The organism is Paraburkholderia sp. BCC1886 (assembly GCF_900996245.1).
Taxonomy (GTDB): domain Bacteria; phylum Pseudomonadota; class Gammaproteobacteria; order Burkholderiales; family Burkholderiaceae; genus Paraburkholderia.
Window position 1 is genome coordinate 1 of the sequence record NZ_CAAJGK010000055.1, and the last position, 51,927, is coordinate 51,927.

Annotated in this window: 43 protein-coding genes, 1 tRNA gene and 1 pseudogene; 19 read left to right on the plus strand and 26 right to left on the minus strand. The window is 63.7% G+C overall.

Annotated features, from left to right (window positions below; genetic code table 11):
* Positions 1-95: 95 nt before the first annotated feature.
* Positions 96-314: pseudogene (locus FQ746_RS35265) on the plus strand (hypothetical protein); the annotation flags it as partial.
* Positions 315-448: 134 nt separating this feature from the next.
* On the opposite strand, the gene FQ746_RS21250 reads toward FQ746_RS35265, so the two are convergent.
* The 3 genes from FQ746_RS21250 to hemC are packed head-to-tail and all read right to left on the minus strand — an operon-like array spanning position 449 to position 4,640.
* Positions 449-1,639: a heme biosynthesis protein HemY gene (locus FQ746_RS21250; protein ID WP_144111626.1), complete on the minus strand. Its 1,191-nt coding sequence runs from the start codon at positions 1,637-1,639 to the stop codon at positions 449-451.
* A 2-nt stretch (positions 1,640-1,641) separates the two neighbouring features.
* Positions 1,642-3,648, minus strand: coding sequence for a fused uroporphyrinogen-III synthase HemD/membrane protein HemX (hemDX, locus tag FQ746_RS21255; RefSeq protein ID WP_144111627.1), 2,007 nt, complete (start codon positions 3,646-3,648; stop codon positions 1,642-1,644).
* Positions 3,648-4,640 (minus strand): hydroxymethylbilane synthase, encoded by a 993-nt coding sequence (gene hemC, locus FQ746_RS21260; RefSeq protein WP_144111628.1) that lies wholly within the window; start codon positions 4,638-4,640, stop codon positions 3,648-3,650. The genes hemDX and hemC overlap by 1 nt, the downstream gene beginning before the upstream one ends.
* A 289-nt stretch (positions 4,641-4,929) precedes the next feature.
* Here hemC and ppc point away from each other — a divergent pair, with 289 nt between their 5' ends.
* Positions 4,930-8,091 (plus strand): phosphoenolpyruvate carboxylase, encoded by a 3,162-nt coding sequence (gene ppc, locus FQ746_RS21265; protein WP_144111629.1) that lies wholly within the window; start codon positions 4,930-4,932, stop codon positions 8,089-8,091.
* A 43-nt stretch (positions 8,092-8,134) separates the two neighbouring features.
* On the opposite strand, the gene FQ746_RS21270 is transcribed toward ppc, so the two are convergent.
* Positions 8,135-8,488, minus strand: coding sequence for a hypothetical protein (locus FQ746_RS21270; protein ID WP_144111630.1), 354 nt, complete (start codon positions 8,486-8,488; stop codon positions 8,135-8,137).
* A 123-nt stretch (positions 8,489-8,611) separates the two neighbouring features.
* Positions 8,612-9,364 (minus strand): class I SAM-dependent methyltransferase, encoded by a 753-nt coding sequence (locus FQ746_RS21275; protein WP_144111631.1) that lies wholly within the window; start codon positions 9,362-9,364, stop codon positions 8,612-8,614.
* Between the two features lie 213 nt (positions 9,365-9,577).
* Between FQ746_RS21275 and FQ746_RS21280 the strand changes: the two genes are divergently transcribed.
* The 5 genes from FQ746_RS21280 to FQ746_RS21300 all read left to right on the plus strand — a co-directional run bounded on the left by FQ746_RS21280 (position 9,578) and on the right by FQ746_RS21300 (position 15,061).
* Positions 9,578-10,390: a helix-turn-helix transcriptional regulator gene (locus tag FQ746_RS21280; RefSeq protein ID WP_144111663.1), complete on the plus strand. Its 813-nt coding sequence runs from the start codon at positions 9,578-9,580 to the stop codon at positions 10,388-10,390.
* Positions 10,391-10,562: 172 nt separating this feature from the next.
* Positions 10,563-11,969 (plus strand): argininosuccinate lyase, encoded by a 1,407-nt coding sequence (argH, locus tag FQ746_RS21285; RefSeq protein WP_144111632.1) that lies wholly within the window; start codon positions 10,563-10,565, stop codon positions 11,967-11,969.
* Between the two features lie 350 nt (positions 11,970-12,319).
* Positions 12,320-12,823: an energy transducer TonB gene (locus FQ746_RS21290; RefSeq protein WP_144111633.1), complete on the plus strand. Its 504-nt coding sequence runs from the start codon at positions 12,320-12,322 to the stop codon at positions 12,821-12,823.
* 631 nt (positions 12,824-13,454) lie between these two features.
* Positions 13,455-14,762, plus strand: coding sequence for an MFS transporter (locus tag FQ746_RS21295; RefSeq protein WP_144111634.1), 1,308 nt, complete (start codon positions 13,455-13,457; stop codon positions 14,760-14,762).
* Between the two features lie 119 nt (positions 14,763-14,881).
* Positions 14,882-15,061 carry a hypothetical protein gene (locus FQ746_RS21300; RefSeq protein ID WP_144111635.1) on the plus strand — a complete coding sequence of 60 codons (180 nt, stop codon included), beginning with the start codon at positions 14,882-14,884 and terminating at the stop codon, positions 15,059-15,061.
* A gap of 70 nt (positions 15,062-15,131) precedes the next feature.
* Here FQ746_RS21300 and FQ746_RS35270 read toward each other — a convergent pair whose 3' ends face one another.
* Both FQ746_RS35270 and waaC read right to left on the minus strand, forming a co-directional pair.
* Complete coding sequence (locus tag FQ746_RS35270) at positions 15,132-15,260, minus strand: hypothetical protein (protein ID WP_260854122.1); 129 nt, start codon at positions 15,258-15,260, stop codon at positions 15,132-15,134.
* 300 nt (positions 15,261-15,560) lie between these two features.
* On the minus strand, positions 15,561-16,565 hold the full coding sequence (waaC, locus tag FQ746_RS21305) for a lipopolysaccharide heptosyltransferase I (protein ID WP_144111636.1): 1,005 nt from the start codon (positions 16,563-16,565) through the stop codon (positions 15,561-15,563).
* A 215-nt stretch (positions 16,566-16,780) separates the two neighbouring features.
* Between waaC and FQ746_RS21310 the strand changes: the two genes are divergently transcribed.
* Positions 16,781-18,184, plus strand: a complete 1,404-nt coding sequence (locus tag FQ746_RS21310; RefSeq protein WP_144111637.1) for a chloride channel protein — start codon at positions 16,781-16,783, stop codon at positions 18,182-18,184.
* Positions 18,185-18,278: 94 nt separating this feature from the next.
* On the opposite strand, the gene FQ746_RS21315 is transcribed toward FQ746_RS21310, so the two are convergent.
* The 6 genes from FQ746_RS21315 to map all read right to left on the minus strand — a co-directional run bounded on the left by FQ746_RS21315 (position 18,279) and on the right by map (position 22,556).
* Positions 18,279-18,587: a YXWGXW repeat-containing protein gene (locus tag FQ746_RS21315; protein ID WP_144111638.1), complete on the minus strand. Its 309-nt coding sequence runs from the start codon at positions 18,585-18,587 to the stop codon at positions 18,279-18,281.
* Positions 18,588-18,763: 176 nt separating this feature from the next.
* Complete coding sequence (minE, locus tag FQ746_RS21320) at positions 18,764-19,018, minus strand: cell division topological specificity factor MinE (protein WP_008922443.1); 255 nt, start codon at positions 19,016-19,018, stop codon at positions 18,764-18,766.
* 14 nt (positions 19,019-19,032) lie between these two features.
* Positions 19,033-19,848 (minus strand): septum site-determining protein MinD, encoded by an 816-nt coding sequence (gene minD / locus FQ746_RS21325; RefSeq protein ID WP_144111639.1) that lies wholly within the window; start codon positions 19,846-19,848, stop codon positions 19,033-19,035.
* Positions 19,849-19,952: 104 nt separating this feature from the next.
* Positions 19,953-20,804, minus strand: a complete 852-nt coding sequence (minC, locus tag FQ746_RS21330) for a septum site-determining protein MinC (RefSeq protein ID WP_144111640.1) — start codon at positions 20,802-20,804, stop codon at positions 19,953-19,955.
* 228 nt (positions 20,805-21,032) lie between these two features.
* Entirely contained in the window at positions 21,033-21,566 is a 534-nt protein-coding gene (locus FQ746_RS21335) for a GNAT family N-acetyltransferase (RefSeq protein WP_144111641.1), read from the minus strand.
* Positions 21,567-21,770: 204 nt separating this feature from the next.
* Entirely contained in the window at positions 21,771-22,556 is a 786-nt protein-coding gene (gene map, locus FQ746_RS21340; protein WP_144111664.1) for a type I methionyl aminopeptidase, read from the minus strand.
* A 354-nt stretch (positions 22,557-22,910) separates the two neighbouring features.
* Here map and FQ746_RS21345 point away from each other — a divergent pair, with 354 nt between their 5' ends.
* The 3 genes from FQ746_RS21345 (at position 22,911) to FQ746_RS21355 (ending at position 26,369) form a co-directional block, all read left to right on the plus strand.
* Positions 22,911-23,888, plus strand: a complete 978-nt coding sequence (locus tag FQ746_RS21345; protein WP_144111642.1) for a ferritin-like domain-containing protein — start codon at positions 22,911-22,913, stop codon at positions 23,886-23,888.
* A 101-nt stretch (positions 23,889-23,989) separates the two neighbouring features.
* On the plus strand, positions 23,990-25,294 hold the full coding sequence (locus tag FQ746_RS21350; RefSeq protein ID WP_144111643.1) for an Nramp family divalent metal transporter: 1,305 nt from the start codon (positions 23,990-23,992) through the stop codon (positions 25,292-25,294).
* A gap of 103 nt (positions 25,295-25,397) precedes the next feature.
* Positions 25,398-26,369 carry an alpha/beta hydrolase gene (locus tag FQ746_RS21355; protein WP_144111644.1) on the plus strand — a complete coding sequence of 324 codons (972 nt, stop codon included), beginning with the start codon at positions 25,398-25,400 and terminating at the stop codon, positions 26,367-26,369.
* Here FQ746_RS21355 and FQ746_RS21360 read toward each other — a convergent pair.
* The 7 genes from FQ746_RS21360 to FQ746_RS21390 form a co-directional block, all read right to left on the minus strand.
* A complete protein-coding gene (locus FQ746_RS21360) occupies positions 26,349-26,861 on the minus strand; it encodes a chalcone isomerase family protein (RefSeq protein ID WP_144111665.1) in 513 nt (170 codons plus the stop codon). The genes FQ746_RS21355 and FQ746_RS21360 overlap by 21 nt on opposite strands.
* A 1-nt stretch (position 26,862) precedes the next feature.
* Complete coding sequence (locus FQ746_RS21365; RefSeq protein ID WP_144111645.1) at positions 26,863-28,074, minus strand: SAM-dependent methyltransferase; 1,212 nt, start codon at positions 28,072-28,074, stop codon at positions 26,863-26,865.
* Positions 28,075-28,086: 12 nt separating this feature from the next.
* Positions 28,087-28,932: a DUF1365 domain-containing protein gene (locus tag FQ746_RS21370; protein WP_260854123.1), complete on the minus strand. Its 846-nt coding sequence runs from the start codon at positions 28,930-28,932 to the stop codon at positions 28,087-28,089.
* Positions 28,929-30,230 (minus strand): NAD(P)/FAD-dependent oxidoreductase, encoded by a 1,302-nt coding sequence (locus tag FQ746_RS21375; RefSeq protein WP_144111647.1) that lies wholly within the window; start codon positions 30,228-30,230, stop codon positions 28,929-28,931. The genes FQ746_RS21370 and FQ746_RS21375 overlap by 4 nt, the downstream gene beginning before the upstream one ends.
* A 343-nt stretch (positions 30,231-30,573) precedes the next feature.
* A tRNA-Ser gene (locus FQ746_RS21380) sits at positions 30,574-30,663 on the minus strand.
* A gap of 130 nt (positions 30,664-30,793) precedes the next feature.
* On the minus strand, positions 30,794-32,092 hold the full coding sequence (gene serS / locus FQ746_RS21385; protein ID WP_144111648.1) for a serine--tRNA ligase: 1,299 nt from the start codon (positions 32,090-32,092) through the stop codon (positions 30,794-30,796).
* Positions 32,093-32,281: 189 nt separating this feature from the next.
* Complete coding sequence (locus FQ746_RS21390; RefSeq protein WP_144111649.1) at positions 32,282-33,595, minus strand: replication-associated recombination protein A; 1,314 nt, start codon at positions 33,593-33,595, stop codon at positions 32,282-32,284.
* Between the two features lie 236 nt (positions 33,596-33,831).
* Between FQ746_RS21390 and cytX the strand changes: the two genes are divergently transcribed.
* On the plus strand, positions 33,832-35,148 hold the full coding sequence (gene cytX, locus FQ746_RS21395) for a putative hydroxymethylpyrimidine transporter CytX (protein ID WP_144111650.1): 1,317 nt from the start codon (positions 33,832-33,834) through the stop codon (positions 35,146-35,148).
* An 85-nt stretch (positions 35,149-35,233) separates the two neighbouring features.
* Here cytX and lolA read toward each other — a convergent pair whose 3' ends face one another.
* Both lolA and FQ746_RS21405 read right to left on the minus strand, forming a co-directional pair.
* On the minus strand, positions 35,234-35,965 hold the full coding sequence (gene lolA / locus FQ746_RS21400; RefSeq protein WP_144111651.1) for an outer membrane lipoprotein chaperone LolA: 732 nt from the start codon (positions 35,963-35,965) through the stop codon (positions 35,234-35,236).
* An 82-nt stretch (positions 35,966-36,047) separates the two neighbouring features.
* Positions 36,048-38,369 (minus strand): DNA translocase FtsK, encoded by a 2,322-nt coding sequence (locus FQ746_RS21405; protein WP_186310791.1) that lies wholly within the window; start codon positions 38,367-38,369, stop codon positions 36,048-36,050.
* A 353-nt stretch (positions 38,370-38,722) separates the two neighbouring features.
* Between FQ746_RS21405 and trxB the strand changes: the two genes are divergently transcribed.
* The 4 genes from trxB (at position 38,723) to FQ746_RS21425 (ending at position 42,365) form a co-directional block, all read left to right on the plus strand.
* A complete protein-coding gene (gene trxB, locus FQ746_RS21410; RefSeq protein ID WP_144111653.1) occupies positions 38,723-39,724 on the plus strand; it encodes a thioredoxin-disulfide reductase in 1,002 nt (333 codons plus the stop codon).
* A gap of 228 nt (positions 39,725-39,952) precedes the next feature.
* Entirely contained in the window at positions 39,953-40,711 is a 759-nt protein-coding gene (locus FQ746_RS21415; protein ID WP_144111654.1) for a Smr/MutS family protein, read from the plus strand.
* A 13-nt stretch (positions 40,712-40,724) separates the two neighbouring features.
* A complete protein-coding gene (locus FQ746_RS21420; protein WP_144111666.1) occupies positions 40,725-41,345 on the plus strand; it encodes a trimeric intracellular cation channel family protein in 621 nt (206 codons plus the stop codon).
* A gap of 102 nt (positions 41,346-41,447) precedes the next feature.
* Positions 41,448-42,365: a LysR family transcriptional regulator gene (locus FQ746_RS21425; RefSeq protein ID WP_144111655.1), complete on the plus strand. Its 918-nt coding sequence runs from the start codon at positions 41,448-41,450 to the stop codon at positions 42,363-42,365.
* A 94-nt stretch (positions 42,366-42,459) separates the two neighbouring features.
* Here the strand turns inward: FQ746_RS21425 and FQ746_RS21430 are convergent, their stop codons facing one another.
* The 4 genes from FQ746_RS21430 to FQ746_RS21445 all read right to left on the minus strand — a co-directional run bounded on the left by FQ746_RS21430 (position 42,460) and on the right by FQ746_RS21445 (position 46,889).
* The gene (locus tag FQ746_RS21430) at positions 42,460-43,575 is read right to left on the minus strand and encodes an ABC transporter ATP-binding protein (RefSeq protein ID WP_144111656.1); all 1,116 of its coding nucleotides are present in this window, start codon (positions 43,573-43,575) and stop codon (positions 42,460-42,462) included.
* Between the two features lie 117 nt (positions 43,576-43,692).
* On the minus strand, positions 43,693-44,550 hold the full coding sequence (locus tag FQ746_RS21435) for a carbohydrate ABC transporter permease (protein ID WP_144111657.1): 858 nt from the start codon (positions 44,548-44,550) through the stop codon (positions 43,693-43,695).
* Complete coding sequence (locus FQ746_RS21440; protein ID WP_144111658.1) at positions 44,540-45,478, minus strand: carbohydrate ABC transporter permease; 939 nt, start codon at positions 45,476-45,478, stop codon at positions 44,540-44,542. The genes FQ746_RS21435 and FQ746_RS21440 overlap by 11 nt, the downstream gene beginning before the upstream one ends.
* A 163-nt stretch (positions 45,479-45,641) precedes the next feature.
* Positions 45,642-46,889, minus strand: a complete 1,248-nt coding sequence (locus tag FQ746_RS21445; protein WP_144111659.1) for an ABC transporter substrate-binding protein — start codon at positions 46,887-46,889, stop codon at positions 45,642-45,644.
* A gap of 495 nt (positions 46,890-47,384) precedes the next feature.
* Here FQ746_RS21445 and zwf point away from each other — a divergent pair, with 495 nt between their 5' ends.
* From zwf to FQ746_RS21460, 3 genes are all read left to right on the plus strand, one after another.
* Positions 47,385-48,848, plus strand: coding sequence for a glucose-6-phosphate dehydrogenase (zwf, locus tag FQ746_RS21450; protein ID WP_144111660.1), 1,464 nt, complete (start codon positions 47,385-47,387; stop codon positions 48,846-48,848).
* 201 nt (positions 48,849-49,049) lie between these two features.
* On the plus strand, positions 49,050-49,757 hold the full coding sequence (gene pgl, locus FQ746_RS21455) for a 6-phosphogluconolactonase (protein ID WP_144111661.1): 708 nt from the start codon (positions 49,050-49,052) through the stop codon (positions 49,755-49,757).
* A complete protein-coding gene (locus FQ746_RS21460) occupies positions 49,735-51,651 on the plus strand; it encodes a bifunctional transcriptional regulator/glucokinase (RefSeq protein ID WP_144111662.1) in 1,917 nt (638 codons plus the stop codon). The genes pgl and FQ746_RS21460 overlap by 23 nt, the downstream gene beginning before the upstream one ends.
* The last annotated feature ends 276 nt before the right edge of the window (positions 51,652-51,927 follow it).

The following is a 51,927-nucleotide window of genomic DNA, read 5'->3' on the forward strand; positions in this document are numbered from 1 at the left end:
TTGCGCGTGCGCTTCGTTGACAGGTCCAACCCAAGGCCCAGTTGCGTCATCAGCATTCCCCTTAACTATCCCTCTTCCAGGATAGTTCACACTTACGTCAACGCCAGGACTTTTGCAGACCTTCCCTAGCTGACACAGCAGAGCAATACCAGGAATCGCTCGAATGCGACCGCGAGTTATTGCAGGTAATCGCACTCGACGCAAAGGGCATTCCGCAAACCCGCATCACCGCGCGGCACGCAACCGAGCTATTAGCCGAAGCATCCAAGAGAGCAACAACTCCCGCGCAGGAAGCCCCAGCATCACCCCACTAACTCACCAATCCACCCAACAACCGCACCCGTGCAAAAGACAATAAAAAAAATGGCCGCAGCACCCGCCGCGGCCATCCATCACAGAAAACAGAACACGAAAAACAAAAATCAAAAAAGCAAAAAACAAAAAACCCTCAAACCACATTCATAGCCAGCGCACTTTCCCGATAATGCTGACTAGCCTTTTCCGCATCCCCCAACTGCTCATGCAATCTAGCCAGTGCCCGATGCGACCGAATCTTCAAAGTCTCGTTATCAGCAAGCTTCAGCGCCCGCTCGAGGAAAGACTGCGCCTTCCCCCACAACTGCTGATGCAAACACAGCCGGCCTAAGGCAAACATCAAATCCGCATCTTCCGGTCGATCCTTCTGCCAGGCCTCGGCCTTCTGAATCAACGGCAACGCGTCGCCTGCAGCCGTATCCGGATACCGCCTCAACAGCCGCGCATCCCAATTCTGAGCCAGCGCATCCTCGACGATCTTGCGCGCGTCCTGCGGCCGGCTCAGTCCCACCAGCAACTCCGCGGCGAGATCGGCGAGACGCGGCGAGTGCCGCTCGGTCGGCGTCAGCGAATGCCACAGCGCCAGCAACGCATCGGCGTTATGCCTACGATCGCGCAACAGATTCTCTGCCGCCAGTTGACGCAACCGCACCGCCACGGCCGGATGAATCGCCTCACGCTTCTCCAGCGTCTTAACGAGCTTGAGCACTTCGCCCCAGTTCTTCAACTGCTGCTGCGCGCGCAACGTGATCTGCTGCGCGTGAATCCGCCGCGCGCCCTGCGACTGCATCTCGGTCAAAGCAGCGAGCGCGCCATCCGCATCGCGACCGTCCGCGCGCATATCGGCGGTCGCCATCAAACGCGCATCCTGCCAGTCCGGTTCGGTAATCTGCGCAAGCCACTCATCGCGCCGCGCATACTCGTGCATCCGGTGCGCCGCCGCAGCCGCAATCAACCCGGCCGCGCCCTTGTTATCACCATTCGCAAGCGAATCCTTCGCCGCCTTCTCCGCACGCGAAAAACGCCCCGCATACAGATTGCCGATCGCATCCCGCAACGCCGCATGGGCCTTCGCGACCCGCGAGCGCGCGCGATACGCGGACACCCGCTGCGGCATGCGCCAGATATTGCGGGCGATGCGCAACAACGCATACAGCAGGATGAACAGCACCACCAATCCAACCACGAACAGATTCAACGAAATATCGACGCGGTACGGCGGATACACCAGCAGCACCTGCCCCATGTCGAAGCGCCCGACCACCGCCAGCACCACCGCGACAGCGAACAGCAACGCGAGCCATAGAAGTCCCCGGATCGCCATGATTAGCCTCGATTCCGGTATTGATTGACGGCCTGCAGGCTCGTACTCAGATTCGGCAACTCGACCGCGGCCGAGCCCTCATCCACCTGCTTGACCAGATCGATCTCCGTCTGCGTCAGCTTGGACGCATTGTCGAAGTAGCGGCCCAACGCCGTTTGCGCGGCCTGCAGATCGGACTTCAGCGTGGTCTGGTTGCGCGACAGCAGCGCGAGCCGCGCGGACAACAACCGCAGCTTCACGTTCTCGCGCACGAAGTAGCCCTGATCCGGCGCGACGAGCATGGCATCCGCGTGATCGACACGGCGCACCTGCACGAGGCTCGTCAACTGCTGGCCGATACCGCTCGTGACTTCACGCCACCACACTTGCCAGCGCGGCTCGCCGGTGGCGGCGGCCACCTTGGCCGTGTCGGCCCATGTCGCGGCCTTCGGCGTGGCATGCGCGATCGGCGCTTCGCCGGCGAGCGGCAGCGTGTCGACGTGATCGATCGCGTTGTCGAGCTTGATGGCCAGACCCGTCAGATCGGTGGAAGGCGCGGCCTTCAGCTTGTCGATGTCCTGCGCGATGGCTTTGCGCACGGCCACGGCCTGCGGGCTGTCCGATGCGGCGAGGCGCGTATCCGCGCTTTGCAGCGCGAACAGCGCAAGCTGGGTGTTGCCGGTGAGTTGCAATTGCTGGCTGGCCGCCGACAGCATCTGCCCGACTTCGGCCATGGTCCAGTCGTCGCGATTGCGCGCGAGATCGGCGTACTGCTGTTGCAGCGCCTGTTGCGCGGCCTGCGAATCGGCGAGCTTGCCTTCGAGTTGCGCGACCTGCGAGTCGGACTGATGCACCGTCGCCATCGCCTGGTCGGTCTTGATGCGCAGTTCGTTGGTTTGCGTATCGTTGGCTTGCTGGCGCTGCGTGAGTTGCTGCTCGGTCTGCGTCAGCTTGCGATTGAGGGCGAAGCCGCCGCCGCCCACCACGACGGCGATCACCACGACGACCAACCACAGCAGCGGTCCGCTCGCGCTGCGGCGCTTTTGCGCTTCGTAGGGCGTGAAGGGTTGATTACGCGGTTGATTCGGCGGCGAAGCGGAGCTTGCGGCCGGCTGTGGCGAGGCGTTCGTGGATGAATTCGTTTCAGTCATGCGTGATTGAGCCGGGTTGGACGGTACCGGTGGAACAACGGGAGGCACGGCGGCAAGGAGAGCGCGGGCTATGCGCTCGTCGCCCGCGCCGGACACCGTCATCCTATCAAAACCCAATGCCCGCGCGGTCTGCGCGATTCGGGGATGCGGCGTGACGAGTGTGGCGCGCTTGAGTTCGACAAGTTCGTCGCCAGTGAGATGCTCGAGGGCAAGCTCGTGCAGATTGCGCACGCCTTCGGAACTGGTCAGCAACCAGGCATGCGGCTCGCCCGCGAGCAGCGCATGGACGCGCGCCCAGCCGCCGATCGACGGCTCCGGCACGAGACGCCGGTACGCCGCAACCGTGTCGACTTCGGCGCCGGCTTCGCGCAGACGCTCGGCCAGCCACTCGCGCCCGCCGTCGCCGCGCACGATCAGCACGCGCTTGCCGCTCAGGCTCGCCGCACCGAGCGTCGCGTCGATGGCGGCGAACAGGCCTTCGGAGTCGAAGCTCGCGGAGTCGTCGTCGATGCCGGCGCGCGGGCTGATCACCGTGTGCGCCGGCGACGTCACGCCGTGGCGCGCGAGCGCCTGCACGCTGCCCGGCCCGACCACGCCGACCGGCAGCGCATGCGGCCAGATGGCGTCGCTCCGGTTGAACGCGTGATCGACGGCGTTCGGCGAGACGAACACCACCAGCGCATAACGTTCCAGCGAAGCCAGAGCGGCGCGCAACGGCGCTTCGTCGATGACGGGCGCTATATCGATCAGCGGAAATTCAAGGGTGGCGATGCCGGCCGCGGCCAGTTGCGCGATGAGCTGGTTCGATTGACCGACCGGTCGTGTAATGACGACCGTGAACGCGGCATTGCCTGGAGTATTTGAAGTCGTCGCCGCCATCACTCGCCGGTCGCCGCGTCGTTGGCGGGGCCGCTCGCCGTGCTGAGCGCGCGCACGATCTCCATCGCGCCTTGCTGTTCGAGTTCGCGAGCCACTTGCTGGCCCAGCGCAAGCGCGTGTTCGACCGTAGGCGCCGGTGAGGATGCCTGCGCGCTCAACACGCGCTGACCGTCGGGCGTCGCGACGATGCCGCGCAGATGCAGCGCGCCGTCATGCCACGTCGCATAGGCCGCGAGCGGCACTTCGCAACTGCCGCCGAGCGAGCGCGACACCATGCGCTCCGCTTCGACCGCAGCCGCCGTGTGCTCGTGATGCAGCGGCGCGAGCCATGCCGCCAGGTCTGGACGATCGGCGCGAATCTCGATGCCGAGCGCGCCCTGGCCAGCAGCCGGCAGGCTGTCTTCGGGATCGAGCAGCGCGCGGATCCGCTCGCCGAGACCCAGACGTTTGAGGCCCGCCGCCGCGAGAATGATCGCCGCATAATCGCCGCGATCGAGTTTGCCCAGACGCGTATCCAGATTGCCGCGCAACGGCCGCACGACGAGATGCGGATAGCGCATGCGGATCATGGCTTCGCGGCGCAGGCTCGAGGTGCCGACCACCGCACCGGCGGGCAGTGCGGCCAGCGAATCGTATTGCGACGACACCAGTGCATCGCGCGGATCTTCACGTTCCATGATGGTGGACAGCGCAAAGCCGGCGGGCAATTCCATCGGCACGTCCTTGAGCGAGTGCACCGCAAGATCGGCGCGGCCGTCGGCCAGGGCGGCTTCCAGTTCCTTGACGAACAGGCCCTTGCCGCCGACCTTCGACAAAGTGCGATCGAGAATTTGATCGCCACGTGTCGTCATTCCAAGGATTTTTACGTCACAAGATGGATATAATTTGTGCAGCGCACCTTGCACATGCTCGGCTTGCCACATGGCAAGGCGGCTTTCTCGCGACGCAATCACAAGCGTGTGGGGTGGCGTCGAAAACGTCTCGTGGTTCATTAGCTTGCTGATCGAATGACGGGAATGTAATAGCAATCAATGTTAGCACGCGCCCCTTCGTGCACCCCCTGTCGCAAGGCATGGCGGGCGCCGCGCCGGGCGCGATGCCGATGGAGGAGACAGGCTTTGTCACGCACGCGGGCGTCGGTCGCGACGGCAGGCGGCCATTCTCTCCAGCGTAGCGCCATCGGTGTAGTCCGCATCTGCAGTTCACGTTTGTCATTCACGTGTAGTCCCGCAGTCGCAGTTCATTACTCTACTGACCCTGGCTTCCCTGAGGAAACCCATCGTGACGTCTTCCGGACCGGCGCGCCCTGCCCGCCGCAACACTGCTTCGCTCAACGCTTCGAAGGCCGAAGCCGCCTCCACACCCGCCAGTGCTACCCAGCCGGCCATCGTCGAACAGCCCACGAAATCCGTGAAGGCCGCCAAAGCATCGAAAGCCGCGAAAGCCGATAAGGCCACGAAGGCCGCGGTATCCGCGAAAGAACCCAAGGCGCCGAAGGGCGGCAAGAAGAACAAGGCGCAAGCCACCAACGGCGCACGGCCGCCGAAATCGGCCAGGGGCGAAGCCGGAAGCCCGAAGCTCAAATCCGCCTCGAAGCAGCAGGATGCCGCCGTTACGCCGCCGAGCGGCAACCGCACGCGCGAAGACAAGGATCATCCGCTGTTTCAGGACATCCGCTATCTGGGACGCCTGCTCGGCGACGTGCTGCGCGAACAGGAAGGCGACGCGGTGTTCGAGATCGTCGAAACGATCCGCCAGAACGCCGTGCGCTTTCGCCGCGAAGACGACAGCGCCGCCGCCCAGACGCTCGACAAGAAGCTGCGTTCGCTGAGCCCCGAGCAAACGGTGAGCGTGGTGCGCGCATTCAGCTACTTCTCGCATCTCGCGAATATCGCGGAAGACCGCCACCGTAACCGTCGTCACCGTATTCATGCATTGGCGGGCTCGACGTCGCAACCGGGCACCATTGCGCACGCGCTCGAACGGCTCGTCGAAGCGGGCGCCGCCGCTACGCCGGCGCTGCAGCAGTTCTTCAACAACGCGCTGATCGTGCCGGTGCTGACCGCGCATCCCACCGAAGTGCAGCGCAAGAGCATTCTCGACGCGCAGCACGACGTCGCGCGTCTGCTCGCCGAACGCGACCAGCAATTGACCGACCGCGAACGCGCGCACAACGAGGCGATGCTGCGCGCCCGCGTCACGTCGCTGTGGCAAACGCGCATGTTGCGCGACTCGCGTCTGTCGGTCGCCGATGAAATCGAAAATGCACTGTCGTACTACCGCACCACGTTCCTCGAAGAAATCCCCGCGCTGTATGCCGATATCGAAGAAGCGCTCAGCGAACACGGCCTCGCCGCGCGTCTGCCGGCGTTCTTCCAGATGGGCAGCTGGATCGGCGGGGACCGCGACGGTAATCCGAACGTGTCGGCCGAGACACTCGAACACGCAATCACGCGTCAGGCGGCGGTGATCTTCGAGCACTATATGGAGCAGGTGCACAAGCTGGGCGCCGAACTGTCGGTGTCGAACCTGCTGGCCGGCGCCAACGACGCGCTCAAGGCGCTCGCCGACGCGTCGCCCGACCAGTCGCCGCATCGCACCGACGAGCCGTACCGCCGCGCGCTGATCGGCATGTACACGCGCCTCGCGGCGAGCGCCCGCGTGCGGCTCGGCGAAGGCAGCGTGCCGTTGCGCAGCGCCGGCCGCGGCGCCGCGCCCATTCGCGCAATTCCGTACGACGACGCCGCCGACTTCGTGCGCGACCTGCACGTGCTGATCGACTCGCTCGCCGAACACCATGGCGCGCCGCTCGCCGCACCGAGGCTGTCGCCGCTCGCGCGCGCCGCCGAAGTGTTCGGCTTCCATCTGGCGAGCATCGACCTGCGCCAGAGTTCGGACATTCACGAAGCGGTGATCGCCGAACTGTTCGCACGCGCCGGCGTCGAGTCCGATTACGCGGCGCTCTCCGAAGCCGACAAACTCACGTTGCTGCAGGCCGAACTGGCGCAGCCACGTCCGCTGCGTCTGCCTTACGTGGAATATTCCGATCTCGTAAAAAGCGAACTCGGCGTGCTCGAACAGGCCCGCGTGACGCGCGAGAAATTCGGTGCGCGCGCGGTGCGCAACTACATCATTTCGCACACGGAAACCGTAAGCGATCTGGTCGAAGTCATGTTGCTGCAGAAGGAAACCGGTCTGCTGCACGGCCGTCTGGGCGACGCCAACGACCCGGCGCAAGCCGGCCTGATGGTGATTCCGCTGTTCGAGACGATTCCCGACTTGCGCAACGCGCCGGTCATCATGCGCGATCTGATGGCGCTGCCCGGCGTGGACAGCCTGATCGAACATCAGGGCAACGAGCAGGAAGTCATGCTCGGCTATTCGGACAGCAATAAGGACGGCGGTTTTCTTACGTCGAACTGGGAGTTGTATCGCGCCGAACTCGCGCTGGTGTCGCTGTTCAACGAGCGCGGCATCACGCTGCGGCTGTTCCATGGACGCGGCGGCACGGTCGGCCGCGGCGGCGGCCCGACCTATCAGGCGATTCTGTCGCAGCCGCCTGGCACCGTCGACGGGCAGATCCGTCTGACCGAGCAGGGCGAAGTGATCGCCAGCAAGTTCGGCAATCCGGACATCGGCCGCCGCAATCTGGAGACGGTGGTCGCCGCCACGCTCGAAGCGTCGTTGCTGCCGCAAGGCACGGCGCCCGCGCAATTGCCCGTGTTCGAGACGACCATGCAGGAACTGTCCGATGCGGCGATGGCGTCGTATCGCGCGCTGGTCTACGAAACGCCGGGCTTCAAGGAGTATTTCTTCGAGTCGACGCCGATCTCGGAGATCGCCGAACTGAACATCGGCAGCCGGCCTGCGTCGCGCAAGCTGCAGGACCCGAAACAACGCAAGATCGAAGACCTGCGCGCGATTCCGTGGGGTTTCTCGTGGGGCCAATGCCGGCTGCTGCTGACCGGCTGGTACGGATTCGGCAGCGCGGTCGCCGCGCATCTGGACAGTGCACCGAGCGATGCCGAGCGTCAGCGCCGTCTCGGCCTGCTCAAGAAAATGCACAAGACCTGGCCGTTCTTCTCGACGCTGCTGTCCAACATGGACATGGTGCTGGCGAAGACCGACCTCGCCGTCGCCTCACGCTACGCGCAACTGGTGTCCGACAAGAAGCTGCGCAAGCACGTGTTCGAGCGGATCGTCGGCGAATGGGAGCGCACGTCGAAGGTGCTGTCGGAGATTACCGGCAAGGCGGACCGGCTCGCGGAGAATCCGCTGCTCGCCCGCTCGATCAAGAATCGCTTTCCGTATCTCGATCCGCTGAATCACCTGCAGGTCGAACTGCTCAAGCGGCACCGTGCCGGCGATACCAATGCGCGCGTGCGCCGTGGGATTCATTTGAGCATCAACGGGATTGCGGCGGGGTTGCGCAATACGGGCTAAGTCGCCGCGTTTAGCCGCCTGAGGAAACGAAGCCGAACGCCGGTCAATCCACCGCGTTCGGCTTCGGCATTTCCGGCTTCGGCATGTTGAATTTGAGCGGCGGATCGCGGCGCGCTTCGAGCTGTTTGTCGCGCTCGTCGCTTTCGGTCTGCATGCGCGCGTTGTAGTCGCGTCGCGCCTCGCGCGACATATTGACGGTCGAGCCGAGCGCCGTGCCCGTGTCCATGCGCTGCGTAGCGAACGGCAAGGTCATCGGATCGGATGAAATGGCGCGCGGCAAGGTCGTGTTGCGCTGCCTGTAAAAGTCGCGGTCGGTTTGCGCCGATACGCTGCACGGTACGCTCGAAGCCGTGACCGCGGCTGCCGTCGTGACCAGTACAAAAACGAGATTGCGCATGAGGGGTCTGCGGAATGACTTAGCGATCCGCAGCGTATCACGCGTCGATGCACCGTATTTTTTGGGATGCCTGGGGTGTGGCATCAGGTCGCGCGCTCGCGCGACCTGTGCATCTGACTGCGGCTAGCTGGCCTCGACCATCAACGCGTCGAGCTTGAAAGAACCGTCCTGTTGCACGTCGAAGTATTGACGCACTTCATCGGGCGAGCCGGCCCACAGCGAACGGATTGCGTCGACCCGTACCGCCGGTGTGCGCATGCGCGCCACCCAGGACGCGAACTCGATATCGATGCGCCAGCGCTCGCGAATCGACGCCTGGAAACCCGCGGCTTCGAAGAGCGTCAGCCATTCGTCGGCGCGGTAATCGCGGATGTGCGAGCCGTCGCGCAGAATCTCGATTGCCTGAATATGCGTGTCGAGCAACGGATGATCGATACCGGCGATATCGATGAACAACACTTTGCCGCCCGGTTTGAGCACGCGCCGCACTTCGGCCAGCGCGAGCGGCACGTCGTGCCAGTGATGCGCGCTCATCCGGCTGATCACCCAGTCGAACGAAGCGTCGTCGAACGGCAGCGTTTCGGCGGCGCCCTGCTGCGTGCGGATATTCGCGAGACCGCGCTCCCTTGCTGCGCCGTCGACCGTCGCCAGCATCGGCGCCGCGATGTCGTACGCGACCACTTCCCGCGCATGCGGCGCCACCGCAAAACTGGCGTGCCCAGCGCCGCAGCCCATGTCCAGCACCCGGGCATCCGGCGTCGTGGCGATCGACTCCGCCAGCGTACGCAGATCGGCGCCGCTCGCGTGGGTCGGACTCGTCAGATAAGCCGCGGCGGTCGAGCCGAAGGCGTCGGCGACCTGATCGTGATGCTTCATGGGGACTCCGTTGGATAGTTGTGAGTTCGGATCGGGGTAAATTCGCGCGGACCGGCGCACACGGATGGCTCCAAGGCCGCGCCGAAAGGGCGTTACGCCGTTTCAGCCGCTACAATAGAGCCCGCCGGGTACCAGTACAAGTTAAGCAATTATTCTGGTATGAATAGCACCCCGCTCCCACGCCACCTTTTCCGCACGCCCCATCCGTCCAGCATGACCACGCCGTCCACCGCCGATCTTCCGCCGCCGCTAGATGCCACGCCCGCCCGCGCGCTCGGCGACTTCATCCGGGCGCATCGCGAGCGGCTGTCGCCGCAGGCGGTCGGCCTGCCGCCCGGCCCGCGCCGCCGCACGCCGGGTTTGCGGCGCGAAGAAGTCGCGCAACTGTGCGGCGTCAGCCCGACCTGGTACACGTGGATCGAGCAGGGCCGGCCGGTGTCGGCGTCGGCCGACGCGTTGGCGCGGATTGCCGTGGCGCTGCAATTGTCGCGTGCCGAGCGCGCGTATCTGTTCGAACTGGCTGCGCAGCGCGATCCGGCCGAGCCCGATCCCAGCGCCGCGGACGCGCCCGCCACCCTGCTCGAAACCGTGCAGCTCGTGGATGCCCCCGCTTACGTGCTCGATCGTCAATGGAATGCGCTGGCCTGGAATAGCCGCGCGGCCGAACTGTTCGTCGGCTGGCTGGACGGCACGCACGACCGCAATCTGCTGCGCTTTACGTTCACCGAGCCGGCCGCGCGCGAACTGATTTTCGACTGGGAAACGCGCGCCCGACGCCTCGCCGCCGAATTCCGCGCCGACTCGATCCGTCATCTGAACGATGCGCCCACCCGCGCGCTGATCGACTCGCTCAGCGCCGCCAGCGACGCGTTCGCGCGCTTCTGGGCTTCGCAGGACGTCGGCGAGCGCGAAGGCGGACGACGCGAATTCCTGCATCCGCGTGACGGGCGGCTGGTTTTCGATCAGATCACGTTCAAGCCCGCGCATCGTGAGGATCTGAAACTGGTGGTGCTCGTGCGGCAATGAACGCCGGGCGGCCTGCATGCTCGCGTGCTGGGGTCCTGACGTGCTGGCCGCCGGTGTTAAAATCCCGGTCTTTCCTTGTTTCGGCGCGGCGCGCCGCCTCGTGGTTGTCACGCGATGGCTTCGACGCCTACTCACGCCGGTCGCCTCTTCACCGCTCACACTGCCCAACACCATGACGTCCCAACTGCACAAAAAAGGCGAAGCCTGGTCGGCTCGTTTCTCGGAGCCGATGTCGGAGCTCGTCAAACGCTACACGTCGTCGGTTTTCTTCGACAAGCGTCTGGCGCTCGTCGATATCGAAGGGTCGCTTGCGCACGCCGCCATGCTGGCCGCGCAAAAGATCATCGCCGCCGACGACCTCGCCGCCATCGAACGCGGTATGGCGCAGATCAAGGGTGAAATCGAGCGTGGCGAGTTCGAGTGGCAACTCGATCTGGAAGACGTCCACCTGAATATCGAAGCGCGTTTGACCGCGCTGATCGGCGACGCCGGCAAGCGCCTGCACACCGGCCGCTCGCGCAACGACCAGGTCGCCACCGATATCCGTCTGTGGCTGCGTGGCGAGATCGACCGGATCGGCGGACTGCTGACCGAGCTGCGCACCGCGCTGCTCGACATGGCGGAGAAGAACGCGTCGACCATCATGCCGGGCTTCACGCATTTGCAGGTCGCGCAGCCGGTGACCTTCGGTCATCATCTGCTGGCTTACGTCGAGATGTTTTCGCGCGACGCCGAGCGCATGATCGATTGCCGCAAGCGCGTGAACCGGCTGCCGCTCGGCGCGGCTGCGCTGGCCGGCACCAGCTATCCGATCGACCGTCATGCCGTGGCGAAGACGCTCGGCTTCGACGGGATTTGCGCGAACTCGCTGGATGCCGTGTCCGACCGCGACTTTGCAATCGAATTCACGGCGGCGTCGGCATTGATCATGACGCACGTGTCGCGCTTCTCCGAAGAACTCGTGTTGTGGATGAGCCCGCGGGTCGGCTTTATCGATCTGGCCGACCGCTTCTGCACAGGTTCGTCGATCATGCCGCAGAAGAAGAACCCGGACGTCCCCGAACTCGCGCGCGGCAAGACGGGCCGTGTGAACGGTCATCTGATCGCGCTGCTGACGTTGATGAAAGGCCAGCCGCTCGCGTACAACAAGGACAATCAGGAAGACAAGGAACCGCTGTTCGACACCGTCGACACGGTGGCCGACACGCTGCGGATTTTCGCGGAAATGGTGGCGGGTATTTCGGTGAAGCCGCAAGCGATGCGCGACGCTGCGCTGCAAGGTTTTTCGACGGCAACCGATCTGGCCGACTATCTCGTCAAGCGCGGCTTGCCGTTCCGCGATGCGCATGAAGCGGTGGCGTTGGCGGTGCGTGTTTGCGCGGACCGCGGTTGCGATCTCGCCGATCTGTCGCTCGAGGAAATGCGCAAGGAATTGCCGAATGTCGCGCAGTTGATCGGCGAGGATGTGTTCTCGTATCTGACGCTGGAAGGGTCGGTGGCGAGCCGCAATCATCCGGGTGGCACGGCACCGGAACAGGTGCTGGCGGCGGTGAAGGCGGCGCGGGACGGGTTGCGGTGAGGTGATGGGATGCTGCGCGGGTGGGGTTGTGTCAGGACCTCGTCCCGACGTGGCAGTTGAGAAAAAGCGGACGCTGTTCAGGCGTTCGCTTTTTTTGTGGGGAGGGGGGTGGTCTATACACGTCCCCACCCGGAATAAAAAAAAGCCCGCACGAAGCGGGCTGAATGAAAGACTTCCACCGATGCCTCCCGAAAGAGGCCATCCCAGTGTAGGCAGGTTTGCGCAGAAGACAATTGCGCTCATATTTCCAAGTCTTACACGCACGCATGCGCGGGTGAACGCGCATTGCATCGCGGTGCTTTTTCGCTACCATTGAGAACACTCTGTCTTCGTGCTGAACGGTAGCGACCATGCTTATCCGCACGCGTCATCGGGTTCGTCTCACACGACATCGCGTTGCTTACGTATTGGCAGCAGCGCTCGCTATCAGCCTTGCAGGCTGCACCTTCACTCCGCCACCGCACTCGACCACGAGTACTCCAGCGGCTGCCATCAACAGCGCGACGCTCGATCAATACCGCGAAGCCGTCGCCCGCCGCATCATCGAACGCAATCCGTCCTACGTGTTGCGCGGAACGCCGCAAGCGATGCTGCGTTCGCTGGTCGTCGTGACCTTCACAGTCGATCACAGCGGGCGTGTGCTGCAGTCGGCGGTCTATCGCACCAACGGCGACGACGAAGCCGAAAGCACCGCGCTCGCCACGTTGCGACGTGCCGCGCCGCTGCCGCAACCACCCGGCAAACTGCTGAACGGCCGCGGCCAGCTCGAACTTTTCGAAGACTGGCTGTTCAATGACGACGGCAAATTTCAGTTGCGCGAATTCGCGTCGCCGCAAGCGCAGACCATCGACTGACTCGCGTAATCGCGTAATCGCGTAATCGCGTAATCGCGTAATCGCGTAATCGCGTAATCGCGTAATCGCGTGGTCGCGTAGTCGCGTAAGCGAGCCGTAATCAGATCGCCTGCGCCAGCAAAGAACCTCCGAGCGCCATCAGCAACGCCTTGCCGCGCGAAGCCCGCGCTCGTTATAATTTTCAGATTCCTTGCGCCGGAATCTTCCGGCATGGCTCGAGCCGCCCGCACACCCGCCGGCGCGGCACGGCGCCGATCGCAGCACCGCCTCGCCATCCGCGAGCGGCCGCCTGCCCAATGCGCAATGCGCGCGCCGCCCGACGTTCGAACCCATACCAACGTTGCATGCGCGCTCGCGCGATTGCGCGCTGCAACCGCGACACGTCCTGAACCCGCGTTCGGCCATCACCTGGTTATTCCCCTGGTATGGCCACTTTCGCGCGCTAACGTGGCCGGCGGCCGTTGTAAGCTGTCGAATCGTCCCGGGACGGCAAGCAGTCTGCAACTCCCGTCGAACGAAACTGAACAAAGATGCCGCGGCGACCGGTACAGCGTGCACGTCAACCTGCACATCAACCTGTACATCAACCTGCGCGCCGCCCGACGGCATCACACCCTATCGGAGACCCTGCATGTCCACGTCGTCGTTTTCCGCCGCCCCGCCCAATGCGGCCGGGCAGAACAGTAGCGCGCGCATCATCTTCGCGAGCTTCATCGGCACCGCGATCGAGTTCTACGATTTCTACGTCTACGCCACCGCCGCCGCGCTAGTCATCGGCCCGGTCTTTTTCCCGCATGGCTCGGCCACCGCGCAAGCCTTGTCGGCCTTCGTCACATTCGGCATCGCGTTCGTCGCGCGGCCCATCGGCTCGTTTCTGTTCGGTCACTTCGGCGATCGCATCGGTCGCAAATCGACGCTGGTCGCTTCGCTACTCGTGATGGGCGTCTCGACCACCCTGATCGGCTTCGTGCCGGGCTACGACTCGATCGGCAGCCTGGCGCCGATCCTGCTGTGCGTCCTGCGCTTCGGCCAGGGCATCGGCCTCGGCGGCGAATGGGGCGGCGCCGCGCTGCTCGCCACCGAAAATGCGCCCGCCGGCAAACGCGGCTGGTTCGGCATGTTTCCGCAACTTGGACCGTCGATCGGCTTCCTCGCGTCGAACGGTCTGTTCTTCGCGCTCGCGGTATCGCTGAGCGACGAGCAGTTCCGCAGCTGGGGCTGGCGCGTGCCGTTCCTGGTCAGCGCGGTCCTGGTCGCGCTCGGCCTTTACGTGCGCCTGAAAATCGCCGAAACGCCGGCCTTCCGCGCGGCGATTGAACGCAAGGAACGCGTCAAGGTGCCGATCGCCACGCTGCTCTCGCAGCACTGGCTGCCGACGCTGCTCGGCGCGCTCGCGATGGTGGTCTGCTACACGCTGTTCTACAACGCGACGACGTTTTCACTGTCGTATGGCGTCTCGGTGCTGCACATTCCGCGGCCGACGTTCCTCGGCATGCTGTGTATCGCGGTGGTCTTCATGGCGCTCGCCACGCCCGTGTCCGCATGGGCCAGCGACCGCTACGGCCGCAAGCCCGTGCTGATCGTCGGCATCGTCGCGGCGATCCTGTCGGGCTTTACCATGGCGCCGTTGCTCGGCAGCGGTCAGACGCCGCAAGTGCTGCTGTTCCTCGTCATCGAACTGTTCCTGATGGGCGTGACCTTCGCGCCGATGGGCGCGCTGCTGCCGGAACTGTTTCCGACCAACGTGCGCTACACGGGCGCCGGTGTGTCGTACAACCTGGGCGGGATTCTCGGCGCATCGGTGGCGCCGTATATCGCTTCGGTGCTGGCCGCGCACGGCGGGCTGCCGTGGGTCGGCGCGTATGTGTCGATCGCCGCGGCGGTCAGCATGATCGGCGTGCTGTGCATGCGTGAAACGCGGGACACGCGTTTGATGTAAACCGCACGACGGGAGCCGCTGCGCGCCGCAACGCTCCCGGATCGATTTCCCGTTTTGCACGTGTTTTTGATATGCCTATACTCCGCTCATATCACCCTATGGCGAGAAGGGAGGCTTAGATGAATCTTCATCTTCATAACGCGGATATCGTGCTGATCATTGCGCTGGCGTTGCTCTGCTCGCTGCTGCTCGCCTGGCGGTTCCGTCCGGCGACGTGGCGCGGCGTCGTCGTCGAAGCGCTGGCTTCGAACGCGGCCGCCATCGCGGCCGTCGTCGCCGTCGAAACGCTGCTCAGCTGATCGCGCCGGGTCCGGCGCGCGTCGACGGCTCGCCGTCATGCGAAGCTGTCGAAGCGGCGCCGTCGCGCCATCAACGGTAGTAGCCACCGTGGCCGTAGTAACCACCGCCGCCACCGTAGTAGCCGGGCACGACGATGCAACCGGCGAGCGCCGTCGCGAGGAGCGTGCCTGCCAGCACGGTGAGGATCAAACGTTTCATGGTGTTCTCCAATCGATTCATTGTTCATTCGAGCGAAATCCCGAATGACCCGATTGGACACGACAGCGCCTCGCGCGAACGTTGCGAGTTGTAAGGGATCATCACCACTGTGTTACACGCCGCGCTCCACGTCGGCGAAGCGCGTGAGCGCAAGCGCGCCCAGGCGCTATGCCGCGTTCATTGCGGCAAGTATTGCCTCAATGAATCGCGACAGTTTTAACAGGTGTGTAATTTATCGACGCGCGATTCTGGCTTGATTCAGGCGCGATCCGGACGCGATTCGTCCTTGATCCGTGCCGCTCAGGCCGCGGCAGAGCCGTCTTGCAGAACCACCGCCGGCTGCTTGCCATGCACATGGTCGATCGCGTCGAGTGCGGCGCTGACGGGCGGCACCGAACGTCCATCGCCGATCGAAATGGAGCGGAACGGCGACTCAATTCCGCAATGATCCGGCGAAGTCGCGACGAAGATCATCACGGTGCGCTTCTGCAACGCATGGGCGAGGTGGACGAAACCCGTATCGGTGCCGACTACCAGCGCGCACGCGTCGATCATCTGCGCGATTTCCGTCACGCTCAGCTTCGGCAGCACGGTGGCGCCGGGCACCTGCTCCGCAATCTGTTCGGCTTCGGCCCGCTCGCCATCGGAACCCCACGGCAGCACCACATGAAAACCGCGCTGGGCCAGTTCGCGGCCGACCGCGATCCAATGCGCTTGCGGCCACTTCTTGTCGTCTTTCGACGTCGCATGGAAAAACGCGGCAACCGGCGCGCCGTTCGCGGGAAACGGCGGCTCGACGGGTTCGGGCAAACGCAGGTTGTAGACGGCCGGGCCTTCGACCTCGTAACCGAGCGCTTCGCCGGTACTGATACGCATGCCGTGCCACGCATTGCACAGCGGACGCGGACCAAAGCGCCCGGTGTAGGCGAAAGCGGCACCGCGCTCGCCGAGGTCTTTATTCTGGTAACCGATGCGTCTCGCCGACCGCGCGAGGAACGCGATGATCGCGCTCTTGTACACGCCGTGAATATCGACGATGTAGTCGTAACGGTAAGCACGCAGTTCGGCGATGGAGGCCGCGATCGCCTTGAAATCGGCCCAGCGGCGTGCTTTCTTGAACCGGCGTAGCGGCGCACAGAGTACGCGATCGACGTTCTGGCACCAGTGCACCATCTCGGCGAAGGATTCGTCGGCCGCCCAATCGACTTCTACGCCGGGATGAGCGCGTTTGATATCGGCGACGACGGGTAACGCCTGCACGATATCGCCGAGTGAGGTGACCTTGACGATAAGGACGCGCTTCATTGAGGGCCTGTGATTGATTCAAACATCCGGGCATTTTAGCCGACCGGCCGGAATTCTTTGCCGGAACCGGCCGCGCCCCTGGCCGAGCGGCAATACGGAGCGTTACAGGGTACGCTCCGGCGTCCCTTTCGCCACGCCATTGACGGAATGCTTTCACGCCAGACTGCTGCTAGGGTGGGTCGTATAATCGCACCTCCGTCCCCGCGCCGACGATCATGTCCCTAGCCACCGCTCTGTTCTCCCCAACCATCATGCGCCGCGCCCGTCGTCTGTGGCGGCAATACGGCGTCTTCTGGCTCGGCGCGATTGCGGTGGGTCTGCTTGCGGTGCTCTACGCGCGGTTGATCGACTGGGGTTATGGCGAGTTCCGCACCTTGCAGCAACGGCACGTGTGGGCGCCGTTGATCGTCACGCCAGCGGTCGCCGCGCTGGCCGTCTGGCTCACGCGCACCTTCTTTCGCGGCGCCGAGGGCAGCGGCATCCCGCAGGTCATCGCGACGCTTCATGCGAAGCCCGGCGAGTACGGCGCGCGTCTGCTGTCGCTGCGCATTCTGGTCGGCAAGATCGCAGTGTCGTTTCTGGCCATTCTGGGCGGCTTCACGATCGGTCGCGAAGGGCCGACCGTGCAGGTCGGCGCGGCGTTGATGTTCAATCTGCGGCGCTTTTACCCGCGCTCCAACGCGCTGATCGAACGGCAACTGGTGCTGGCCGGCGCGGCGGCCGGTCTGTCGGCGGCGTTCAATACGCCGCTCGCCGGTATCGTGTTCGCCATCGAGGAACTGACGCGCAGCTTCGAAGCGCGCGCGAGCGGCGTGCTGATTACCGCGATCATCATCGCCGGCGTCATCGCGCTCGGCTTGAACGGCAACTACACCTATTTCGGCACGATTCAGATCGGCGCGCATTTTCCGGATCTGCTGGCGGTGGCGGTGCTGCTCACGGCACTCGTCACCGGCATCGCGGGCGGCATCTTCGGCTGGTTGCTGCTGAACACCGCGCGCTGGATTCCGGCGCCGCTGCGGCAATTGCATGGCGAACGGCCGGTGGTGTTCGCCGCGCTGTGCGGCTTCGTCATCGCAATCGTGGGGTTGATCTCGGGCGGCACGACCTTCGGCAGCGGCTATGCCGAAGCGCGCGGATTGCTCGACGGACACGAACAGCTGTCCGTGTTCTATCCGTTTCTGAAGATGATCTCGCTGGTCGGCTCGTACCTGCCGGGCATTCCGGGCGGGATTTTCGCGCCGTCGCTGTCGATTGGCGCGGGCTTCGGCAATCTGTTGCACCTGGTGTTCGGATCGATGCAACTGCCGATGCTGATCGCGCTCGCGATGGTCGGCTATCTGGCCGCGGTCACGCAATCGCCGATTACGTCGTTCGTCATCGTGATGGAGATGATCGACGGCCACGCGCTGGTCATTTCGCTGATGGCGACCGCGTTGATCGCGAGTCGCGTCGCGCGCCTGTTTGCGCCGCCGTTGTATGAGTCGCTGGCGGCTCGCTACATGGCGCCGCTTCCACAACCGGCGCCTGCTCCGGTGCCGGAAGTGCCCGAGGTGCCCGAGATAACCGGCACAGCCGAAGTAGAAGAAAAAAAGCCGGAGGAGGGCTCACGTCCGTGAGCCCGTTGAGCTCGTTGAGCTCGATGAGCCGATTGAGCCCATTGAGCCGGCGACTCCAACGAGGCCGGCCCACCCCTGCGGCCCTTCCACCCGATCAGGCCCAGTGGCCTTCGATCCAGCGATAGTTCGGGCCGTGCTCGACCCAGTGTCCCGGCACCCAATGGTGACCGATACGTTCGGCCTGCCAGTGCCCCGCGACCCACACGTAACGGCCGTGGTCCCAGCGCCAGTGGCCGTGATCCCAGACGTAGCCGACACGCGGCGCGGGCGCCGCTTCATAGCGGACCGGCGGCGGCGCCGACGGAGCGATCACGACGACTTCAGCCGAAGCCGATGCGACGGTCATCGCACCGGCAGCGATCACGACTGCGTTAGCGAGCAGCAAACGAAAGGTCTTGTTCATGTTGTCCTCTGAGAAGAAACACCGGCATGCGGCGTATCTGTTCAATGCGCGAGAGGACGAAAACGCTGACAGCGAGCGTGTAACGGCGGCGGCCGAAGTGCAACGGGATGTTTCGAGCGGGCAACGCAGCTTGTAGAAGCGCACCGCGACGCCCGAAGCGCCGCGGTCACCGCACATCAGGCCTGCGGTATTTCGATCTTGACCTCGAGCACTTCGAGATCGTCCTGACGCTCGAGACTCACGCGAATATCGTCGTCGGAAATCTTCACGTACTTCGAAATCACGGCCACCAGTTCGCGTTGCAACGCAGGCAGATAATCGGCAGGAGCATGACCGCCGGCGCGCTCGTGCGCAATGATCAACTGCAAACGTTCCTTCGCTACCGACGCGGACTTCTTCTTCTCGCCCAGCAAAAACGAAAGAATCGACATAACGTGCGCTCCCCTTACTTGGTGCCGAAGAGGCGCTGCAGCAGCCCGGGCTTCTGGTAATCGGTAAAGCGAAGCGATTTCTGCTCGCCGAGGAAACGCGATACGACGTCCTTGTACGCTTCAGCCACGTCGGTGCCGTCCAGATGCACCGCCGGCAAGCCCTGATTCGATGCGTGCAGCACCGCTTCCGACTCAGGAATCACGCCGATCAGGTCGATGCGCAAAATTTCCTGGATATCGGTGAGCGACAGCATTTCGCCTTCGCTGACGCGCTTCGGGTTGTAGCGCGTGATCAGCAGATGTTCCTTGATCGGCTCCTTGCCTTCGATCGCGCGCTTGGTCTTCGACGACAGGATGCCCAGAATACGGTCCGAGTCGCGTACCGACGACACTTCCGGGTTCGTCACGATGAGCGCTTCGTCGGCGAAATGCATGGCGAGCAGCGCGCCCGATTCGATACCCGCGGGCGAATCGCAGACGATGTATTCGAAGTCCATCGCGATCAGATCGTTGATGATCTTCTCGACGCCTTCGAGCGTCAGCGCGTCTTTGTCACGCGTTTGCGAAGCCGGCAGGATGAACAGGTTCTCGCACTTCTTGTCCTTGATCAGCGCCTGGTTCAGATTGGCTTCGCCCTGAATCACGTTGATCAGGTCGTACACCACACGACGCTCGCAACCCATGATGAGGTCGAGGTTACGCAGGCCGACGTCGAAGTCGATCACGGCGGTCTTGCTGCCCCGCAACGCCAGGGCCGATGCAAAACTCGCGCTCGTGGTCGTCTTGCCCACGCCACCTTTGCCCGAAGTCACCACAATGATTTTTGCCATTACCCTTACCTTGTGTTCGTCAATTTCGTCAGTTATTTGCGGTCTTGCCGGCAGTGAAACGCCGCGCGCCGGATGCGTTCGGGACGACGCGCGCTTCTGTACGCCTAGGTGAGCCGCAACGGTTCGATCATCAGCTTTTCTTCGTCGAGCCAGATCTGCACCGGCTTGCCGAGCACGTCGGCCGGCAGCGGGTTCTCGGTCGTGCGGTAGATGCCCGCGATCGAAATGAGTTCCGGCTCGAGACACGTGCAGAAAATGCGCGCGTCGTGATTGCCCAGCACGCCAGCGAGAGCCCGCCCGCGCAGTGGCGCATAAATATGGATGTTGCCTTCCGCGATGACTTCCGCGCCGTAGCTCACGAGTCCGAGCACGACCAGATCGCCCTTGGCATAGATGCGCTGACCGGAACGCAGCGGCTTGTCGACCACCATGGTCTGCGACGAGGTCGCGAGTCGCACCGGTTCAGCGGCTGAAGCAGGCTCGGCGGCTGCCGGGCTGGTGCTTTCCGCTGCCAGGGCAGCGCTCGAGAACAGGTCGTCGGCGGGTGCGGGTTGGGACGCGGGAGCCGGGGCCGATGCATTCGCCGCACTCGCGCCAGCCGCGGCGGGGTCTTCTTCCGCGCTCTTTGCCGCGGCGCCACGACGGTCGCGTGCTTCGAGCAGCGGTAGCGCGGATTCGGCGGCCCAGCCCTGCTGCGGGTTCGCGACCACGCCGACCGGACGCATGCGTACGCTGTCGAGCAACTGGGCGATCTCGGCGAGCGAGACGCGCTCGTTCTCGGCCAGACGCCGCACGTCGATTGCGACGACGTCGTTGGCGAAGAATTCGGGGGTCGCCTCGAAGCGCCGCGTGAGCTCAGCGCGCATCGCGTCGAGGTCGGTGGTTTTGACCACGAACAGGAGCGTGTCGACCGAGCCGCTGCGGAGTTCGAAAAAAGGGGATTTCTTGGGCGACATAGCGTTCGGCAAAAAATTTTGCGTATTTTACAGGCGTCCACGCGCACGGCCAGTTTTTTTGCCGGAACGGCGAGTTGCCGCACGAACAACCGGACCACGATGTGATGCACACGACCTGACCAGCCGGCCTCTCAGCGGGAGTCGGCATCGACACGGGACAGGCAACGAACAGGCGCGGGACAGACGCAGATGGGAATCGAGCGGCCGACTGTTGCGCCGCTCGCGGGATCACTGCTGAAACACTTGGGAAGTACTCGGCACGTGGCGCACCAGAAGGCTTTCCGCCTGCTCGGGTGCGCGTGCCACGCGCCGGTGCTCGCCGGTCGGACCGAAGCCGAGCGCCTCGTAGAAACGCATGGCGTTGCGGTTGGCGTCGGCCACCCATGCGTAGATTTCAATCGCCCCTTCACCGGCCAGCCAGGCACCGGCGGTATCCACCAGCAATTCGCCGCCTCGCAGATGCCGCACGGCCGGCGCCACCCACAATTCCCCGACGAATGCGCGGCGTGCCTCGCTCGCGTCGAAGTGCGCTTCGATCAGGCCGGCAGGATGGCCCTCGGTGTACAGGATGAACGTGGAGATATTCAACGACCCCGCGTGTTCGGCGGCGGTGGTGTCGAAACTGGCGGCGTCCGCCGACAACGCGTCTTCGAGCGTGGCGCCGAAGGCGTAGGGCGCCTCGCGCAACGATGCAGTGCGGAGTTCGCGAAAAACGGCGCCTTGATCAGCGGCGATGCGGCGAACGGTCAATGACGGACTCATGCAGACGAAAACCCCTTGAAACTCTATGGCGTAGCTTTAACCGAACCAGCGCGCGAGTCAAATCATTATTGACCGGATTGTAACGTCATCCGGGCCACGCACGACGCAGATACACAGCATCCAGCATTTCGCGCGCCCGGCACCCGATGGCGCGATAGCGAGGCAGCCTCTACGAGCATCCGCCAGGCCCTCTCGCAGCGCCGTTCAAGGCGCCTCGTAGCGGCCCGTGCCGTCCGGCCAGGGTGTCAGCAGTTCGTAGCCATCGTCGGTCACGGCGAGCATGTGTTCCCACTGCGCGGACAGCGAGCGATCCTTGGTCACCACCGTCCAGCCGTCGCGCTGCACCGCGGTGCTGGCACGGCCCGCGTTGATCATCGGTTCGATGGTGAAGACCATGCCCGGTTTCAGGCGCACGCCCTGCCCCGGCTGGCCGTAGTGCAGCACTTGCGGCTCTTCGTGGTAGACCTTGCCGATGCCGTGGCCGCAATAGTCGCGCACGATCGAAAAGCCGTCGCGCTGCGCGATCTTCTGGATCGCATAACCGACGTCGCCGAGCGTCGCGCCCGGCTTTACTTCGCGGATACCGGCGAGCATCGCCTCGTAGGTGGTGTCGATCAGTTGCTGCGCCAGCGCACTCGGCTGGCCGACGCAATACATGCGGCTCGTATCGCCGAAGTAGCCGTCCTTGATGATGGCCACGTCGATATTGATGATGTCGCCGTCCTTGAGGACTTCGGCGCGGTTCGGGATGCCATGACACACCACCGAGTTGACCGAGGTGCAAACGGTCTTGGGGAACCCCAGATAGCCAACGTTCGCCGGCACGGTCTTCTGATGATTGACGATGTAATCGTTGCACAGGGCGTCGAGCTCGTCGGTGGAGACACCTGCCTTGACGTGCTCGCCGATCATCGCCAGAACGTCGGCCGCGAGGCGGCCGGAAATGCGCAGTTTGGCAATGTCGTCGGGAGTCTTGTAGGTAATGGCCATGAATTCGGTCGCGTGAAATGCGCTGTGGGTCGATTGTGGGTCGTGGTCGATAGCATGCATGCCGCCTATCGACTGACCAATTGTACAGAGGATCGCCGCGCCACCTTCGCGAGCCACGCCAGTCCGTAAGACGAGGCGCGAGTGCCAGGCCATGCTGCATTCGCACATCGATATCTTTTGCATGCTATGCATCTGCCAGCAGATTCGCTCCGTAAAGGCGCTTGAGGACTCGATTCTTCTCCCATCATTCATTCGTTCTTCGACGAAGAACCGGGGTCTCTTTGCGTCCGCGTTTTGGCAGCAGGCCACGGCGAATGCGCGGCATATGCAGCGAACCATTTGAGGAGCACAGCCATGTCGGAGTCGAGCAATCAATCTGCATCCCTTATCGATGCATTGGATCGTCGTGTCGAACGACGCCTGCAACGCAGACAGTTCTTTCGCAATGCCGGCGGACTCGGCCTTGGCCTCGTCGGGGGCACGTTGATCAGCGCCTGCGGCGGCGGATCGGGTCCGAGTGCGACGGCTGCGAGCGCACCCACCGATGCGGAAATCCTGAACTTCGCGTTGAACCTGGAGTATCTGGAATCGCAGTTCTACACGTATGCGACGACCGGCGCGGGACTGGCCGCGAGCATGACGTCGGGCGTGGGCACGGTCGGCACGGTGGTTCCCGGTACGCAAGTGCCGTTTCAGGATCCTGTGGTCAAGGCCTACGCGAACGAGATTGCCAACGACGAACGCGAACATGTCGCCTTCCTGCGCAGCGCGTTGGGATCGGCAGCGGTGGCCATGCCCGCGATCGACATCGGCGGGACCAATCCGAACGGCGCATTCTCGAATGCGGCGCGCGCGGCGGGTCTGGTCGGAGCGGGCGTCGCGTTCAATCCGTACGAGAGCGATAACAACTTTCTGCTCGGCGCTTATATCTTCGAAGACGTCGGCGTGACGGCCTACAAGGGCGCGTCGCCGCTCATCAGCAACAAGACCTTCCTCGAGGCAGCGGCCGGCATTCTGGCCGCCGAGGCCTATCACGCCGGTCTCGTGCGCACGGTGCTCTACTCGAAAGGGATCGACATGACGAGCCTCGTGACCGCGGCCAACGCCATCTCCGCCGCGCGTAACAGTCTCGACCAGAACGGTCACGACGATCAGGGCATCACGGGCGCGACGGCCGGCACCTCCAACATCGTGCCGCTCGACAGCAATGGACTCGCCTACAGCCGCGGCTACGGCAACGTGCTCAACATCGTGTACCTGACGAGCTCGGCCGCGACCAAGGGTGGCTTCTTCCCGAACGGCGTGAACGGCTCGCTGAACATGAGTGCCTGAAGCGTCAATGGGCGGGCCATGGCGTGGTGGCATAGACCAGCCGACGGCCCTCCCCTTCCCCTGTATCGCGCTGTACGCCTTGCCGACCCACTGGAGCGGACATGAACGATGTAGCGATTCCGGCCGTGCTTCCGCAGACGCTCACCGAGCAAACCTGCTTCGATATCCACGAGACGCTGGCCGGAAAGCGCCGCGGCCTGCGAGCCATGTTGCCGTTCGCGGGCCCGGCGATCGTGGCATCGATCGCGTATATGGACCCGGGCAACTTCGCGACCAACATCCAGGCCGGCGCCGGTTACGGCTATACGCTGCTGTGGGTCGTCGCCATTGCCAACCTGGTGGCCATGCTGTTTCAGGCGCTCTCGGCGAAACTCGGCCTCGTCACCGGCCGCAATCTCGCCGAGTTGTGCCGCGCGGCTTTACCGCGTCGCTATGTTCTGGCGATGTGGGCGATCAGCGAGATCGCCGCGATGGCGACCGATCTTGCCGAGTTCGTCGGCGGCTCGATCGGCGTATCGTTGCTCACGCATCTACCGATGCTGCCGAGCATGCTGATTACCGCCGCCATCACGTACGGTCTGCTGCAGTTCGAGAAGCGCGGCTTCCGGCCACTCGAACTCGCCATCGCGGCGCTCGTCGGCGTGATCGGGCTGTCGTATCTCGCCGAGTTGCTGATTGCGCCGGTGCATTGGCCTTCGGTGATCGCGCATACCCTTAAACCGAGTCTGCCCGACAGCAACGCGCTGACGCTGTCGGTCGGCATCGTCGGCGCGACCGTCATGCCGCATGTGCTGTTTCTGCACTCCGGTCTCACGCAGAATCGCGTGCCGCCGCGCAACGAAGGCGAGCGCAAACGGCTGCTGCGGTTTTCGAATATCGAAGTGGTGCTCGCCCTGGGCGTCGCCGGCCTGATCAACATGGCGATGGTCATCACGGCTTCCAGCGCGTTTCATGCCGGCCATCCCGAGATCGCCAGCATCGAGACCGCATGGCGCACGCTGACGCCGCTGCTCGGGGGCGCCGCGGCGGGACTGTTTCTCGCTGCGCTGATCGCGTCGGGTATTTCGAGCTCCGTCGTCGGCACGATGGCGGGACAGATGATCATGCAGGGCTTCGTCGGCATGCGCATTCCGGTGTGGGCGCGCCGCCTCGTGACGATGGCGCCGGCCTTCGCCGTGGTCGCCTGCGGCGTGGATGCGACGCGCGCGCTGGTATTGAGTCAAGTCCTGCTCAGCATCGCGCTGCCCGTGCCGATGATCGCACTCGTGTGGTTCACCTCGCGTGCCGATTTAATGGGCCGCTACTGCAATCGCCGTATGACGACGGTGGCGGCGGTGCTCGGCACGCTGGTCGTGCTGGCGCTGAATCTGGTGTTGCTGCTGCAGGTGGCGGGCATCTGGCCGTAAGCCGCATCTCGCCCGAACCGGCGCGCAAAGGCCCGGCTGCATCCGCTTGGCCGCTTGCCGCGTACATTCTTCCGACCAGACCAATCGGATGAACCGGACCTTCATGCCCCGACGATTTTTCACCCTGACCGCCGCTCTCGCGCTCGCAGCGCTCGGCGGCTGCAGCGCCGCCGGTGTGCTGAACGCCGCCGTCTCGCACAAGAGCTACCAGGCCGACGACAGCCTCGCCTACGGCAGCGCGCCGCGCCAGAAACTCGACGTGTACCGGCCCGCCGCCCGCGCACCGTCCGCCGATCCGCATGGCCGCCCGGTAGTGGTGTTCTTCTATGGCGGCAGCTGGCAGAACGGTTCGCGCAGCAGCTACCTGTTCGTCGGCGCGGCGCTCGCTTCGCGCGGCTTCGTGGCCGTTGTGCCCGACTACCGGACCTGGCCCGACACCGGCTTTCCCGGCTTCGTCGACGATGCGGCTTCAGCGGTGCGCTGGGCGCGCGATCACGCCGCCGAATTCGGCGGTGATCCCTCGCGAATCTTTCTGATGGGTCATTCGGCAGGCGCGCACATCGTGATGATGCTGGCGACCGACAGCCGCTATCTCGCCGCGCAGCAGATGAGCAAAAGCGATATTAGCGGTGTGATCGGCCTTGCCGGCCCTTACGATTTCCTGCCGCTGCAGGACGCGACGCTCGAAGAAATCTTTCCGCCCGCGTGGCGCGCAGCGAGCCAGCCGATCAACTTCGTGTCGGGCAACGAGCCGCCGATGTTCCTCGCCGCGGGTCAGCGCGATACCACGGTCGACCCCGGCAACACCGACCGGCTCGCGGCGAAACTGCGCGCGTCGGGCGACAAGGTGGTGGAAGTCAAACATTACCCGCGCGTCGGCCACGCGATGCTGGTGGGCGCGATCGCAGGGCCGCTGCGCGGCTTCGCGCCGGTACTCGCGGATACGACTGCGTTTATCGATGCGCAGGTCAAAAACGTGGCGCGCAAGGCTGGCGCTCCGGCCGTCCCGACGGGACAACCCAGTGCGCAGGGCATCGAACCCCACCCACGAGCGTCACTGAGCAACGCCGAGTAGTTGCTTGCGCAACGTCGGCGCGCGCGTCGACGGATCGAGCCAGATGCCGAAAAACGCCCGCGCAAAAGCGGGGTCGTCGAACTCGCCGGTCATGCGCTCGCCGGCGTAAAACCGCACACCCTTGTCCGGCAGATAGATCGCGCTCAGCTGATCGCCCGGCGCCACGTCCACGAACGCCTGCGTCATGTCGGCACGCCAGCGCGCGAGCGTGTCTTCCGGAATCGGCGCAGGCGCGAGCCGTTTGATTTCGCCGACGCCCGTGTCCACCAGCCGCTCGCGTTTGATGCTGCGCGTGTAGACGATGTGAAGCGCAAAACGCGCGCCGTCGTCGACCGGCACCCGCTCGCTCCACATCTGCGCGCGATACAGCCGGAAGCCCAGCACACTGAACTCGCCCTCTCCGACGAGTTTCGCGGACGGCACGTCGCCGCGCCAGTCGGCGCAGGCCGCGCCGGCCCACAGCACGAGAACGAGCGCCGCGAGCGCACGCATGTCAGTCTTGCGCCGCAAGCACGAACTGCATCACGTCCGTGCGCCCTTCGTCGAAGCCGGCCTCGCAATACGCCAGATAGAGCCGCCACGTACGGACGAACACTTCGTCGAAACCCTGCGCCTGGATCGTATCGAGCCGCGCCTCGAATGCATGGCGCCAGCGCCGCAGAGTCTCTGCGTAATCGCGGCCGAACGCGAGCGACGTATGCGCCGCGAGCTTGCCGCGGCGCGCCGCCTCGATGAAGCGCTGCGGACTCGGCAACATGCCGCCCGGAAAAATAAACTCGCGAATGAAATCGCTGGTCGCCCGATAAGCCAGAAAATGCGAATCGTCGATGGTGATGGTTTGCACCAGCGCGCGGGCGCCCGGCGCGAGCCGTTCGCGCAGAATGCCGAAGTACGTCGGCCAGAATTTTTCGCCGACGGCTTCGAACATTTCGATCGAGACGATGCCGTCGTACTGGCCGGTCAGGCTCCGGTAGTCGCGCAGTTCGAGTTGCACGTGCTCGCTCAAACCCGCATCGGCGACTCGCTGTTGCGCGAACTCCAACTGCGCCGGCGAGATCGTCACGCCGTGCACGCGAATGCCGAGGCGTGCCGCGTGCATCGCGAAACCGCCCCAGCCGCAGCCCACTTCGAGCACGCGCATGCCCGCACGCAAACCCAACGTATCGACGATGCGTTGATACTTCGCATGCTGCGCTTCTTCGAGCGACTGATAGAAATCGCCGCCGAAAACCGCGCTCGAATAAGTGAACGTTTCGTCGAGCCACTGCGAGTAGAACGCGTTGCCAATGTCGTAATGCGCGTGGATATTGCGCCGGCTGCCCGAGCGCGTGTTCGGCCTCAGCTTGTGACGCAGCCCGTACCAGAGTTGCGCAAGCCAGCCGCCGTACACGGTGCGTTGCAACGCCCGCTCGTTGAGGATCGCGACGCGCAACAGCGCCGCCAGATCCGGCGTCTCGACCCACATCGCGCGCCACGCATCCGCGAAACCGATATCGCCTTTGCGCAGAATCGCTCCGCACGCGCGCCAGTCGCGTAGCTCGAGACGCGCTCCTGGCGCGGCATGCGGATCGCCGAACACGCGCTGCTGGCCGTCGGGCGTGATCAGCACTACGTGTCCCACCTGAATCCGTTCGAGTAGCGACAGAAACAGACGACCTGACGCGGGGGCGGCGTGATGCCCGCTCAGGGTTCTCGAAAGCGCCATGGCTGAATCTCCTCAATCGGACGAAATGGGGTGCGCAGAGGCGGACGGTTGACCGTCTGCGGCAGAGTCGGTGGACGCATCGGCACGCTCGGCCGGCGCGGGGTTCTTGCCGTGAAACGGCGCCTTTTTCAAAGCCAGCCGCAACGCTTGCCAGTGAATCCGGAACACCACGCCGACGGTCAGCAGCGGCTGCCGTAACAACGCGCCGAGCGCGGACCAACGGGTGAGCGGCGTGAGGCGGCCGGCGAGCGCCGTGCGGATTAGCAGACCGTGCGCATCGCGGTAGTCGATCGCGACCGACGCGCTCGCGGGCGTCTCCTTGACGCGAAACGCGTAATCGCCTTCCACGCGACAAAACGGCGATACGTGCAGCACTTTTCTGCAGACGAGCGGTGTGTCGGCGGTGATCGGCGCATGGTTGGTCGCGCTCAACAGATAGCTATGGCGTGCGCCGAAGGTATTGCGCACTTCAGCGAGCAGCGCACGCAACTGGCCCGCGCGATCGTGACAGAACCAGAAGCTGACCGGATTGAACGCATAACCGAACACGCGCGGAAACGCCTGTAGCCAGATCCGCCCGTCGGCTTCCTCGATCCCCGCGCCAGCTAGTTGCGCGCGCATCCAAGTCGCAAGATCGCTGCCGTCGCGCGGACCGTGATCGCGCCGGTGCAATGCGAGCGGTCGCCAACGGTCGATGCCGAACCAGCCGTTATCGAGTGAAGCCAGCCGGTCGAGATCGCAACGCACGTAGAACACCGGGTACACGAATCGGTGATGCCGGGGCCGCAGACGCTCGTGCATCACCTTGCCGGTCAAAAGCCAGGCAGCGGGATCGACGTCGGTGCACGTGCGCTTCACAGCCTGGCCCAGGCCGGCGACGCGTCGAAGTCGGCCGCTACCCGCAGCGCCGATTTCAGACCGTCCTCGTGAAAACCGTAGCCACTCCATGCGCCCGCGAACCACGTGCGTCGCTTGCCTTGCAACGCGGGCAAACGATGCTGCGCGTCGATCGCCGCGAGATCGAACAGCGGGTGTTCGTACACGAAGCGGCGCAGCTCGGTGCCGGGCGCGGGCTGCGCGATCGGGTTGAGCGTGACGACCAGCGGCGTCCTGAACGGCAGCGGCTGCAACTGATTCACCAGATAACTGACGCAGACCGGATGCGCACTATCCACTGCGCGGCTACCGAGATAATTCCATGCCGACCAGACCCGCTGACGACGCGGCAACAGATTCGTATCGGTGTGCAGCACGGCGACATTCGGCTGATAGCGCACGGCACCGAGCACGCTGCGCTCGTCGGCGTCGGCATCTTCCAGGAGACGCAGCGTCGTGGGCGTGTGCGTGGCCATCACCAATGCGTCGAAACGCTCGGCGCCCGCGTCGGTGTAGACGTCGGCGCCGTCCGCGTCGCGTCGCACGGCGCGCACGGGGGTGCCGAGGCGAACGTCGTCGAGCGTGCCGACGATGCGCCGCACGTATTCGCGGCCGCCGCCCACCACCGTCTTCCACTGCGGCCGGTGATTCACCTGCAGCAGCGCATGGTTCAGACAGAAGCGCAGAAACGTGGTGGCGGGGAACGCGAGAATGTCGGCTGTCGCGCTCGACCAGATCGCGGCGGCCATCGGTAGCAAATAGTGGCTCTGGAAAGCGCGGCCGTAGCCGCCGGCCGTCAGCAGTTCGCCCATCGACACGCGCGACTGTGTGGCGACCTCGAGGTTGCGTTGCGCGCTGCCATTGAATCGCACGATATCGCGCAGCATGCCCATGAAGGTCGGCGAGAACAGGTTGCGGCGCTGCGCGAACACGGTGTTCAGACTGGTACCGGCCCATTCGAGACGGCCGTCGTCCATCGACACCGAGAAGGTCATGTCGCTCGGATGAGCTTGAACCCCGAGTTCGGCGAACAGCGCGATCAGATTGGGATAGGTCCGGTCGTTGAAGACCAGGAAGCCGGTGTCGACGGGGTGCGTATGACCTTCGAGCGTAACGTCGACGGTATTGGTGTGGCCGCCCGCGTAGCCGGCCGATTCGAACAACGTCACGCGATGATGGCGCGCCAGCAGGTAGGCACTGGCCAGACCCGAGATGCCGCCACCGATGACCGCAACCCGCGAACCTCGCGGCAAGGGGGAATTCGGTGCGACAGGGGTCATGGGCACGTCTCCATTCGACTGGACGCGCGTGCGGTTTGTTGAGGCAATGCGGGGGTGCGCGTCCTTGATGGGATTTACGCAGCGCGGGCGGGAATGGATGCAGACGCGGCCGATTTTGCCGGCGCCGGGGATGCGCCTGAGCGCTGCGAACAGCGGCGTGTGCAGTAGCGTTGACGAGGTTACCGCTCAACCGAAATGCGAGCTAAGTGCGATGACGATTCATGACCCATCCAGGGACGGGAATGTCGTGCATGCGCGAGCGCGCACATCATGGTGTCGAAACGGGGGAAAGGAATGCAACGCAGAAATGCAAACAGGCCCCGAAGGGCCTGTTTTCTTAATTTGGCGGAAAGGGTGAGATTCGAACTCACGGTACCCCTAAAGGTACACTGGATTTCGAGTCCAGCGCATTCGACCACTCTGCCACCTTTCCGGGTCTTCCGACATGCAGCAACGAGGCTGTTTCGCCAGATCCAAGCGGGTCGTTGCTTGGGAGAGAAAGATTATAGAACAGCTTAATCCGCTTTCCAAGCCCTTCGCTTAAAAAATTTCATCGAACCGACTTAAACCGTTTTCGGCACCTCCAGCCGTTCGATACCGCCGAGGTAAGGACGCAATGCCACCGGCACCGTTACCGAGCCATCTTCGTTCTGGAAGTTTTCCAGCACCGCCACCAGCGTGCGCCCGACTGCGAGACCCGAACCATTCAGCGTATGGACCAGTTCCGGCTTGCCTTGCGCGTTACGGAACCGCGCCTGCATCCGGCGCGCCTGGAACGACTCGGTATTCGAACAGCTGGAAATCTCGCGATAAGTGTTCTGAGCCGGCACCCACACTTCGAGGTCGTAGGTCTTGGTCGCGGAGAAACCCATATCGCCCGTGCACAGCGTTATTACGCGATACGGCAATTCCAGTTTCTGCAGGATCGTTTCGGCATGACCGACCATCTGCTCCAGCGCGTCGTAGGACGTGTCCGGCGCGACGATCTGCACCATCTCGACCTTGTCGAACTGATGCTGGCGAATCAGGCCGCGCGTGTCGCGCCCGTACGAACCCGCTTCCGAGCGGAAGCACGGCGAATGCGCGGTGAGTTTGATCGGCAGCGTATCCGCTTCGACGATGCTTTCGCGCACCGTGTTGGTCAGGGAAATTTCCGACGTGGAAATCAGATATTGCGTGACGGTGTTTTCTTCGCCGCCCTTCTCGACGCGGAACATGTCGTCGGCGAATTTGGGCAGTTGGCCCGTGCCATACAGAATTTCCGGATTCACGATGTACGGCGTGTACACCTCGGTATAGCCATGATGCTGCGTGTGCGTGTCGATCATGAACTGCGCGAGCGCCCGGTGCAGTCGCGCGATCTGCCCGCGCAGCATCGTGAAGCGCGCGCCCGACAGCTTCGCGCCGGTCTCGAAGTCGAGGCCGAGCGGCGTGCCGACGTCGACGTGATCTTTGACTTCGAATTCGAACGTACGGGGCGTGCCCCAGCGGCGCACTTCGACGTTATCGCTCTCGTCCTTGCCGGCCGGCACGCTTTCGTGCGGCAGGTTGGGCACGCCGAGCAGCAGGTCCGACAACCCCTTCTGGATCTCGTCGAGGCGCGCCGCCGATGCCTTCATCGCGTCGCCGATCCCGCCGACTTCGGCCATGACCGCCGAGGTGTCTTCGCCCTTGCCTTTCAGCACGCCGATCTGCTTGGACAGCGTATTGCGGCGCGCCTGCATTTCTTCGGTGCGGGTCTGGGTGTCGCGGCGTTCCGCTTCGAGCGCGGCGAAAGCCGCCACGTCGAGGGTGTAGCCGCGGTCGGCGAGGCGCTTGGCGACGCCGTCGAGGTCTTTACGCAGCAGCTGGATGTCGAGCATGAGATGGGGCGGGAATCGTTGTGTGAACTCGGGATTTTAGCGCACCGGCCGAGCCGCCCGGTGGCTTAGATCGCCGACGCGCTCCGACATACGCATGACATCCGCATGACGTACGCATGACGCACGCACGCCGTACGCACGCCGTACGCACGCCGCACGCACGACGCACACTCGCCGGCGACAAACCGGTCAGCCCTTCTTCGGCTTGTTCTCGCTGCGCCATTGCGCGTCGAGTTCGGCGAGGCGCGCCATCTTGTCGCTAATCCTGCCTTCCAGGCCGCGCGGCGTCGGCTCGTACCAGTGCGGATCGCGCATGTTCTCCGGCAGATAGGTCTCGCCGGCCGCGTACGCATCGGGTTCGTCGTGCGCGTAACGGTATTCGTGGCCGTAGCCGAGTTCCTTCATCAGCTTCGTCGGCGCGTTGCGCAGATGCACCGGGACGCCGCGCGACTGGTCCTTGCCGACGAAGCGCCGCGCTTCGTTGTACGCGTTGTACCCGGCATTCGATTTCGGCGCGACCGCCAGATAGATGATCGCCTGTGCCAAGGCCAACTCGCCCTCCGGTGTGCCGAGGCGCTCGTAGGTTTCGGCGGCGTCGAGCGCGATGCGGGCGGCGCGCGGATCGGCGAGACCGATGTCTTCCCACGCCATGCGTACGATGCGCCGCGCCAGATAGCGCGGGTCGGCGCCGCCGTCGAGCATGCGGCAGAACCAGTACAGCGCGCCGTCCGGACTGCTGCCGCGCACGGACTTATGCAACGCGCTGATCTGGTCGTAAAATGCGTCGCCGCCCTTGTCGAAGCGGCGCAGATTCTCCGCCAGCGCACTGCCGAGCAACGCGCCGTCGATTTCCGTGGTCTTCTGCTGGTTCGCCGCGCGAGCGACGATTTCGAGGTTGTTCAGGAGCTTGCGGCCGTCGCCGTCGGCGGAACCGATCAACGCGTCGCGCGCCTCGTCGGTGAAGGTGAGGCCACCCAGTTCCTGCTGCGCCCGGTCGAGCAATTCGCGCTGCTCGTCGTCGGTCAGACTTTTCAGCACGTAGACGGCGGCACGCGAGAGCAACGCGCTGTTCACCTCGAACGACGGATTCTCCGTCGTCGCGCCGACGAACACGAACAGTCCCGACTCCACGTGGGGCAAGAACGCATCCTGCTGGCTTTTGTTGAAGCGGTGCACTTCGTCGACGAACACGAGCGTCTGGTGCCCGTTCGCGCGATGAATCTGCGCGGTCTCGACGGCTTCGCGGATATCCTTCACGCCCGAGAGCACCGCCGACAACGCGATGAACTCGGCATGAAACGCATCGGCCATGAGCCGCGCAAGGGTGGTTTTGCCGACGCCGGGCGGGCCCCAGAGAATCATCGAATGGGCTTCGCCGGATTCGAACGCGACCCGCAGCGGCTTGTTCGGGCCGAGCAGATGCTTCTGGCCGATCACTTCGTCGATATTGCGGGGCCGCAGGCGTTCGGCGAGCGGAACATTGGCACGGGTTTCTTCAAACATGGCGTTTTGGGGATAATCTCGGCTGGCCGGATGCGGTCCGTGGTCCGTGGAAAGGCGGCGTGCTGCCGGACGGGCAAAGCGGCGCGAAGGGGCGCCAAGCGGCGCGGGCAACGTCCTGCATTATGACAGCCGGCGCGGCCCGCCGACGGCGATACCTCCGCGACGCCGGCAAACACCAAAGCACTCGCAGCACCTTACCCAGCCTCTATCAAGTCCCACCACAGGAACATCACCCGATGGCACAAGACCCTCTCGCCGGCGACGCCGGTTCCACTTACGCGCCGCTCACGCCGGTGCCCGACGCACGTCGCGCGTTCCGCACCGGCGACGCCTTCGCGCTCTGGTTCTCGCTCGGCATCGGCCTGCTCGTCGCGCAGGCGGGCGCCTTGCTGGTGCCGGGCCTGTCGCTGCCGCATGCGCTGCTGGCAATCGTCGTGGGCAGCGTGATCGGCGTGGTATTGCTGGCGCTGGTCGGCGTGATCGGCACGGACACCGGGCTCGCGGCCATGTCGTCGTTGCGGCCTACGCTCGGCGTGCGCGGCGCGTCGGTGCCCGCCGTGCTGAACGCGGTGCAACTGGTCGGCTGGGGTTCGTTCGAAGTGATCGTGATGCGCGATTCCGCCGACGCCCTCGCCAAACAGGCGTTCGGCCTGTCGATGCCGCTCATCTGGACCGTGGTGTTCGGTTTGCTCGCCACCTTGCTGGCCATTAGCGGCCCGCTTTCGTTCGTGCGGCGCTTCCTGCGCACCTGGGGCATCTGGCTGCTGCTCGCGGGCGCCGTCTGGCTCACGTGGAATCTGCTGGCGAAGCACGATCTGTCCGCGCTGATGCACCGTCCCGGCACCGGTGACATGTCGTTCGGCGGCGCGATCGACCTCGTTGTCGCCATGCCGCTATCGTGGCTGCCGCTGATCGCCGACTACACGCGCTTTGCGCGCCGGCCCGGCGAGACGTTCCGCGGCACGCTGCTCGGTTATGGCATCGCGAACATCTGGTTCTATGCGCTCGGCGCGATTTACGGCCTCGCGGCGGGCGGCGGCGACGCGCTGCTGACCGGCGCGCTCGCGCAAGCCGGCGGCGGCCTGGCGTTGCTGCTGATCCTCATCGACGAAATCGACAACGCGTTCGCGGATATCCACTCCGCAGCCGTTTCGACCGGCACGTTCTGGACGCGCGGCAGCGTGCCCCTCCTGTCGGCGGGGTTCGGCGCGCTGTGCACGCTGATCGCGCTTGCCGTGCCGATGGCGAAGTACCAGAACTTCCTGCTGCTGATCGGCTCGGTATTCGCGCCGCTGTTCGGCGTGGTGCTGGTGGATCACTTCATCGTGCGCAAGCGCCGTATCGACGCGGCCGTGCTCGGCGATCCGCACGGTCGTTACGGCTTCTCCGGCGGCTGGCATCTGAGCGCGTTCATCGCGTGGGCGATCGGCATCGCGGCGTATCAGGCGATCAACCAGTGGCTGCCGAATCTGGGCGCGACACTGCCGGCGCTGGCGATCGGTGCGGTGTGTTATCTGGTGCTCGTATCGGCTCGGAAGACGGCTTACGCGTGATCCGCTTGATGGGTTGAATTCCGCTCATGAACGAAAAAGGCCTGCAAATGCAGGCCTTTTCTACGACTGAAGCCTCACTGCGACGTCACCCGTTGATCACGTCCGCACCCTTGGGTACCGTGAACTTGAACGCGTCGGCCGGCAGCGGCGGGTTCTTCTGGATGTTCGAGAAAGTCAGCAGCGTGACGTTGCCGAACACGTCGTGCAATTCCATCGCTTCGAGGTTGCCGTCCTTGAAGCCGATGCCCACGCGCTGGAACTGCGTGTCTTTCGCCTTCGGCGTCAGCTCGAGCCAGTCGATGCCGGCCTTCACTCCCGCGTCGTGCAGCGTGAAATTCTTGTCGAGGTCGTTGCTGCCGAACAGAATGGCCGCCGGGCTCGCGCCGAGCGCGCCGCCGAGACTGCGCACCGTGACCTGGCTCAGGTCCTTGTCGTACACATAGAGCTTGTCGCCGTCGGCCTGCAGCAGTTGCGAATAAGGCTTTTCGTATTGCCAGATGAACTTGCCGGGACGCGCGAACGTGAAGGTCCCGCTCGACGTGCCGCCGCTTTTGCCGCCGCCCGTGGTGAGCGCGCCGCTCGCGGCCGCCGCCTTGCTCGGCGCGCGAACTTCCTGCTGAACGAAGGTGCCGCGCGCCGCATGCACTTGCGCGACGAAAGCCTTCAACTGCTCCGTGCCGCTCGCGAACGCCTGCGACGCGAACAGCATCGACGCGCCGATCGCCACGCCGCCGACGCCGCGCGCGATGGTTCGGGCGAGTTGATCGAAGCGACCGTGGGGACGCGTTCGACTCTGCTGCTGCGCGGATACCTGCATGTGTGTTTCTCCGTTGATTGAATTCGTTGAGCGGTTGGCAACCGGAGGAGCGCGGCCGGGCGCGGCCTCTTGACCCGAAGCCCTACTCGGCTTCCCGCGCCGGCGCCAGAATTTCGCGATTGCCGTTCGACGACATGGCCGATACCACGCCGGAGTTCTCCATCTGCTCGAGCAGACGCGCCGCGCGGTTATAGCCGATGCGCAAATGCCGCTGCACCAGCGAGATCGACGCACGGCGATTCTTCAGCACCACGTCGACCGCCTGATCGTAGAGAGGGTCGGACTCGCCGTCGCCCGCTCCGGTTCCCCCGGCACCGCCGCCGGCTTCGTCGCCTTCGCCGGTCACGCCGCCTTCGAGAATCCCCTCGATGTAGTTCGGCTCGCCTTGCTCCTTGAGCTTGTCGACCACCCGATGCACTTCCTCGTCGGACACGAACGCACCGTGCACCCGCACCGGCAACCCGCTACCCGGCGGCAGATACAGCATGTCGCCCATGCCGAGCAGCGACTCCGCGCCCTGCTGGTCGAGAATCGTGCGCGAGTCGATTTTGGACGACACCTGGAAGGCCATGCGGGTCGGCACGTTGGCCTTGATCAGACCGGTAATCACGTCGACCGACGGACGCTGCGTTGCCAGAATCAGATGGATGCCGGCCGCGCGCGCCTTCTGCGCGATACGCGCGATCAACTCTTCGACCTTCTTGCCGACCACCATCATCAGGTCGGCCAGTTCGTCGATGACGACCACGATGTTCGGCAGACGCGCGAGCGGTTCCGGATCGTCCGGCGTGAGGCTGAACGGATTCGGCAGCTTCTCTTCGCGCTTGGCCGCTTCGTCGATCTTGTTGTTGTAGCCGGCGAGATTGCGCACGCCGAGCTTGCTCATCAGTTTGTAGCGGCGCTCCATTTCGGCGACCGCCCAGTTCAGCGCGTGACCGGCCTGGCGCATGTCGGTCACGACCGGACACAGCAGATGCGGAATGCCTTCGTAGACGCTCATTTCGAGCATTTTCGGGTCGATCAGGATCATGCGGACCTGGTCGGCGCTCGCCTTGTAGAGCAGCGACAGAATCATCGCGTTGATACCGACCGACTTGCCCGAGCCGGTCGTTCCGGCTACCAGCAGGTGCGGCATTTTCGCGAGGTCGGCGCATACCGGCTTGCCGCCGATGTCCTTGCCCAGACCCATGGTGAGCGGCGAAGCGGCATCCGCGTACACGGCGGAACCGAGAATTTCCGACAGACTGACGGTTTGACGACGCGGGTTCGGCAACTCCAGCGCCATGAAATTCTTGCCTGGAATCGTTTCGACCACGCGGATCGACACCAGCGACAGCGAGCGCGCCAGGTCCTTGGCCAGATTCACGATCTGGCTGCCCTTCACGCCGGTAGCCGGCTCGATTTCGTAACGCGTGACGACCGGCCCCGGATAAGCGGCGACCACACTCACCTCGACGCCGAAGTCCTTCAGCTTTTTCTCGATGAGCCGCGAAGTGAATTCCAGGGTGTCCGCCGACACGGTTTCCTGCGCGGCCGGCGCGGCGTCGAGCAAAGAAATGGGCGGCAGCGTGGAGTCGCCCGGCAGATCCTTGAACAAGGGCACTTGCCGCTCTTTCTCGACGCGCTCCGATTTGGCCGGCGTGACGACCGGCGGCACGATCATGACCGGCTCGTGTTCCTCGATCCGCACGCGGCCCTTTTCGACCTTGCCCTCGCGCTTCACCGCGGCGGCTTCGCCGAGCTTGCGGTCGCGGCCCGCCTCGCGGCGCAGCTTGGCGAACGTCACGGCCGAGATGATCGACTCGCCGACCTTCTCCGACACCGACAGCCACGAAAAACGGAAATACAGCGACAAGCCGATGGCCAGCACGATCAGCAAGGCCAGGGTGCCGCCGGTGAAGCCCAACGCGTGCGAGATGCCGCGCGCGACACCCTCGCCGATCACCCCGCCCGTCACGCCCGGCAACTGGACGTGCGACTTCAGCGACCACATGCGCAGCGCTTCGATGCCGCTGCACGACAGCACGACCAGCACGAACGCGAACGCATCCGCCAGCCAGCCGATGTCGCGCGGGGCGTCTTCCTCGGGTTCTTCGGTACGGGTGATACGTTTGTAATTGGCCGAGATGTGCCGGCCGAGCAGGATGATCCACCAATAGGCTGAAAAGCCGAACAACTGCAGCAGGATGTCCGATGTCCACGCGCCGACGCGGCCCGCCCAGTTGCCGATATGGTCGACCTGGACGGCGTGCGTCCAGCTCGGGTCGTGCCGGCTGTAACTCACCAGCGCCATGAGCAGGAAGACGCCGAGCGCCACCTGCAGGATCCAGCGGATTTCGGTGAAAAGGCGCGACATGCGGTGCGGCAATGCCTGCGCGCTCGCGGAATAGGTAGCTTTTGCCATTGATCCTGTTGCGTGTGTGGCCGTGGTAGCCCCTGAGTGGACCCCGAGGTGCCCCTGATTTGCCCCGAACTTGCCCCGTCGGCCCTGCGATACGATGCGGCCTATTGTAAACGCAGTGTCGCGCGCGAGGCTGTAAATGACGGTAACTGGGCGTGCGCCGGCGAAACCGGCGCAAGAGCAGCGCTCCCACAGCCCGCCGCCCGCGCCCGCGCCCTCTATCGGATCGATCGGAAAGCTTCATGGAGCAGGCCGCGGCCCCGCCCTTTATAATGCCGTCCTGATACCCATCTAAAGTTTCTGTTCAAGTCGCGCGGCCTCGCAAGTCGAGCCGGGCGCCGTCAAAGGATTCGATCATGCCCGCAACTTCCACGAAACACGCCAAGGTCCTGATTCTCGGCTCCGGTCCCGCCGGCTACACGGCAGCGGTCTATGCGGCACGCGCCAACCTGTCGCCGGTCATGATCACGGGCCTCGCCCAGGGCGGTCAGCTAATGACCACCACCGACGTCGAAAACTGGCCGGCCGACGCCAATGGCGTGCAAGGTCCGGAACTCATGCAGCGCTTTCTGGAACACGCCGAGCGCTTCAACACCGAAATCATCTTCGATCACATTCATACAGCGAAGCTGAACGAAAAACCGATCCGTCTGATCGGCGATTCCGGCGAATACACCTGCGACTCGCTGATCATCTCGACCGGCGCATCGGCGCAATACCTCGGTCTGCCGTCCGAAGAAGCGTTCATGGGCAAGGGCGTGTCGGCCTGCGCGACCTGCGACGGCTTCTTCTACAAACAGCAACACGTGGCCGTGATCGGCGGCGGCAATACCGCGGTGGAAGAAGCGCTGTATCTGTCGGGCATCGCGAAAAAAGTCACCGTTATCCATCGTCGCGACAAGTTCCGCGCCGAGCCGATCCTGATCGACCGCCTGCTGGCGAAAGAAAAGGAAGGCCTGGTGGAAATCAAGTGGAACCATACACTCGACGAAGTGACCGGCGACCAGTCGGGTGTCACCGGCCTGCGCGTCAAGCATACGCAAAGCGGCGAAACCACCGACATCGCGTTGCAGGGCGTGTTCGTCGCGATCGGCCACAAGCCGAACACCGACATCTTCGAAGGCCAGTTGGAGATGAAGAACGGCTACATCATCACCAAGGGCGGTCTGAACGGCTTTGCCACGGCCACCAGCGTCGCGGGCGTGTTCGCGGCGGGCGACGTGCAAGACCATATTTATCGCCAGGCCATCACCAGCGCGGGCACGGGTTGTATGGCCGCGCTCGATGCGCAGCGCTTTCTGGAAACCATCGACGAGATGGCCGGCGAGCACGCGATGAGTCAGGAAGCCGAGCGTTGATCCAGCGGGTCGAACCCGAGCGCGCGGTTTGGCTCGATGCACGGCGCGAGGTTCGACTGCAGACGCAACGGTAGAATGGCGGCCGGGCTTGCCCCGGCACGATATCGGAAGAGGCCGCGGCTCACCAGCCGGCGGCCTTTTTTCATGTCGAACCCATGCCTGCCACACGCGCCGTCCCCTTTGCTTCGCGCCGTGCGACCGATCCTTCTTTCTGCGTGACTTGCCGATATGCCGAAGAATCAGCCCCATCCCAACGAACCGAAGCGCGCGCGCCCCGCGGCCCGGCCCGTCGACGACACGCGCCCGCCCGCGCGCAGTCCGGTGATCGAACCCGCCGCGGGTCTGGCCGGCCTCGGCGCATTGCGCGACGCACTGAAAAACGATGCGCAACGCCGCGAACGCGAACGTGTGGTCAAGGCAGCTGCGCAACGCGAAGCCTCGGCGGATGCCGACCTGTTCCGCAGCGAAATCGGCTCGGTTGCACCACTAGCCGTGCCGCCGCGCGCGAGCATGCCGCGCAATCCGCCGCCGCCGCTGCCCGTGCAAACCCGGCTCGACGAAGAAGCCGTGCTGCACGAAGCCATTTCGGATGAATTCGATCCCGAAGTCCTGCTGGAAACCGACGAAACGCTCTCCTATTGCCGTCCCGGCGTTAGCCAGGAAGTGGTTCGCAAGCTGCGTCGCGGCGACTGGATCGTGCAGGCGCAAATCGACCTGCATGGCATGCGCCGTGAAGAAGCACGCGAGGCGCTGGCCGAATTCATCCGCGACGCGGTGAAGCGCGGCTTGCGCTGCTTGCGCGTGATCCACGGCAAGGGGCTCGGCTCGATCGGCAAGGAGCCGGTGCTCAAGGGCAAGGTGCGCGCGTGGCTCGTGCAGAAGTCCGAGGTGATCGCGTTCTGCCAGGCCCGTCCGCACGACGGCGGCGCAGGCGCGGTGGTCGTTCTGTTGCAGCCGGGCGCGATGCCGGCTCACGCGCGCGCCTGACGGAGTTCCGGTGATCCACCCGCGGCTCACGCTTGCCCTGACGCTCATGGAAGCGCTGGCGATTTTCGCCTACGCGATCTCCGGCTTCATCGAAGCACGCAACCGCCGACTCGACGCAGTCGGCACCTTCCTCGTGGCGATCGCTACGGCTTTCGGCGGCGGTACGTTGCGCGACGTGCTGCTGGAGCGGCGCCCGTTCTATTGGGTCGAGCATCAGGGTTATCTGATCGCGATCTTCGTCATGTCGATGTTCGCGCCGACGCTACTGAAGATGACCTCGCGACTCATTTCCCAACGCGTGCTGCTGGTCGCGGATGCAATCGGTCTGGGTCTGTTCAGCGTGGGCGGCACCGCACTCGCGCACGATGCCCTGATGCCGTGGTTCATCTCCGTGATGATGGGCGTGCTGACCGGCGTGTTCGGCGGCGTGATTCGCGACGTGCTCTGCAACGAGGTGCCGCTGATTCTGCGCGACTCGCGACCCTACGCGACCTGTGCGTTCGTCGGCTGCTGGCTCTACGTATTGCTCGATCTGGCGAGCGTCGACACGGTGTACAGCGTGCTGATCGCCACCGGCTTCATCCTGCTGGCGCGCCTCGTCACGTTCCGCTTCGACATCCGTCTGCCGCATTGACCCGGCCGGTCCATCGCGGCCGCCGAGACAACGCATTTTCGACCCGATACACTTGCCGTCGAGAAACCCTTCCGCCCCCCATCATCCCTAAGGCAAAAAGTCATGGACCGTTTCGAAGCGATGGAGATATTTACGCGCGTGGTCGAAGCGAACAGCTTCACCAAAGTATCCGAGTCGCTCGACCTGCCGCGCGCCAAGGTGAGCCGCACCATCCAGGCACTCGAGGAACACGTCGGCGTGCGTCTGCTAAACCGGTCGACGCGCCAGGTCAGCGTCACCGAAGACGGCGCGCATTTCTACGAGCGCTGCGTCAGCATTCTCGCGGAAGTGGCCGAGGCCGAGTCGTCGCTATCGAACACGCGCGAGCATCCGGCCGGCACGATTCGCGTCGATACGTCCGGCACGCTCGCGCGCGCGCTGCTGCTGCCCGCGCTCGACGATTTCTACCGGCAGTACCCGGAGATCGACGTCCGGCTCGGGCTCGCGGATCGCAACATCGATCTGATTCAGGACGGCGTGGATTGCGTGATCCGCATGGGCACACCGGAAGAGTCGAGCCTCGTCGCGCGCCGGATCGGCCAGGCGCGCATCGTCACGTGCGCGTCGCCCGCGTATCTGGAGAAGCACGGCACGCCCACCACGCTCGAAGAGCTCGGCGAGCATCGCGCGGTGAACTACGTGTCCGCGCGCAGCGGCAAGACGTTTCCGTTCGAGTATCAGGTGGGCGGCGAAATCGCCAAGGTCACGCTCAAAAGCGTGCTCGCGGTGAACGACGGCAGCGTCTATATCGGCGCGGCGGCACTCGGTCACGGCATCATCCAGCCGTCGCGCTTCATGGTCGCCGATCTGATCGAGCAAGGCGCGCTGACCGAAATTCTCACGGACTTCACGAGCCCCAGCACGCCGCTGTCGATTCTCTATGCGCATCGGCGCAATCTGAGCTCGCGGCTGCGAGCGTTCATCGAATGGGTCACCGAACTCGCGCACAACAATCCGGACTTGCGGATACAGACGGCGTGACGTAGATCACGCGTGATTAAAAAAACCCCATCCGTCTAACGACGCATGGGGTTTTTCAAACCGGCGAGCGATGCCTCGGGTTCAAACCATTACATCAGGCAATGCGCTCTTCGTTCGACGGGTCGAACAACACCGCTTTCGATGCATCGAACAGCAACGTCGTGTTCGTCAGCGGTTGCGGATTCGACGCCGGGTGCACGCGGCTCACGATACGCTTGCCGTTGACCTGCGCGAACACCAGCGTGTCCGGGCCGGTCGGCTCGATCACGTCGACCTTCACTTCGATCGGCTGCAACTGCGCGTTGTCGCCGTGCGCGCCGCGCGCGTCGGTAATACGCTCCGGACGCAGCCCGAGAATCACGTCGCGGCCAACATGCGACTTGACCTTCGCCGAGTCGAACGGCAGGTTCAGCACGCCGCGCGACACGCCCGTGTCCAGTTCCAGCCCGACGCCCGCACCCTGCTCCACCAGCTTGCCCTGAATGAAGTTCATCGGCGGCGCGCCGATGAAGCCGGCCACGAACAGGTTCGACGGCGAATCGTAGATGTCCTGCGGCGCGCCGAACTGTTGCACGACGCCGTCTTTCATCACCGCGATCCGGTCGCCGAGCGTCATCGCTTCGATCTGATCGTGCGTGACATAGACGATCGTGGTGCCGAGGCGCTGATGCAGCAGCTTGATTTCCGACCGCATCTCGATCCGCAGCTTCGCGTCGAGGTTCGACAACGGTTCGTCGAACAGGAACATCACCGGATCGCGCGCGAGCGCACGGCCCATTGCGACACGCTGACGCTGGCCGCCCGACAGCTGGCCCGGCTTGCGATCCAGCAGGTGCGTGATCTGCAGCGTATTCGACACGCGGTCGACGATCTGCGCCTGTTCCTGCTTCGGCACCTTGCGGATGTTCAGACCGAACGAGATGTTCTCGCGCACCGTCATGGACGGATACAGCGCGTACGACTGGAACACCATTGCGATATCGCGGTCTTTCGGCGACAGGTTGTTCACCGTCTTGCCGTCGATCTGGATCTCGCCCTTGGTGACCGTTTCGAGACCGGCGATCATGTTGAGCAACGTCGATTTGCCGCAGCCCGAGCCGCCGACGAGAATCAGGAACTGGCCGTCTTCGATGTCGATGTTGACACCCTTCAAAACCGGCACCCCGTTCGGGTAAGTCTTGTACACGTCACGGATGGAAAGGCTTGCCATGCTGTGAATCCTCTTTGTCTCTGGTACTGCTTCAAACGTCTTGTCGGGTGACGGCGGTCTTTCCGTTTGCGGTGAAAGACCGCCGCGCTCGTATGCTTTAGCGGACTTGCCGCGGCGTTAGCCCTTCACCGCGCCGGCCGTCAGGCCGCGCACGAAATAGCGTCCCGCCACGATGTAGACCAGCAGCGTCGGCAACGCGGCGATGATCGCGCCGGCCATGTCCACGTTGTATTCCTTCACGCCGGTCGAGGTGTTCACGAGGTTGTTCAGCGCCACCGTGATCGGCATCGAATCGACACCGGAGAACACGATCCCGAACAGGAAGTCATTCCAGATCTGCGTGAATTGCCAGATCAGGCACACCATGAAAATCGGCAGCGACACCGGCATCAGAATCTTCGTGAAGATGGTGAAGAAACCCGCGCCGTCGATACGCGCCGCCTTCACCAGTTCAGCCGGAATGCTGACGTAGAAGTTGCGGAAGAACATCGTGGTGAACGCAATCCCGTAGATCACGTGCACGACCACGAGGCCGGTCGTCGTGTTGGACAGACCGAGCGCGCCTTCGAAACGCGCCATCGGCAACAGGATCGCCTGGAACGGGATGAAGCAGCCGACCAGGATCATCGTGAAGAGTGGATCGGCGCCGCGAAACCGCCAGTGTGTGAGCACATAACCGTTGAACGCGCCGATGATCGACGAGATCAGCACGGCGGGAATCACCATGCGCACGGAGTTCATGAAGAACGGTTCCATGCCGTCGCAACGCACACCCGTACAGGCGCCGCTCCATGCCTTGATCCACGGGTCGATGGTCCAATGCGTAGGCGGCGTGAGCAGATTGCCGGTGCGCAACTGGTCGATGTCCTTGAACGAAGTGGACAGCATCACGTACAGCGGAAACAGGAAGTACAGGGCAAACAGAATCAAGGCCGCATAAATGACGGCACGGCTGATCGTCATCTTAGGCTGCATTGCGGGTGCTCCTCGATTCCAGATACATCAGCGGCACGAGCACGGCGACGACGGTGGCGAGCATCATCATCGACGAAGCTGCGCCGACGCCCAGTTGCCCGCGATTGAACGAGAACGTGTACATGAAAATGGCCGGCAACGACGAAGACGTACCCGGGCCGCCCGCGGTCAACGCGACGACCAGGTCGAACGTCTTGATGGTGATGTGGCAGAGGATCAGCAGCACGGAGAAAAACACCGGCCGCATGCTGGGAATCACGATCTTGCGGTAGATGGTGGGCAGACCTGCGCCGTCCATCTGCGCCGCCTTGAAGATTTCGCCGTCCACGCCGCGCAGACCGGCGAGAAACAGCGCCATCACGAAGCCGGTGGATTGCCATACCGCCGCGATCACCACGCAGAAAATCGCCTTGTCGGGGTCGCCGAGCCAACTGAACGAGAAGCTCGTCCAGCCCCAGTCGTGAAAGACTTTCTCGAGGCCGACGCTCGGCGTCATGATCCACTGCCACGCCGTGCCGGTCACGATGAACGACAGCGCCATCGGGTAGAGAAACACCGCGCGCAACGCGCCTTCGTTGCGGATCTGCTGATCGAGCAGGATCGCGAGGAACAGACCCAGACCGATACAGATGGCGATGAACGGAATGCCGAACCAGCCGAGGTTGGCGGCGGAGGTCCAGAACACGTCGTTATCGAACAGTTCGCGGTAACGGTCGAGACCGACGAACTCATAACGTGGCATCAGTCGCGAATTGGACAGCGACAGATAACCGGTGATGGCAATGAAGCCATACACGAAGATCAGGCTGATCACGACGCTGGGTGCGAGCACCAGTTTCGGAATCCAGCGATCGGCCAGGGCCGCCATCGGCGACACGCGGCGGGCGACAGTAGCCGTTTTCCCTTTTCCGCTGATAGAAGCAGTCACTACTCGACTCCTGCTGAAACTGTACCGCCGGGACACTCGCCATCAGAAGCGCGAGGTTAAAGCGGCAAAGAGGTGACTCGGTGAAACTCGTGAGACGGAAGGTGCTCGACGGCGCGACGAACGCCCACTCGGGTATTCGCCGCGCCGCTTCGTTTCATGCCACTTACTTGGTCTTCGCTGCCTTCGCGAGAGCGGCGACCGCCGTCTTCGAATCTTCCTGCGAGTTCATGAATTTCGTGACCACGTCGGAGATCGCACCGGCTGCTGCATCCGGTTGAGCCATGCCGTGTGCCAGCGAAGGCACGTAGCCGCCCGACTTGATTGCGACCTGCTCATCCGCGTACGACTTCTTCGCGCAGTCGTCGAACTTGGCCATCGACACGCCGAGGCGCACCGGGATGGAACCCTTGTTCAGGCTGAACTGCTCCTGGAAGTCCGGCGTCATGATCGTCTTGGCGAGAGCCAGTTGACCCGGCGTTGCGGTCTTCTGACCTTTCTGCTGGAAGAACACGAACGAGTCGACGTTGAACGTGTAGGCCTTCTCCGTGCCCGGCACTGCGGCGCAGACGTAGTCCGAACCCGACTTCTTGCCGGCGTTGGCGAATTCGCCCTTCGCCCAGTCGCCCATGAACTGCATGCCGGCCTTGCCGTTGATGACCATGGCCGTTGCCAGATTCCAGTCACGACCCGTGCGGCCTGCGTCGAAGTAACCCTGGATCTTGCGGACCGTATCGAACACGCCGACCATCTTGTCCGACGTCAGCGTCTTCTCGTCCAGATCGACCAGGGCCTTCTTGTAGAACTCCGCGCCTTGCGAAAGCACGACGTCTTCCCACAGCGTCAGGTCTTGCCACGGCTGGCCGCCCATTGCGATCGGCTGGATGCCGGCCGCTTTCATCTTGTCAGCCACCGCGAAGAATTCCGGCCACGTGGTCGGCACCTTGCCGCCGGCCTTGTCCAGCGCAGCCTTGTTGATGTACAGCCAGTTCACGCGGTGCACCGAGAACGGTGCCGCCACGTAGTGACCGTCTGCATGCATGATCTTGTCGATTTCCGGCGGCAGGTTCTTCTTCCAGTCGCCGGCGACCGGGTCGATCGGCACCAGCACGCCCTGCTCCGCCCAGTCCTGGATCAGCGGACCTTTGATCTGCGCAGCGCTCGGCGCGTTGCCCGAGATCACTTGCGTCTTGAGAGCCGTCATGGCAGCCGCGCCTGCACCGCCCGCAACCGCAAAGTCCTTCCACGTGTAACCCTGCTTCGTCATGTCGTCTTTCAGCACGCCGACGGCTTTCGATTCGCCGCCCGACGTCCACCAGTGCAACACTTCGATCGACTCGGCAGCTTGCACGGCCGATACGCCACACATCAGACCCGCGGCGCACAAAGCGCCCATGATCGCGCGAACTTTCATTGTTTATCTCCTCCAGACATCTGAACAAAAAACAAGTGGCCCCTGATGTCGCCAGGGTGCTGTGGTTGGTTCAAACAGGCAAAACACTGGGCGATCGAACAGGGTCGTGCCTCATGCATGAATGCATGGGCTGGCGGACCGCTATTCGGCCGCTGGACGCTCAAGAGATGAGTGGTTCGAGATGCAACTGACTGTCTCCTCTTTTGATTTTTGCCTGCCCGCGTCGCGCGCGGCAGACTCGAGGCGCCTCGCATATGGACCGCTTTGGGCATGCTGGCAGGTGCCGACACGCAATGTCCATTAACATGCAAAGGACGCTCGCCGATTCGGGAAAACGCGCATCTTGCTACACAGCGCACGCTTTTTTCATCGAATTAGCGCTACCTCTTGATTTGGATTGTAGTTAAACTACAATTCAGTGTCAAAAAATATTTTATCGGACTACGGTCGCTCTATTCAGCACGTCAGCGACCTCCAGGACATCGACGGAGACTCATGCAAACCGATTCAAGTTTCACCTTCGTTCTCTTCGGCGGAACTGGCGATCTGTCGATGCGCAAGATTCTGCCGGCGCTGTATGAAGCGCACCGCGCCGGCGGCATGCTGGCCGAGAGCGGCAAGATCGTGGCGGTGGCGCGGCATGCGACGGATCGGGGTGACTACATCCAGTGGGTCAACGGACACGTCAAACCGCACGTGTCGAAGAACGGTGTAGATGAAACGGCGTGGGCGAGTTTTCTCGAGCGTATCGAGTTCATCAACATCGATCTCGGCCGGGCCGAAGACTTCGTGCAGTTGCGCGACGTCATTCAGGATCTGCCGGGTATACGCGTGTTTTATCTGGCAACCGGCCCGTCGCTGTTCGTGCCGATCTGCCGTGCGCTGGCTTCCGTCGGCCTCAACGAAAACGCCCGCATCGTGCTGGAAAAGCCGCTCGGCTACGACCTCAAATCGTCGAATGCAATCAACGATGCGGTCGGCGAAATCTTCGCCGAAGAACAGATCTACCGGATCGACCACTACCTCGGCAAGGAGCCGGTGCAGAATCTGCTCGCGCTGCGTTTCGGCAATGCGTTGTTCGAGCCGCTGTGGCGCCGCGAATGGGTCGAGAGCATCCAGATTACGATTGCCGAAGAACTCGGCGTCGAAGCGCGTGGCGACTTCTACGACAACACCGGCGCGCTGCGCGACATGGTGCAGAACCACTTGCTGCAACTGCTTTCCATCGTCGCGATGGAGCCGCCGCATTCGATGGATTCCGATTCCGTGCGCGACGAAAAGCTGCGCGTGTTAAGGGCGTTGAAGCCGATCGATCCGCGCGACATCTCCAAGGTCGCCGTGCGCGGTCAATATCATTCGGGCGTGATTCGCGGCACTTCGGTGCCCGCCTATGCCACCGAAGCCGGCGTCAAGGCCAACAGCACGACCGAAACTTTCGTCGCCGTAAAGGTCGAGATCGAGAACTGGCGTTGGGCCGGCGTGCCGTTCTTCCTGCGTACCGGCAAGCGTCTCGCCGACCGCGTCGCCGAGATCGTGGTGAATTTCCGCGCCGTGCCGCATTCGGCACTCGGGGCATCGGCATTGCGTGCGGGCGCGAATCGACTCGTGATCCGCTTGCAGCCGAACGAAACCATCCGGCTCTATTGCCTCGCGAAACAACCCGGCGAAGGTATGAATCTCGCTAGTGTTCATCTGGACCTCGCGTTCGACCAGTTCTTCCGTGAAGCACAAATGGAGGCATACCAACGCCTGCTGCTCGACGTGATCAACGGTCGCCTCGCGTTGTTCGTGCGGCGTGACGAACAGGAAGCCGCATGGCGCTGGGTCGAACCGATCCTGAACGAATGGGCGGCCAGCAACAAACCGCCCAAGCCTTATGCATCGGGTACGTGGGGACCGGCCGCGGCGAGCGCGATGCTCGCGCAGCACGACACCTGCTGGCTCGAAGAAGAGAATTGAAACTGAACTGATTTGAATTGAGAGGCTGGGTGCGCCGGACATCGCGCTCCCGCCAAACCCCACCGACGAACGGGCAACGACATAGCGCAGTCACCGCGACAACCTCTGCCAAAGCAATCGCATCAGCGAATGCTCGAGCGGCGGACCCACTCGCGGCGCAGCGTGTCTGCCGGTTCAAACCGAATGCAGCACGGAGGAGCCATGATCCAACTTCACACTTTCGACGATCAGCAAGCCCAATCCCATGCGTTGGCCAAAGCGGTCGGCGAAGCGCTGCATGCGTCACTCGCCACACAGACTGCCGCGACGGCACAAGCCGCGCGCCCGCCGCTTCTCGCCGTATCGGGCGGCAGCAGCCCGCGGCCGTTCCTGCAGACCTTGTCCACCCAGCCATTCGACTGGGCGAGCATGGCCATCACGCTGGTCGACGACCGCTGGGTCCCCGACAGCGACGACGCCAGCAATTCGCAATTCGCGCACGCCACGCTGCTGCAGAACGCCGCCAAAAACGCGACGTTCTGGCCGCTGGTCGACACCACGCAGGATCTGAACGCGCACGTTGCCGCGCTGAACGCCGACCCGCGCTTTGCGCGCGTGCCGGACGTCGCGATTCTCGGCATGGGCGAAGACGGCCACACCGCGTCGATTTTCGCCGATTCACCCGAATGGACCCACGCGATCACCACGACCGAGCGTTTCGTGGCGGTGCACCCCGGCAGCGCACCGCATGCTCGCGTGAGCTGGTCGCTGTCCGCGTTAAAGGAAGTGAAGCATCTGTTTTTGCTGATCGCAGGATCGCGCAAGCTGGAGGTGCTCAATGCCGCCTCCGCTTCGCTACAAAAAAATGCCATCTCGCAGTTGGCAAACGACAAGGGAGTGAGACTCGATGTCTACTGGTGTGCAAACTAAGGCTGGTCCGGGCGCGGGCCAGCATGCCGACGGACCCCGGCTTCTGGCCGACATCGGCGGCACGAACGCACGTTTCGCGCTGGAGAACAGCCCGGGCGACATCGGTTCGGTGCAGGTGTATCCCTGCGCTGACTATCCGGGCGTTGCCGAGGTCATCCAGCAGTATTTGAAGGACATGAAGATCGGCCGCGTGAATCATGCGGCTATCGCGATTGCGAACCCGGTCGACGGCGATCAGGTGAGTATGACCAATCACGACTGGAGTTTTTCCATCGAAGCCACGCGCCGCGCGCTTGGCTTCGACACGCTGCTCGTCGTGAACGACTTTACCGCGCTGGCCATGGCCTTGCCCGGCCTGACCGACGCACAGCGTGTGCAGGTCGGTGGCGGCACGCGTCGTCCGCACAGCGTGATCGGGCTGCTCGGCCCGGGCACCGGCATGGGCGTGTCGGGCCTGATTCCCGCCGACGACCGCTGGATCGCGCTCGGCAGCGAAGGCGGCCATGCCACTTTCGCGCCGGCCGACGAGCGTGAAGACATCGTGCTGCAATACGCGCGCAAAAAGTGGTCGCACGTGTCGTTCGAGCGGGTGGCCGCCGGCCCCGGTATCGAGGTGATTTACCGTGCGCTCGCGGGTCGCGACAAGAAGCGCGTCGCGGCGAACATCGACACCATCGAGATCGTCAAGCGTGCATTGGACGGCGAGCCGCTGGCGGCCGAATCGGTCGACGTGTTCTGCGGGATTCTCGGCACCTTCGCCGGCAATGTGGCGGTGACGCTCGGCGCGCTGGGCGGCATTTATATCGGCGGCGGCGTGGTGCCGCGGCTCGGCGAGTTTTTTGCGCGTTCGTCGTTTCGCCAGCGCTTCGAGGCGAAGGGGCGTTTCGAGGGTTATCTGCGCAACGTGCCGACTTACGTGATTACCGCCGAATATCCGGCGTTCCTCGGGGTGTCGGCGATTCTCGCGGAGCAGTTGTCGAATCGCGCGGGCGGCAGTTCATCGGCGGTGTTCGAGCGGATCCGGCAGATGCGCGACGCGTTGACGCCGGCTGAGCGACGCGTGGCCGATCTTGCGTTGAATCATCCGCGTTCGATCATCAACGACCCAATCGTCGACATCGCGCGTAAGGCCGACGTGAGCCAGCCGACGGTGATCCGCTTTTGCCGCTCGCTCGGCTGCCAGGGGTTGTCGGATTTCAAGCTGAAGCTTGCGACCGGTTTGACCGGCACGATTCCGGTGAGTCATAGCCAGGTGCATCTGGGCGATACCGCGACGGACTTCGGCGCGAAGGTGCTGGACAACACCGTCTCGGCGATATTGCAATTGCGCGAGCATTTGAATTTCGACCATGTCGAGCAGGCTATCGACCTGTTGAACGGCGCGCGGCGCATCGAATTTTATGGACTGGGCAATTCGAACATCGTCGCGCAGGATGCGCATTACAAGTTTTTCCGCTTTGGTATTCCGACGATCGCTTATGGCGATCTGTATATGCAGGCCGCGTCGGCTGCGTTGCTGGGCAAGGGTGATGTGATCGTCGCGGTGTCGAAGTCGGGGCGTGCGCCTGAGTTGCTACGCGTGCTGGATGTGGCGATGCAGGCCGGTGCCAAGGTGATTGCCATTACGTCGAGCAATACCGCGCTGGCCAAGCGGGCCACGGTCGCGCTCGAGACCGATCACATTGAGATTCGCGAGTCGCAGTTGTCGATGATTTCGCGGATTTTGCATCTGGTGATGATTGATATTCTTGCGGTGGGGGTGGCGATTCGGCGCGCTATGCCTAGCGCGGAGGTGGCTGAGACGGTTGCTCGGGCTCGGGAGGGGGCTGATGATGATGCTTCCGCTGTGCTCGACTGGTTGAGTCATGGGGTGGCGGCTTCGGCGCGGGAATGAAGGTTTGTCGTTGCACTGGCTTTCTGGTTTTTTCGTTACTCTGGATTTTTGGCCTTTGGCCTTTCCTTGCTTTGCTAGGGAAGGTCTGCAAAACCCGTTTTCTGCGCGTGGGCTGTTTGCAGCGCGTGCCACTACATTGCAAACATGCTGCGGCGCTGGTCATAGGTTTTGATTCGGCCGTGTGATTCACGTTTGCCCGCGCATGAGGCCGCCCACGCCCTCGCGTTTCACGCTTTGAGCAATTGCTTGCGTGCCATCCACAGGTTACCCAGTGCA

Excerpts from the sequence above, each read along its gene's own strand:
- FQ746_RS21250 (WP_144111626.1), bottom strand. The coding sequence starts at position 1,639 with ATGGCGATCCGGGGACTTCTATGGCTCGCGTTGCTGTTCGCTGTCGCG.
- hemDX (WP_144111627.1), bottom strand. The coding sequence starts at position 3,648 with ATGGCGGCGACGACTTCAAATACTCCAGGCAATGCCGCGTTCACGGTC.
- hemC (WP_144111628.1), bottom strand. The coding sequence starts at position 4,640 with ATGAACCACGAGACGTTTTCGACGCCACCCCACACGCTTGTGATTGCG.
- FQ746_RS21270 (WP_144111630.1), bottom strand. The coding sequence starts at position 8,488 with ATGCGCAATCTCGTTTTTGTACTGGTCACGACGGCAGCCGCGGTCACG.
- FQ746_RS21275 (WP_144111631.1), bottom strand. The coding sequence starts at position 9,364 with ATGAAGCATCACGATCAGGTCGCCGACGCCTTCGGCTCGACCGCCGCG.
- FQ746_RS21280 (WP_144111663.1), top strand. The coding sequence starts at position 9,578 with ATGACCACGCCGTCCACCGCCGATCTTCCGCCGCCGCTAGATGCCACG.
- argH (WP_144111632.1), top strand. The coding sequence starts at position 10,563 with ATGACGTCCCAACTGCACAAAAAAGGCGAAGCCTGGTCGGCTCGTTTC.
- FQ746_RS21290 (WP_144111633.1), top strand. The coding sequence starts at position 12,320 with ATGCTTATCCGCACGCGTCATCGGGTTCGTCTCACACGACATCGCGTT.
- FQ746_RS21295 (WP_144111634.1), top strand. The coding sequence starts at position 13,455 with ATGTCCACGTCGTCGTTTTCCGCCGCCCCGCCCAATGCGGCCGGGCAG.
- FQ746_RS21300 (WP_144111635.1), top strand. The coding sequence starts at position 14,882 with ATGAATCTTCATCTTCATAACGCGGATATCGTGCTGATCATTGCGCTG.
- FQ746_RS35270 (WP_260854122.1), bottom strand. The coding sequence starts at position 15,260 with ATGAAACGTTTGATCCTCACCGTGCTGGCAGGCACGCTCCTCGCGACG.
- waaC (WP_144111636.1), bottom strand. The coding sequence starts at position 16,565 with ATGAAGCGCGTCCTTATCGTCAAGGTCACCTCACTCGGCGATATCGTG.
- FQ746_RS21310 (WP_144111637.1), top strand. The coding sequence starts at position 16,781 with ATGTCCCTAGCCACCGCTCTGTTCTCCCCAACCATCATGCGCCGCGCC.
- FQ746_RS21315 (WP_144111638.1), bottom strand. The coding sequence starts at position 18,587 with ATGAACAAGACCTTTCGTTTGCTGCTCGCTAACGCAGTCGTGATCGCT.
- minE (WP_008922443.1), bottom strand. The coding sequence starts at position 19,018 with ATGTCGATTCTTTCGTTTTTGCTGGGCGAGAAGAAGAAGTCCGCGTCG.
- minD (WP_144111639.1), bottom strand. The coding sequence starts at position 19,848 with ATGGCAAAAATCATTGTGGTGACTTCGGGCAAAGGTGGCGTGGGCAAG.
- minC (WP_144111640.1), bottom strand. The coding sequence starts at position 20,804 with ATGTCGCCCAAGAAATCCCCTTTTTTCGAACTCCGCAGCGGCTCGGTC.
- FQ746_RS21335 (WP_144111641.1), bottom strand. The coding sequence starts at position 21,566 with ATGAGTCCGTCATTGACCGTTCGCCGCATCGCCGCTGATCAAGGCGCC.
- map (WP_144111664.1), bottom strand. The coding sequence starts at position 22,556 with ATGGCCATTACCTACAAGACTCCCGACGACATTGCCAAACTGCGCATT.
- FQ746_RS21345 (WP_144111642.1), top strand. The coding sequence starts at position 22,911 with ATGTCGGAGTCGAGCAATCAATCTGCATCCCTTATCGATGCATTGGAT.
- FQ746_RS21350 (WP_144111643.1), top strand. The coding sequence starts at position 23,990 with ATGAACGATGTAGCGATTCCGGCCGTGCTTCCGCAGACGCTCACCGAG.
- FQ746_RS21355 (WP_144111644.1), top strand. The coding sequence starts at position 25,398 with ATGCCCCGACGATTTTTCACCCTGACCGCCGCTCTCGCGCTCGCAGCG.
- FQ746_RS21360 (WP_144111665.1), bottom strand. The coding sequence starts at position 26,861 with ATGCGTGCGCTCGCGGCGCTCGTTCTCGTGCTGTGGGCCGGCGCGGCC.
- FQ746_RS21365 (WP_144111645.1), bottom strand. The coding sequence starts at position 28,074 with ATGGCGCTTTCGAGAACCCTGAGCGGGCATCACGCCGCCCCCGCGTCA.
- FQ746_RS21375 (WP_144111647.1), bottom strand. The coding sequence starts at position 30,230 with ATGACCCCTGTCGCACCGAATTCCCCCTTGCCGCGAGGTTCGCGGGTT.
- serS (WP_144111648.1), bottom strand. The coding sequence starts at position 32,092 with ATGCTCGACATCCAGCTGCTGCGTAAAGACCTCGACGGCGTCGCCAAG.
- FQ746_RS21390 (WP_144111649.1), bottom strand. The coding sequence starts at position 33,595 with ATGTTTGAAGAAACCCGTGCCAATGTTCCGCTCGCCGAACGCCTGCGG.
- cytX (WP_144111650.1), top strand. The coding sequence starts at position 33,832 with ATGGCACAAGACCCTCTCGCCGGCGACGCCGGTTCCACTTACGCGCCG.
- lolA (WP_144111651.1), bottom strand. The coding sequence starts at position 35,965 with ATGCAGGTATCCGCGCAGCAGCAGAGTCGAACGCGTCCCCACGGTCGC.
- FQ746_RS21405 (WP_186310791.1), bottom strand. The coding sequence starts at position 38,369 with ATGGCAAAAGCTACCTATTCCGCGAGCGCGCAGGCATTGCCGCACCGC.
- trxB (WP_144111653.1), top strand. The coding sequence starts at position 38,723 with ATGCCCGCAACTTCCACGAAACACGCCAAGGTCCTGATTCTCGGCTCC.
- FQ746_RS21415 (WP_144111654.1), top strand. The coding sequence starts at position 39,953 with ATGCCGAAGAATCAGCCCCATCCCAACGAACCGAAGCGCGCGCGCCCC.
- FQ746_RS21425 (WP_144111655.1), top strand. The coding sequence starts at position 41,448 with ATGGACCGTTTCGAAGCGATGGAGATATTTACGCGCGTGGTCGAAGCG.
- FQ746_RS21430 (WP_144111656.1), bottom strand. The coding sequence starts at position 43,575 with ATGGCAAGCCTTTCCATCCGTGACGTGTACAAGACTTACCCGAACGGG.
- FQ746_RS21435 (WP_144111657.1), bottom strand. The coding sequence starts at position 44,550 with ATGCAGCCTAAGATGACGATCAGCCGTGCCGTCATTTATGCGGCCTTG.
- FQ746_RS21445 (WP_144111659.1), bottom strand. The coding sequence starts at position 46,889 with ATGAAAGTTCGCGCGATCATGGGCGCTTTGTGCGCCGCGGGTCTGATG.
- zwf (WP_144111660.1), top strand. The coding sequence starts at position 47,385 with ATGCAAACCGATTCAAGTTTCACCTTCGTTCTCTTCGGCGGAACTGGC.
- pgl (WP_144111661.1), top strand. The coding sequence starts at position 49,050 with ATGATCCAACTTCACACTTTCGACGATCAGCAAGCCCAATCCCATGCG.
- FQ746_RS21460 (WP_144111662.1), top strand. The coding sequence starts at position 49,735 with ATGTCTACTGGTGTGCAAACTAAGGCTGGTCCGGGCGCGGGCCAGCAT.